This is a genomic window from Polynucleobacter sp. MG-27-Goln-C1, assembly GCF_018881905.1.
In the GTDB taxonomy this organism is placed as follows: domain Bacteria; phylum Pseudomonadota; class Gammaproteobacteria; order Burkholderiales; family Burkholderiaceae; genus Polynucleobacter.
Genome location: NZ_JACVPM010000004.1, coordinates 1 through 57,671, shown reverse-complemented (window position 1 = coordinate 57,671; position 57,671 = coordinate 1). Strand labels below are relative to the sequence as shown.

Below are 57,671 nucleotides of genomic sequence, written 5' to 3'. Positions count from 1 at the left end.
GTCGCTCACGAGTTTAGATTTCTTGGGTTTGGGTGTGCCTCCGGGAACGCCGAGCCTTGGGGAGTTGCTCTCTCAAGGTAAGAGTAATTTAGATGCGTGGTGGATTTCACTATCCACCTTTGTTGTATTGGTTGCCACCTTGCTTCTACTGACTTTTATGGGCGAGGCCTTGCGCGATGCGTTTGATTCTCGTAAGTCGGGCGCAATGACTGGAGGGCGCTTATGAGTTCAACGAGTAACTCAAATATATTGACGCCCTTGCTGCGATATGAAGATTTCTCAATCTCTTTTGGCTCAGGTCGGCGTGAGAAATTTGCCGTTAGTCATCTTGATCTTGACATCGGGGTAGGGGAGAGGGTTGCTTTGGTTGGGGAGTCTGGCTCAGGCAAGACGCTGACTGCTTTAGCCCCATTACGCCTTGAGCCTGAGGGTGCAAAAACATCTGGTCGCATTCTGTGGAGTGGCAAGAATGCCCATGCCGGCAATCCACCAGTCAATTTATTGGATCTACCCATACAAGATATTCGTGAGATTCGGGGTCGTGAGATTGCGATGGTCTTTCAGGAGCCCATGACTGCGCTTAATCCTTTGTTTACTATCGGCAATCAAATTGTTGAGGCCGTGCAGATATATCAGCCTTTAATCTCCAAGGCCGATTGCATGTCTGCAGCAATTGATCTTCTCAAGAAGACGGGCATACCGGAGCCAGAGAAACGCTTCTATTCTTACCCTCACCAATTATCGGGTGGGCAACGTCAACGCGCCATGATTGCAATGGCATTGGCGTGTAAACCCAGATTATTAATTGCAGACGAGCCAACCACTGCTTTAGACGTTAGCCTGCGTTTGCAAATTTTGGATTTGCTTAAAGAGTTGCAGGAAGAGTCCAAGGATCATGGCGGCATGGCGATTCTGTTAATTACCCATGATCTCAATTTAGTAAAGCATTTTGCGCATCGTGTTGCTGTATTAAATCAAGGCAATCTGATGGAAGTCGGACCAACCAAGCAAGTGTTCGAGCATCCAGATAATCCTTATACAAAAGCTTTGGTCAATAGCGAGCCTGTGCGCGATCTAGCTCCCGTGATGCCATTGGCACCAGTGTTATTAAAGACGGAGAACTTATCTGTTTCTTATCCGGGCACTGAAGCTACATCTTGGTTTAAAAAATCTTCACGTCATCAGGTCTTGCGTAAGGTTGGTTTTGAGCTCAAGCAGGGGCAAACCATTGGTGTCATCGGAGAGTCTGGCTCTGGCAAGACTACTTTAGGTATGGCGGTCTTAGGCTTATTGGGTGACTCCGCTGCAGAAATTACTGGTGATGTAGATGTGCTCGGAAATGATTGGCAAAAGTTAAAGCCGGTAAAGCGCCGAGCTATGCGATCTAGTTTGCAGGTCATTTTTCAGGATCCGTTTGGCTCACTCTCTCCACGCATGAATGTGATGCAAATTGTTTCGGAAGGTTTAGATGTGCACTTTCCAAATTTATCTGCAGAGGAGCGTGAGTCCCGCGTCTTAGATATTTTGCGAGAGGTCGGAATTGATCGTTCTGCTCTTACACGTTATCCCCATGAATTTTCTGGTGGCCAAAGGCAGCGCATTGCGATTGCGCGTGCTTTGATTCTGAAGCCGCAGATCTTGGTCTTAGATGAGCCTACTTCAGCTTTGGATGTATCGATTCAGAAACAAGTGCTTGCCTTGCTGACTGAGCTGCAGAAAAAATATAACTTGGCTTACCTGATGATTAGTCATGATTTGGCGGTTATTCGGGCAATGTCTCATGAAGTCATGGTGCTTAAAGAGGGCAGGGTGGTGGAGTTTGGTGATACCGAGACTCTGATTAAGCATCCTCGCCAGATCTACACAAAAGAGCTTTTTGCGGCTGCTGAGCTGACCTAAAGCCTTCTTCCGGCAGGTTCAGCAAAGCGCTAAAGTGGTGCATTCATGCACCGAAATACGAAATATTCCATTCAAAACAATGAGTTAGCCCTTGGGCTAGCGCTTGGTGAAATAGGCCTTCTTTGTTAGAATGGAAGGATGTCCTTTCAAAAAGACCTCCTGCCACGCATCGCGAAGCAAGTGCCATTGGCTTTGCTGACTGCATTCATGCTTGCCATGAATCCAGTCATGGCGGTGGACGCTGGTCCTGACGCTGCAAAAGAAGCTCCTGCTGAGTTAGCCAAAGAGACGCCCAAAGAAAGCATGTTCCAGGCGGGTAAGTCTTACTTTGCTCGTGTATCAGATCGCTTAGCAGATTCAGTTACTGGTAAATCGGATGAATTGATTAACCGCGCGATGGAAGTGATTGGCGTGCGTTATCGCTGGGATGCGGAGTTGCCCCAATCTGGTTTAGACGGTAGCAGTTTTGTTGGCTATGTCTTCAAAGACAAATTAGGTTTTTTATTGCCACGTAAATCCACTCAAATGAGTCGTGTTGGTAAGCCTATTACTCGCGAAGAATTGCAGCCTGGTGACTTAGTCTTCTTCAACACCATGCGCTTAACGTTTTCTCATGTCGGCATTTATGTTGGCGACAATAAATTTATTCACTCCCCATCGAAAGGCACTAGCGTGCGCGTTGATGACCTTGGTAGTCTCTACTGGGATAAACGTTTTGATGGTGCTCGCCGATTAGATGGCAGCGACAACTTGGGCGATACAGAGCGTCAAGAGTTGTTAAATGAAGTAAATAAACTCAAGCGAAAATCCCGCAGTCTTTGAGACTAAGCTAAGGTACTTCAACCTTTTAGCTTGTCTTTAATTAATCCCATTTGCTCCTGTGTGGCCACTTCGCCAGCGAGGATTGCTGCATTTCTAGATTTGAAGTCACCGCTACTCATTTGCTTGAGATGGGGGGTAATCACAATATCGGCACTTTTGAGTTCGTACTGATTAATACTTCGTTGCATGATGGATATGGTTTGTTGCATAACGCCAAATGTGCCGCTCGCATCTTGATAGGCTGGCTCTGAAGAGATATTGACGGCAATCACGAGAGTCGCGCCCATTTGTCTTGCATAGCTGACGGGTACTGGCGCTACTAGCCCACCATCAATATATTCTTTGCCACTAATAACGGCCGGCTGAAATACTCCTGGAACACTACAGGAAGCGCGCACTGCCAAACCAGTATTGCCAGAGCGAAATAGAACGCCTTTGCCGGATTGCAATTCAGTTGCCACAATTCCTAAGGGAATACGCATTTGCTCGATCGATTTATTTTGCACTTCACGATTGACCATGTTTTGCAGGGCATCCCCTTTGATGAGGCCACCAAATCTTCCTGCAAAAGGAAGTCCCCAGTCGGCAATAGTGGCTTCATCGAGATTTAAGGCCAGTCGGTTCAAATCATTTCCAGTAGCACCTGAGGCAAGTAATGCGGCAATAACACTGCCAGCACTGCTGCCCACCACGATGTCAGGTCGAATGCCTTGGGCCTCTAATGCCTTGATGACACCTACGTGGGCAAAACCTCTGGCCGCTCCCGCCCCTAAAGCTAAACCAACGATGGGCTTGCGACTACTCATGAGGCTGCACCCAGTTAGGGTTGAGCCTCCAATTAGGGCTCCCAAACCAAGACCCAAGCCTAAAAAGCGGCGTCTTGAGTCAGTCTCAAAGGGTAAATCTAGGGTTAGGGCTGTATTTTCGTGCATGTGGCTATTGTATTGAGCCTCCCTTATAATGGCCAAATGGTGAGCGAAAAAGACTTCGTTTCAGCATGGGCAGCTCTCCCAAGTAGATTTTCGGAGATGATTTGCCCATAGTAGCTAAATAGCGCCACCAGAACACCACCAACCCATTACTGAAATACATTTTTTATAGCCTCATCAGGTCATAGCCTGATAGCCAGAATTTTATGGATTATCACAATAAACGCGTAATTGAAACAGCCCTCTTGTGCGCGCAAGAACCACTCACTGTTGCTGATCTGACGCGCTTATTTGCCGAAGACATTGCCGCTGGCGAAATTGATGATGCTCTATTGGAGCTTCAAAAAGCCTGGGAAGACAAAGGCATGGAGTTAGTGCACATTGCAACTGGCTGGCGTTTCCAAAGCCGTTTAGCGATGCGCGAGTATCTCGATCGTTTGACTCCAGAAAAGCCGCCAAAGTATTCTCGTGCGGTGATGGAAACTTTGGCGATTATTGCCTACCGTCAACCAGTGACTCGCGGTGAAATCGAAGAGATTCGTGGTGTTGCTGTGAGTAGCAATGTGATGAAGCAGTTAGAGGATCGCGGTTGGGTTGAGGTTATCGGTCATAAAGAGACCATTGGTCGCCCAGGTTTATACGCTACTACCAAACAATTTTTAGATGATTTGAGTCTCACGAATTTACAAAGCTTGCCGATGTTGGAAGATGCTGCGCCGATGGCTGGCGCAGAACAATTAGGTCAAGCGGTAATGGAGTTTGATCCAAGTGCGACGGTTGAAACAGTTATTGAATTGGATGAAAACGGCCAGCCGATCATTCAGCCGACAAGTGAAGAATTAACAAACGAAGAATCCATCAGCGAAGAAGTTGCTGTTGAGATTGCTGATGATGTCATCAGCGAAGAGACAAGTGAAGAAGTAGAAGAAGTTTCTCCAGAGTCTGAAGACAAATCAGACGAACAAAAATAATTATTAATGACAAGTCACAACGAAAACGATTCATCTCCGATTAAACCTAAATCGGACAATTCCCCCGGCTCTGAGTCTGCACCTAATTCTGCAGAGGGAAATAGGGGCGAGGGGCGCGAAGGGCGTGAAGGCGGCCAGCGTCGCCCACGCCGCCAGGGTGCAGGCGCTAGCAAGCATCCCTTCAATAAGAAACGCCCATTCAATAAAGACCGGCCTCGTCGCGAGGGTGGTGAGTCTGGTGGTCAGCGCGAGGGTGGTAACAATGCTTCCGCTAAGCTCGCACCAAATCCAGCTGAGAGCGAAGCTTTATTTGCGTCAGTAGTTTCTGGTGAGTTCGATGCAGCATTAGATGCGCCCGAAGTCCTTGAGGTTAAAAATCCTGACGGCCTAAATGAAAATGAGATTTCTCATCAGACTGGTGCTGAGCGTCGTGCACAACGTGTGCGTCATGACGAAGATGCGGATACGCCTAGCGACGATGAGATGAGTAGTTTGCAATTTGCAAACATCGATGATTTGCCGCTTAGCTTGCGTGATGAGGTTTGGTCAGACTTAGATGGTTTAGACGACGACGCTGACGACGAAGATACTGTGAAGTTACACAAGGTATTGGCTGATGTCGGCATGGGTTCGCGTCGCGATATGGAAGACCTGATTATTCAAGGGCGCGTATCTGTAAATGGATTGCCAGCCCATATCGGTCAACGTATTGGACCGACCGACCAGGTACGCATTAACGGCAAGCCAGTTCATCGCAAAATTCAGACTAAGCCACCACGCGTGATCATGTATCACAAGCCTTCTGGCGAGATCGTGAGTCAGTCCGATCCTGAAGGTCGTCCAACCGTATTTGATCGCTTGCCAAAGCCGCGTCAAGGACGCTGGATTGCAGTAGGGCGTTTGGACTTTAATACTGAAGGTCTTTTGTTGTTCACCACTTCTGGCGAGTTGGCCAATCGCTTGATGCATCCTCGTTACGGTGTTGAGCGTGAGTACGCTGTCCGTATTTTGGGTGATCTGAGTCAGGAAAATACAGCTCAATTAAAGAGCGGTATTACCTTGGATGACGGCCAAGCCAAATTCTTACGTCTTTCTATGGGTGGTGGTGAAGGTGCAAACCGTTGGTACCACGTTGCTTTGACTGAAGGTCGCAACCGTGAGGTGCGCCGCATGTTTGAAGCCGTCGGACATGTCGTCTCTCGCTTGATTCGTACGCGTTACGGCATTTTCTTATTGCCTCCACGTTTGAGACGGGGCAAATGGGAAGAGATTGAGGCTGGCGGCATCTATAACTTAATGAAGTTTGCAGGCTTAAAAATGCCTCAGCCACAAGATAAGGGTCGCAATCCAAATGCACAAGGTCGTGATCGCCATTCTCCAGCTAGTGAGGACTTCCAGCCTGATCCAATGCAAACCTCAGTTTCTTACTGGGGTTCACGGGATGCTTTGACCCAGGCCAGTGGCCATGGTGCTCTAACCCATCAAAATAGGGGTGCTAAACCTGGTGGCGGTGGTTCGGGCGAAGGTCGCGGTCCTTTCCGGGGTCGTACCCAGGGCGGTCGTCCAGGCGCAGGTGGTCAGGGTGGCGGTCAGGGTGGCCAAGGCCAAAACCGCAACAAGGGTAAGAAAGTCCACCACGGACAGTCTGCTTTTGTGACGGCAAGCCCTCAAAGTCCCGGAAATGGTCCTAAACGGGCGGCACCAAAAGGGCGCAAACCCTTCAATAAAGGCCCTAGAAAACCGAGAAATCCAGGCGAAAGCTTCTGATTTTGATGAGTTTTCCTCTAAATCGGCTATAATTTTGGTCTTACAGCAGTTCGCTGCTGTTTTGAGTTGTTACCGACTGATGTTGCGATCAACGTAAGTCGGCCTGTTCTGAATTTCGAGAATATGGGCTTTGAAGCCCATTTTTTTTTGCCGTTTTGGATTGAAGGGTGTTCGTGAAAGATCAGCGGATTATTTCTGCAGAAGTAGAAAACCTAGGGTACACGCTAGTCGATATCGAGCGTGAAGCCGGAGGTTTGCTGCGTGTCACGATTGAAAACCCGGATTACGAGCGCCTGATTAACGTCCAGGATTGCGAAAAGGTAAGTCACCAACTGAGCTATACATTGCCAGTGGAAAACATTCCCTTTGAGCGTCTAGAGATTTCCTCTCCTGGTCTGGATCGCCCTGTGAAGTCCGCGGCTGATTACGAGCGCTTTTCCGGAATGGAAGTGGATTTGAAGTTGCGTGTTGCCGCTGGTGATCGCAAGAAGTTTCGTGGTGTGTTGCAAGGTTTGCTGAGTGGTGAGTTGGACTCGCCCGATGCGAAATTTGGTTTGTTGTTTGAAGGTGCTGATGGCACTGAATCTCAATTGGAGTTTTCTTTAGCCGAGGTCGATAAGACTCGGTTGGTCCCTGTTATTGATTTCAAAGGAAGAAAGTCATGAGCCGAGAAGTTCTCATGTTGGCAGACGCCTTAGCGCGTGAAAAGAACGTAGATCAAGCGATTGTGTTTGAGGCGCTAGAAATGGCGTTGGCATCAGCCACTAAGAAACGTTATCCGACAGAAGATGTGGATATTCGTGTATCGATTGATCGCGAGTCTGGTGAATACGAAACCTTCCGTCGCTGGTTGGTTGTTCCTGATGAAGCGGGTCTCCAAGAGCCGGATAAAGAAATCCTCCATTTTGAAGCGCTCGAGCAATTTCCTGACATGGAAGTTGGCGAATTCATCGAAGAGCAAATCGAATCTTTAGCCTTTGGCCGTATCGGTGCACAAGCCGCTAAGCAAGTGATCTTGCAGCGCATTCGTGATGCTGAGCGCGAGCAGATTTTGAACGACTACCTTGAGCGTGGTGAAAAAGTCATGACCGGTACCGTGAAGCGTGCTGACAAGAATGGTTTGATTATTGAATCTGGCCGTGTCGAAGCATTGTTGCGCCGCGATCAAATGATTCCAAAAGAGAACCTCCGTTCTGGTGACCGCGTTCGTGCCTACATCCTGAAGGTAGATCGTGAAGCCCGTGGCCCACAGATTGAACTCTCACGCACTTGCCCTGATTTCTTGATCAAGTTGTTTGAGAACGAAGTTCCAGAGATGGAGCAAGGTTTATTAGAGATTAAGGGCGCAGCTCGTGACCCTGGTATCCGCGCAAAAATTGCCGTGATTACTTATGACAAGCGTATCGATCCAATCGGTACTTGCGTTGGCGTTCGTGGTACACGCGTTACCGCAGTTCGTAACGAAGTAGCTGGCGAAGCAGTGGACATCGTATTGTGGTCTGAAGATCCAGCGCAGTTTGTAATTGGTGCCCTGGCTCCAGCTCAAGTATCTTCTATCGTGGTTGACGAAGAGCGTCACGCCATGGATGTGGTGGTTGATGAAGAGAACTTGGCAATCGCGATTGGCCGCAGCGGACAGAACGTTCGCTTAGCTAGCGAATTGACTGGTTGGCAGATCAACATCATGACTCCAGAAGAGTCTGCTGAGAAAACTGAAAAAGAAGCTGCTTCTGTACGTCAATTGTTCATGGACAAATTGGACGTTGACCAAGAAGTTGCTGACATCTTGATTGAAGAAGGTTTCAACACACTGGAAGAGGTTGCATATGTACCTCTTTCTGAAATGTTAGAAATCGATTCTTTCGATGAAGACACAGTAAATGAATTGCGTACTCGTGCGCGTGACTCCCTCTTGACCATGGAATTGGCTAAAGAAGAGCGCGTTGGCGAAGTCTCACAAGATTTACGTTCCCTCGAGGGAATGACTACTGAGTTGGTTGCCAAGCTTGCTGACAATCAAGTTCACACACGTGACGACTTAGCTGAACTGGCTGTTGATGAGCTAGTTGAGGCGACACAAATTGACGAAGAAACCGCGAAAACGCTCATCATGAAAGCGCGCGAACATTGGTTTACTTCATGAGAGGAAGTAGTGCATGGCAACAACAGTAAAAGTACTCGCTAAAGAATTAAAACGTACCGCGCCAGACCTTCTGGAGCAATTGAAGGCGGCCGGTATCGAAAAAGGTTCTGAGGACGACAGCATTACCGAAAAGGACAAAACTGTCCTGCTTGAGCATTTGCAAAAAGAGCATGGCAGTGCGGATACAGGTAGTCGTAAAAAGATTACTTTAATCAAGCGCGAAAACTCAGAGATTCGTCAGGCAGACTCTGCTGGACGCACTCGTACCGTTCAGGTTGAGGTTCGTAAAAAGCGCGTGCTAGTTAAAGCGGGAGATAAAGCTCCTGAAGAGACTCCAGCTCCAGCGGTCAAAGAAGTTGCCCCTGCAGAGCCTGCTAAACCAATCCTTTCTGCTGAAGAGTTAGAAAAACGCGCAGCTGAAGCGACACGTCAAGCTGAGTTGTTGGCTCGTCAAGAAGCGGAAATGAAAGCGGCAGAAGATGCTCGCCAAAAAGAAGCTGATGCTTTAGCTGCTGCAAGTGCAGTTGCGCCTGTTGTTGAGAAAGCAGCCAAGTCAGATGATGACGCTTCTGTTGCCAAAGAGGCTGCTGCAAAAGCTGCCGACAAGAAAGCTCAAGCTGATAAAGCTGCCAAAGACATAGCGGATGCGAATAAGGCACAGTTAGCTGATATTACAAAACGTCGTGCCGCTGCTGAAGCTGAGGCTTTGGCGATTCGCGACATGATGAGTGCGCCCGCACGTGTTCTCAAAGCACCAAGTGAAATTGCTGCTGAAGAAGCTAAAAAAGGCACCTTGCACAAGCCTGCTAAGGCTGAAGGTGCGGATGACAAGAAAAAAGCAGTTGCTAAGGTTGGTGGCAAAACCATTAAGTCTGCTGAGACTTCATCTACTTGGCAAGAAGAAGGTGCCAAGAAGCCGGGTGGCATTAAGACTCGCGGTGATAGTTCTGGTGGCATCAATGGTTGGCGTTCAGGTGGCGGCAGAAGAAAACAACGTCAAATTGCTGAGGCCAATGTCGATACCAATTTCCAGGTACCTACTGAAGCTATTGTGCGCGATGTCAATGTTCCGGAAACCATTACTGTTGCAGAGTTAGCTCATGCAATGGCCGTGAAGAGTGCGGAAGTTATCAAGCTCTTGATGGGCATGGGTCAGATGGTGACAATCAACCAGATCTTGGATCAAGATACTGCAATGATCATCGTAGAAGAAATGGGCCATACAGCCCATGCTGCTAAGTTGGATGATCCAGATTTAGATCTCGGTATTGCTGGTCACGATGCAGAGTTACTGCCACGTCCACCAGTAGTTACGGTGATGGGCCACGTTGACCACGGTAAAACATCTTTACTCGATAAGATTCGAGCAGCTAAGGTTGCTACTGGCGAAGCCGGTGGTATTACTCAGCACATCGGCGCTTATCACGTTGAAACCCCACGCGGCATGATTACCTTCCTGGATACTCCGGGTCACGAAGCCTTTACGGCAATGCGTGCTCGTGGTGCTAAGGCAACGGATATCGTGATCTTGGTTGTTGCAGCCGATGACGGTGTGATGCCACAAACCAAGGAAGCTATTGCTCACGCAGTAGCTGGTGGCGTTCCAATTGTTGTAGCAATTAATAAGATTGATAAACCAGAAGCGAACTTAGAGCGCGTTAAAACTGAGTTAGTTGCTGAGCAAGTAGTTCCAGAGGAGTACGGTGGTGATGTGCCATTTATTGGCGTCTCTGCTAAAACAGGTGACGGCATTGATGCCTTGCTTGAGAACGTACTCTTACAAGCAGAAATTTTGGAACTCAAGGCAGCGAAAGATGCTCCTGCGCAAGGTCTCGTTATTGAGGCGCGTTTGGATAAAGGTCGCGGTCCTGTTGCCACTATTTTGGTTCAGTCTGGCACGCTCAAGCGTGGCGATATGTTGTTGGCGGGTTCAACCTACGGTCGCGTTCGTGCGATGTTGGATGAAAACGGCAAGCCATGTAACGAAGCTGGCCCATCTATCCCTGTAGAGATCCAAGGTTTATCCGAAGTTCCTGCAGCTGGTGAGTCAGTACAAGTTGTTCCTGATGAGCGTAAAGCACGTGAGATCGCACTCTTCCGTCAAGGTAAGTTCCGTGATGTGAAGTTGGCTAAACAGCAAGCATTCAAACTCGAAACCATGATGGAAAACATGGAAGAGGGCGCGATTGAAGCGAAGTTGTTGCCATTGATCATCAAGGCGGACGTACAAGGCTCTCAAGAAGCGTTATCACAGTCATTGCAAAAACTATCTACTGCAGAGGTGAAGGTTCAAATCGTTCACGCAGCAGTGGGTGGCATTACTGAGACTGACGTTAACTTAGCGGTTGCTTCTAAGGCAGTCATTATTGGCTTTAACTCTCGTGCGGATGGTGCAGCACGTAAGTTAGCTGAGAACAATGGTGTCGATATTCGTTATCACAACATTATTTATGACGCTGTAGATGAAGTAAAAGCAGCTTTAAGCGGCATGTTGACACCAGATAAGAAAGAAGAAATCACCGGTATGGTGGAGATTCGTCAAGTCTTCTTGGTATCTAAAGTTGGCGCTATTGCTGGTTGCTTGGTACTCGATGGTGTTGTTAAGCGCACATCTAGTGTTCGTCTCTTGCGTGAAAACGTAGTGATCTGGACTGGTGAGCTGGATTCTCTGAAGCGCTTTAAAGATGATGCGAAAGAAGTTCGCGCCGGTGTTGAGTGTGGTCTGTCATTAAAAGGCTACAACGACATCAAAGAAGGCGATCAACTTGAAGCGTTTGAAGTTACTGAAGTCGCTAGAACTCTTTAAGAGCTACCCAGTTAATGCATAAAACTAGTCCTCATCGTAACCAGCGTCTTGCCGATCAAATTCAGCGAGACCTGGCTGAGCTGATTCCTCGTGAATTGCGTAGCCCAAGTCTAGGTTTGATTACTTTACAAAGTATTGAACTCACGCCAGATTTGGCTCATGCAAAAGTCTTCTTTACCGTCTTAGGTGCTGAGCCTGAAGTGGCATTGAAGGCTTTGCAGGACAAGGCAGGCTACTTGCATTCCTTATTGTTTAAACGTTTGCACATTCATACTGTGCCAACCTTGCATTTCCACTATGACAGTTCTATTGAGCACGGCATTGAAATGTCTCGCTTAATTGATCAAGCAGTGGATAGTGATCGCAAAGACGAGAACGCGTAAATAGCTATGTCTGTACGTATCGATGGCGTTGTCTTGCTTGATAAACCTGCTGGCATGAGCTCGCAAGGCGCAGTCACTGCCGTGAAGCGTGCCTTCAATGCAGAAAAAGCAGGACACACTGGCACCTTAGATCCAATGGCTACTGGCTTACTCCCGATTTGCTTGGGTGAAGCAACTAAGTACTCTCAGGATTTATTGGAAGCTGATAAAACCTATATCGCTCAAGTGAAATTCGGTCAGCGTACTGACACCGGTGATGCTGAAGGTCTCGTGATTGAAGAGCTACCTGTGCCTGTATTTGCAGATGATGCTGCTATTAAAGTGGCATTAGATTCTTTGTTGCCAGCTTTTAGCGGTCCAATCAGTCAGGTTCCACCAATGTATTCCGCGCTCAAGCGTGATGGCAAACCTTTATATGAATATGCTCGTGCTGGTGTTGAATTAGAGCGCGCACCACGAGATATCACGATTCATGCAATTCGTTGGACTAATGTCAATTGGCCAGAAGCCACTTTAGAAGTGAGTTGTAGCAAAGGCACTTACATTCGCGTATTGGCGGAAGATATTGGTAAGGCATTAGGATGTGGCGCCCATTTAGTTGGCCTGCGCCGCACTGAAGTAGGCCACCTCACTCTCGATCAGTCATTCACTATCGAATCCATTCAAAAAGGCTTACAAGATAGTTCAAGCTATATCTTGCCAGTCGACGCACTTTTGCAGACATTGCCGCACTTAACTGTGGATGAGCAACAAGCAAAACGTTTGGAGATGGGTCAACGAGTCCCACTCAATTTACCTTCGATAGAGGCGCTAGTGCGTATCTATCGTGCAACCGCTGCTCCGCATAACTTTATTGGTACTGGAGATTGGCGCTCTGGGGTTCTACATCCTAAGCGCTTGATTTCTTCGGCACATTAAATCCATTTAACCCCTTTGTTTATTAACCTTATTCTTAACTTCAGAAGCTTCACATGACTAAACGCGCACTTCGTAATATCGCCATCATCGCCCACGTTGACCACGGTAAAACTACTTTGGTTGACCAACTCTTGCGCCAAGCAGGCACATTCCGTTCTAATGAAAAAATGACCGAACGCGTCATGGACTCAAACGACTTGGAAAAAGAGCGTGGCATTACTATTTTGTCCAAGAACTGTGCGGTGGAGTATGACGGCACACACATCAACATCGTAGACACACCAGGACACGCCGACTTCGGTGGTGAAGTAGAGCGTGTGCTCTCCATGGTTGACGGTGTATTGCTCTTGGTTGACGCGGTTGAAGGCCCAATGCCACAAACTCGTTTCGTAACCAAGAAAGCCTTGGCTCTCGGTTTGAAGCCGATTGTTGTGATCAACAAGGTTGACCGTCCAGGCGCACGTTGTGACTATGTGATCAATGCGACTTTTGAATTGTTTGACAAGCTAGGTGCTACAGAAGAGCAGCTCGACTTCCCAATCATCTATGCATCAGGCTTGAACGGCTATGCAGGCACTACAGAAGATGTGCGTGAAGGCGATATGCGCCCATTGTTTGACGCTGTTCTGAAATACGTACCTGTACGTGATGACGATCCAGATGGCCCTTTGCAGTTCCAGATTTCTTCAATCGATTACAACAGCTATGTCGGTAAGATTGGTGTTGGCCGTATTAACCGTGGACGTGTGAAGTCAGGCATGGAAGTAGTCTGCATGAACGGTCCTGATGGCGTGCCATTCAAAGGTCGTATCAACCAGGTATTGAAATTTAAAGGTCTCGAACGCGAAATCGTAGAAGAGGCATTTGCTGGTGATATCGCTCTCATTAACGGTATTGAAGAGTTGGCAATCGGTACAACGGTTTGCGCGGTTGATAAACCAGATCCATTGCCAATGCTCAAGATTGATGAGCCTACTTTAACCATGAACTTCATGGTGAACACGAGCCCATTAGCTGGTCGTGAAGGTAAGTTTGTTACCAGCCGCCAAATTCGTGAGCGTCTTGATCGTGAGTTGAAAGCCAACATGGCCTTGCGCGTTAAAGAGACTGACGATGACACCGTATTTGAAGTGTCCGGCCGTGGTGAGTTGCATTTGACGATTTTGGTTGAAACCATGCGTCGTGAAGGCTATGAGATGGCGGTTTCCCGTCCACGCGTAGTGTTCCACGAAGAGAATGGCGTCAAGATGGAGCCGTACGAGAACTTAACGGTTGACGTAGAAGATGCTACTCAAGGTTCCGTGATGGAAGACTTGGGTAAGCGTAAGGGTGAGTTGCAGGATATGGTCAGCGACGGAAAAGGTCGTACCCGTCTTGAGTACCGCATTCCTGCACGTGGTTTGATCGGCTTCCAAGGCGATTTCATGACTATGACTCGCGGTAACGGTTTGATGAGCCATACATTTGATTCTTATGCTCCTGCAAAGGATGGCATCTTGGGTGAGCGCCATAACGGCGTATTGATCAGTCAAGATGATGGCGAAGCAGTTGCTTACGCTATTTGGAAGCTGCAAGATCGTGGCCGTATGTTCGTAAAACATGGTGACCCTGTTTACGAAGGTATGGTGATTGGTATTCATAGTCGTGACAATGACTTGGTTGTGAACCCAATTAAGGGTAAGCAATTAACCAACGTGCGCTCTTCAGGTACTGACGAAGCGGTTCGCTTGGTAACGCCAATCGATTTGACTTTGGAATACGCAGTTGAATTCATTAGCGATGATGAATTGGTTGAAGTAACACCGAAAAGCGTACGAATCCGTAAGCGTCATTTGAAAGAGCATGACCGTAAGAAAGCTTCCCGCGAGTAATTGCGGAGTTCTTCAGTTGGAAAATAAGAGTCACCTTTGGGTGGCTCTTATTTTTCCTTCATGCCAATCCTCTTAAAACCTTAGTAAATTATTTATTTCATGCTGCCATCTATTGAACAACGCCTTGCCCAAGAGTTATCTGCTAAACCCGCTCAAGTAGCTGCCGCTATAGCGCTGATGGATGAGGGTGCAACAGTTCCTTTTATTGCGCGTTATCGTAAAGAGGCGACAGGTGGCTTGGACGATACGCAGCTGCGTTTACTAGAAGACCGTCTAGGGTATTTGCGTGAACTGGAAGAGCGACGCAAGGCGATTGTTTCTTCAATAGAAGAGCAGGGCAAGATGACCCCTGAGTTACTCAAAGCCATCATGTTGGCAGAGGATAAGACGCGCCTGGAAGATCTCTATCTCCCTTATAAGCTTAAGCGTCGCACTAAAGCCCAAATAGCCTTAGAGGCCGGATTAGAGCCTCTCGCAAATGATTTGTTGGCAAACCCCACGCTGGATCCAGAGGTGGAGGCAGCTAAATACCTTAAAGAAGCATTTACATCCGACCAGGGTGAGAACCCTGGCGTGCTTGATACCAAAGCCGCTCTTGAGGGTGCCCGTCAGATTTTGATGGAGCGCTTTGCAGAAGACGCTGGCTTGGTGCAATCACTGAGAACCTATTTGCAAGAGCATGGCGTTGTGGAATCTAAGGTCATTGCTGGTAAAGAGCAAGAGGGTGAGAAATTCGCGGATTACTTCGATTACTCCGAGCCTATTGCTGCAATCCCTTCGCATCGTGCCCTGGCTTTATTTAGGGGTCGTCGTGAACAGATGTTGATGGTCAATTTGCGCCTGGATACCGAAGAAGAAAAACCGAAATGGGATGCGCCCCACAATCCATGCGAGTCGCGCATTGCCAACCAATTCAAGATTAAGAATGAGGGTCGTCCTGCAGACCAATGGCTGGCAGAGACAGTGCGCTGGACTTGGCGCATTAAGTGCTCCATGCATTTGGAGTCCGAGCTAATGAGTGCTTTGCGTGAGCGTTCTGAGACTGAAGCAATTAATGTCTTTGCTCGTAATTTAAAAGCCCTTTTACTAGCTGCACCTGCAGGACCAAAGGTCACTATTGGTCTAGACCCTGGCATGAGAACGGGTGTGAAGGTTGCTGTTGTGGATGCTACTGGTAAGGTGGTCGATACAGATGTTATCTACCCGCATCAGCCTAAGAATGACTGGGATGGTTCATTGCATACCCTTGCGAAATTGGCTGAGAAACATAAGGCAACCTTAATCTCGATCGGTAACGGTACAGCTTCACGCGAGACTGACAAGTTAGCGCAAGATTTAATTAAAGCTAAGCCTGAGCTCAAGCTCACCAAGATCGTAGTCTCAGAAGCAGGTGCATCGGTTTATTCAGCTTCTGAGTTCGCCTCAAAAGAATTGCCTGGTATGGATGTGTCTTTACGCGGAGCAGTATCCATCGCCAGAAGATTACAAGATCCGTTGGCGGAATTAGTGAAGATTGATCCGAAGTCGATTGGTGTCGGTCAGTATCAGCATGATGTGATGCAGACTCAGTTGGCTAAGTCACTGGTTGCGGTTGTAGAGGATTGCGTAAACGCGGTTGGTGTGGATGTGAACACGGCTTCAGCACCATTGCTAGCACGGGTTTCAGGTCTTAGCAGCACCGTTGCAGAGGGCATCGTGACTTACCGAGATAGCAATGGCGCTTTTCAGACGAGGGCGGATCTACGTAGCGTGCCACGCTTAGGCGATAAGACCTTTGAGCAGGCCGCTGGTTTCTTGCGCATCATGAATGGCAAAGATCCTCTGGATGCATCAGCGGTACACCCAGAATCCTATCCTTTGGTGGAGAAGATTCTGAAAGATATCAAGAAGGGCGTCAAAGAAGTGATTGGTGATGCAACTATTCTGAAGGGTCTCAGCCCAGAAAAATATGCCGATGAGAAGTTTGGTGTTCCAACAGTCACCGACATCATCAAAGAATTAGAAAAGCCAGGCCGCGATCCACGTCCTGAGTTCACTACGGCAACCTTTAAAGACGGCGTAGAAAAAATCAGCGACCTTAAGGCCGATATGATTTTGGAAGGTGTTGTGACTAACGTTGCAGCTTTTGGCGCATTCGTAGACATTGGCGTTCATCAAGATGGCCTGGTCCACATTTCCGCGCTAGCCAATACCTTTGTAAAAGATCCGCACACTGTAGTTAAGGCAGGGCAGGTTGTTAAGGTCAAAGTGCTAGAAGTAGATGAAAAGCGTAAGCGAATTGCGCTGACCATGCGACTCTCTGATGAAGCGCCTAAATCTGCCCTAGGGGCAAAGCCAGAGCAAAGGGCAAATCGTCCGGGCGCCCCAAGATCCTCAGAGGCTAGAAAGCCTCAGGAAGATAGAAGATCTGCGCCCCCAATGAACAACGCGATGGCTGAAGCTTTGCGTAAATTAAAGGGTTAACTCATGCCTAGAGTGGTTATTAGGTCTCCCTTCAATAATGTAGTAACATTTATACATTGGTAATATTTTATTGGGGGTTAGATGATTACTACCTTTTCGAGCCGTGAATTTAATCAGGATACTGGTCGGGTAAAAAAAGCTACAGAAGCAGGCCCTGTTTTTATCACCGATCGTGGTAGGCCTGCGCATGTCTTGATGACATTCACTGAGTATCAACGCGTGACTGGAAAAAAGAAAAACATCTTAGATCTTGTGGGCATGAAGGGTGCTGGAGAGATTGATTTTGAACCTGCGAAAATGTCTAGCCTCATAAAGTCAATTTCGGATCTCCTTTAATGTATTTGCTTGATACAAACGTAGTTTCAGAGTTTAGAAAGCTAGGAAGCGGTCAAATCAACTCCAACGTGAAAGGGTGGGCCGAGGAAACCGATCTTGAGCTCATGTTTCTCTCTGCTATATCAATCCTGGAGTTAGAGATTGGAGTCCTGCAGGTTGAAAGAAGGGATAAAAAGCAGGGACAAGTCCTAAGAAAGTGGCTGAGTAAACATGTTCTGCCAGCTTTCTCAGAAAGGATATTGCCCGTTGATTTGCCAGTTGCACAACGATGTGCCAGCCTTCACGTCCCAAACCCTAAATCCGAAAGAGATGCCATGATTGCTGCAACTGCAATTGAGCATCGCATGACAATCGTCACCAGAAATATTTCTGATTTCAGCCATTCTGGCGTGAAGATATTTAGTCCTTGGCGGTAATTCTCTGATTTGATGTTTCCTCCGTCACTAAACTGTAATATATTTCTATATAATTGGAAATATGAAAAATATAGATGCGGTTGCGGCATTCTTGGCCTTGGGGCAGGAGTCTCGATTAAATATCTTTCGTCTCATTGTCCAAAGGGGTGATGTTGGCTTAACGCCCACCCAAATCATTGAAAAGCTGGGCATTCCTAATGCAACCTTGAGTTTTCATTTAAAAGAATTGGTGCAGGCTAATCTGCTACTTGTCGAGCGTCAAAGTCGTAACCTCATCTATAGCCCAAACGCGGTTCTAGTCCAAGACCTCAGCACCTTCCTTCTTGATAACTGTTGTGGTGGTAAAGCCTGCACCCCTGAAAAAATCACACGCAAGACTAAGTCAATATGAAAACCTACAACATCCTCTTTCTCTGTACGCATAACTCCGCACGTTCTATCTTGGGCGAAGCTTTGGCATCTACTCACCCGAGTGGCAAGTTTGTAGGTTATTCAGCTGGATCAACTCCAGGTACGAGCGTCAATCCGATTGCTGCAGACATTGCGGTGGAGTTGGGAATGGATCGCACTCTGTTGAAGTCTAAAAGCTGGGATGTCTATGCAGAGCCCAATGCGCCGAAGATGGATTTCATCATCACGGTTTGTGACAATGCCGCCGGTGAGGTTTGCCCATTCTGGCCAGGTCAACCGGCTACTGCACATTGGGGCTTTGCTGATCCTTCACAAGTGCAGGGTAGTGATCTAGAAAAACGGGCCGCCTTTAATACCGTGATGAATGGCCTTAAGAGGCGGATTGATATCTTGGCTAGCATGCCTCTAGAGAAATTAGACTCAATGACCCTTAAAGCAATCCATACATCAATCGAAGTCAAAGCATGAACACCTTAACTAAAAAACTCTCCTTTCTTGATCGTTACCTCACGGTATGGATCTTTGCTGCAATGGCCTTTGGTATTGGATTGGGTCATTTCATGCCTAGCACTGAAGGGTTCATTCATTCCTTTCAGGTGGGAACAACAAATATCCCAATCGCAATTGGTCTGATCTTAATGATGTACCCGCCGTTTGCCAAAGTGCGTTACGAGGATTTGCCGGATGTTTTTAAGGATAAGCGCATCTTCCTGATTTCATTGCTTATGAATTGGGTTATTGCCCCAACATTAATGTTCTTTTTGGCGATTACCTTTGTGCCGGATCAACCCGAATATATGGCAGGCTTAATTCTGATTGGTATCGCGCCTTGTATTGCGATGGTGATTGTTTGGAACGATCTTGCAAAAGGCTCTACTGAATATGCGGCTGGTTTAGTGGCTTTTAACGCGATCTTTCAAGTTCTATTTTTTAGCGTCTACGCGTATTTCTTTCTCACTGTGTTGCCGCCTTACTTTGGCTTGGCCGCATCCAATGTCAGTGTAAGCATGGGGCAGATTGCGGAGAGCGTGTTTATCTACCTCGGTGTGCCTTGTATTGCAGGTATCTTGACCCGGGTAGTGATGTTGAAATTCATGTCTAAAGACCGTTATCACGAGCAGTTCGTGCCGCGTATCGGTAAGCTCACTTTGATTGCTTTGCTATTTACTATCGTGGTGATGTTTAGCCTGAAGGGTAATTTGATCCTAACTTTGCCTATGGATGTAGTCACCATTGCCGTTCCTCTCCTCGTTTTCTTCCTCATCATGTTCTTGCTGACGTTCTTTGTGACAGGCAGAATGGGGATTGACTATAAGCGTTGCTGCACACTCTCATTTACAGCATCCAGCAATAATTTTGAACTGGCAATTGCCGTAGCGATTGCAGTATTTGGGATTAATTCGGGGGCTGCCTTTGCAGCGGTCATTGGCCCTCTGGTAGAGGTGCCCATCATGATTGGTTTGGTAACTGTGGCGCTCTGGTTCAAAGAGCGCTATTACACAAAATAAGCCTTGCTTACGCTCTATAAGGTCTAACCAGTGTCTCTAAACCAAAGGCATCATTCGCGTGCCTGAGCTCATCTATAGATGTTCTGAGCTTCTTGAGTTCCCCGCAAGATAGCTTGCGTAATTTTTTGCGATCCATGCCATAGGTATCGACTAAATAGCGAGCTCTAGACAAGCATATCTGTAGGCGAATAAGCCAGTACACGGCAAAAATTCCAGGGGCGAACAAGAGAAGCAAGATACTCATTTAGAAATCCATAAAAAGGCCGTCACGTGGACGGCCTATTGAGGCTAATCTGATGATTAACCTAGGTACTTATTTAATTAATAAAACAGGCTGCTTGGCGGTATTGCTTATCTTCTGAGCAACTGAACCCATAATGGCATCAACAATGCCCGTTCTACCTTTTGAGCCCATTACGATGAGATCAAATTTTTCCTTATTTGCGAGAGCTAGGATTTCCTTGGCAACGTTGCCGCGCTTAATCACCATGCTGTGTTTTACACCTGCGATATCTAGCGCTTTCTGTGCTGGTTTAAGTTCTTTCTCGCTGACTTCGCGGAGGTAGTCATCAATTACGCTATTGGCAACAAACTGTTTTACGTGACCAAGACCAATATCGTCATGAATGCTAACCAAAGTCACCGAACATTTGCTACGCAAATCCTTGGCTAACTTCCCAACGTACTTTGCTGCATTAAGCGAAGATTTAGAGCCATCAACCGGTAATAGAATTTTCATAACACCCTCATTTCTGTAGTAAATAAACAAAACTTGATAAGTTCAATTTACTCTTTAAATGCTTATAAATCTACGAATAACCTACTAATCTATTTATCTATTGATTGTGTGGTTATTTTAGAAAAGCATCGTAGAAGGTTTTGATGATGAGGATGGTCACCAAAATAAAGAATCCTTTACGTATAAAGGCATTCCCGTGTTTGATTGCAATCTTGGTCCCAATTTGACCACCTACAAGATTGGCGCTAGCCATGAGTAAGCCGAGCTTCCAGTCAAAATAACCAAGATAGAAAAACACACATAGCGCACCAAGATTTGAGGCAATATTGAGAAACTTTGCAGGTGCTGCTGATCTTAAGAAATCAAATCCCAGCACACGGGTATAGAAGAGTTTATAAAAGGCTCCTGCTCCTGGCCCTAAGAAGCCATCATAAAAACCAATGATGCCGGCGCCAGTAGAGGCAATCGCTTTTTGTTTGTGGTGATCATGCTTAGGCGCGTGAACCAGACCGGCGCTAGATTTAATATTAAAGATTAATAGCGCTATCAATAAAAATGGCAGGGCAGCTCTAAGCCACTCTGTCGGCAAACGGGTAACGAAATATGCTCCAGCAACCGAAGCAAAGAAGGCAAACGCTGAAGAGATAATCACCAGACCCCATGGACTCTTATTGGCGCGGCTGTACTGAATGGCTGAGCCAATCGTCCCAATGATTGAGCCAAACTTATTAACGGACAGCAGAGTAGCCGGCGGAAATCCTGGCAGAACTGCAAATAGTGCTGGGACCTGAATCATTCCACCCCCGCCAATGATGGAGTCAACCAGACCGGCAAATAATGCGCAGGCAAATAACAAGCTGAGGTCGAAAACGGAGAGTTCAAACATAGTGTCTATTGTTCTTCTAGTTCTTCTGAGTGGTGCCCGCCTATTTTAGAGGGGTTTTATTGGGATGCATTCAGAATGGTGCTCAGGCTGGATTGATTGGATAATCTAGCTCATATGAAAGTCAATTCTGAAGGAGTGTCCTCATCAAGGGTGTATTTGCCTGCTGGGCAGAGCCATGCTTCTTTGCTGGACTTCTTTATTGCCAATTTCCCGCATATTGATGGGAGTGAGTGGGAAGCTCGTTTTGAAGAGGGCTTGGTAATGACTGCGGACGGAGTTCCAGTTCAGGCTAATAATGTCTATCTTCCGAATACCCACTTGTTATATTTCAGACGCCTGGCTCGAGAACCAGAAATTCCTTTTGAGGAAGTCATCTTATTTCAGGATGAGCATATTCTGGTTGCCGATAAACCCCATTTTTTACCAGTCACACCAAGCGGTCTTTATCTACATCAAACCCTACTCAATCGTCTAAAGAAAAAAACGGGTATTCAAGATTTAAGTCCCATTCATCGGATTGATCGCGACACAGCTGGCTTAGTCATTTTTTCAGTCAATCCGAAAGAACGGGCACAATATCAAAATCTGTTTAGAGATCGCGTAGTCAAAAAAGTCTATGAAGCTATCGCACCGTATTCGGAAGAGCTCATCAATAAATTGCCGATGACTTATCAAAGCAGGTTAGAGGAGTCTGAGCACTTTCTGCAGATGCAAGAGGTGGCAGGCGAGACTAATGCTGATACCTTGATTGAGTTACTTGAAGCATCAAAGCCCTGGGCTAGATACCGCCTAACCCCTGGCAGCGGAAAGAAACATCAGTTGCGTTGCCACCTCAATAGCCTTGGAATACCTATTCGGCATGACCAGATCTATCCCATTCTGACCCCTTATCAGGAATATGAATTGGACTTCTCCAAGCCCTTACAGTTGTTAGCTAGGGAGGTTGCTTTCCTAGACCCCGTCACTGGTGACATGCGCCATTTCATGACCAATAAATCCTTAAGTACTTGATTTTTATAGGGAAATAGTAAGTTAGATAGGGTCAATATATGCCCTAAAAATGGGCATAGAAATTAGAATCATATTAGCCCTTAGGCTAATATCCTGTGCATGATGTCTAAACCCCGTTACCGTTGGCTGTTAAATCGACTGAGGCGCCAGCCTGGTGGTTTGGAGGAGTGCAGCCCCGACCTGATTGTTGAGTATTCCAAGGCTACTGGGGCAAAGATGCTTTATCGCCTGAATGACTATCCACGCTGCCCGCAACTGATTCGTGATTTTGGGAAGTTGGTGCAACACAAATTAGTAGTCCGTAAAAGATCATTTCTATATGATCTCAATGGGTCCATGGTGGCTCCGCGCAGCACTTATATTTATCGTTTAACGCCTGCTGCTGAAAATTTCACCACTTGGGTTGATCGAGAATGAGGCAAGCGATTGGAAGTGTTGATGGTCCGTTTGGCATTAAACCAAAAATAGCGGTAATGCTTGGGTTTGGTTTGCTGATGTTGATTTTAATGATCGACATCCTATCTGCTGATGATTACCGATTTGTTTTGCTCTACTTATTTCCTGCGGCAATCATTGCATTAAATGCGAAGTCAATGAAGACGGTTATTGCAGCCCTGATCATTGCAGTCTTATTTGAGAATTATTTTCTTTTAAGAGACGGTTATTTCCCTCTTTATTTTACGAAGATAGAGATATTCAATATCTCAATTCGTTTTCTGGCAACGCTATTAATCATGTGGCTTGCCAGGTCGCTTAGGCGTAGTCAATTACGTGTGAATCTTCTGGCAAATACCGATTCATTGACCGGGTTATGGAATAGACGATGGGCTCGCATCTATATAGAGCAGGCGATTGCAGCGCTAGAAGGGGAAAGGCAGCCTTTTTCTGTAGCTCTAATTGATGTCAATGACTTTAAGAAGATTAATGATCTTCGGGGGCATGTGGTTGGCGATCAAGTTCTTGTGAAAATTGCACAATTGATGCTGTCTTTTCCTTCTGATAGGGCGGTATTTTTTAGATTGGGCGGTGATGAGTTCTTAATTGTTGCGCCAAAGGTAAACGAGCCAGAGATGAAGCGGCTCTGCGGAGATATTGTGGCAACAGTAAATCAGGCGATGAAGGATTCAGGTTATCCAGTTAGTTTAAGTATTGGGATGGCAAGCTATAGCGAGAATCCAAAGTCAGTCTCTGAAATATTGCACGACGTGGATCTAGAGATGTATCGCAACAAAACAGAGCTCAAAAAATACAATCAGCCCGATCAGCAATCCAATCCCCTATAAGCATCTCATCAAAAGAAATTCCACCCATATCCCTGAGATTTCTATAAAGTGGACTTAATGCTGTAAAGAACCACTTAATAGGAAAGTACAAATGAGCAAAGAAATTCTAGGGGCAGATGGCCTTCCAGGGCATGACTATTTCTTAGATGCCGTTAATCACATTGATGAGGCTGTAGCAAACAATACGATTGCAGCAAGTGCTGCCAAGGGTTTGGTCTTTAGCTTGGTGGAAACTTTGGGCTCTATGGTGGGTGACCCTGATTTGCCAAGTCACCTCAAGTCCGGCTATATGGGCGCCTTGGATCTCGCGGTGGAGTTAGAGGCAAAGCTTACAAAGTAACTTAGCTCTAAAGCGATATCAGTAAGGGCAGCTTCGGTTGCCCTTATCCATTTAAAATGCCATCTAATTCCTCCTTTTACTGAAGTCTATGAGCAAGCCCCCAAAGAAACGTTTAGCAGTTGCGCCCATGATGGAATGGACCGATCGACATTGCCGTTCCTTTCATCGCACGCTTACTAAGGAAGCAGTTCTCTATACCGAGATGGTCACTACGGGCGCACTCATTCATGGGGATGTGCCACGCCATTTAGATTATTCACAAGATCAACATCCCGTAGTTCTTCAATTGGGTGGTTCTGAGCCATCTGATTTAGCTAAGGCCGCAGAGTTAGCGCAGCAATGGGGCTACGACGAGATTGACCTCAACTGTGGTTGCCCATCGGAGCGCGTTCAGCGCGGAGCATTTGGCGCTTGCCTCATGGCGGAGCCACAACTTGTTGCTGATTGCGTCAAGGCAATGAAGGCGGCCGTTGACACTCCGATCTCCGTCAAGCATCGTCTTGGTTTGGATTCGATGGATGCCGCTAATTCTGAAGTGGATTATCAGTTTGCCCTGAACTTCATTCTTGCTGTGGCAGATGCTGGTGCAAGTCAGGTGACTATTCATGCACGCAATGCTGTTCTCAAAGGTTTGTCCCCAAAAGAAAATCGCAGCAAACCACCATTACGTTATGAAGTAGCAGCCAAGCTTCGGCTCGACGCTCAAAAACAATTTCCGAATCTAAAAGTATTACTCAATGGTGGGCTAGAAACCAATGATCAAATTGCTGGTCACTGGAATGACTTCGATGGTTTTATGGTGGGTAGGGCAGCCTATCATTTTCCAGCGCTTCTACTGGGTTGGGATGACATGATCAATACGGATGGAGATGCAGCTGGATATCTCTTTAGTGAAACTGAGTGGCATCGCATTCAAATTGCATTGGTGAAACAGGTGCAGGCTTGGTTTGATGAATGTCAGGCTATAGGTAAACCTTTTTATATTGGCGCGTTTACAAGACATATTCTAGGATTAGCCCATGGTAGGGCTGGATCACGTTATTGGCGCCAACGCCTCTCAGACCATCATGCTTTGGCCAAAGTTCAAAGCAAAGCCGCCATTTTGGATTTCTTTGTCGACGCGAGCTTGTGCCTTGGGGATTGGGCAGCTTTTGAATTTGAGGGCGCCTAAACCCTGCATCTAGGGCATTTTTGACAGGGTTTTGCCTCAAAAGCTATAATCTAGGTCTTCAGTGGCGGACGTAGCTCAGTTGGTAGAGTCCCAGATTGTGATTCTGGTTGTCGCGGGTTCGAGCCCCGTCGTTCGCCCCACTAAATTCTGAATTTTGAAGAGCCTCCAATTAGCATTCCGGGAGGCTTTTTTATTGCCTACTAATTTACTCACGATCCCTTCCGGATCTTGATGAGAGGCTTCAATCAGCGCACACCTATGGAATAGCAATGAAGTGCGGAACTATTTTGCACGCACTAGTTAAAGCTAAATACATTCGCGCATTGCTAGATAGGGATGTTATGCAGTACTGCAGTTGTGGATCGATAAACAGTCAATCAAGATCTAAGCACTACCACCCAGTTGTATGAGTTGGCTACTGCCAGTCCATTTACTTCAATGTCCAGAGCTTAATTATTTTGGAGCCTGAATATTTTTGCGAGCATTACGAGCCGACTCTGAGGCAAGGTTAGACATTCGTACTGCTTCAGCTGCTGCGTCTGCAGCACGCTTGGTAGCCTCTGCAGCTTCAGCCGAAGCTCTGATTGAGGATTCCTCTGCTTGATGGGCAACTGCCGCTGCCGCTGCGGATGCTGCTGCAGATGCTGCTGCTGCTGCCTCAATTGCCGCTTCTGCAGATGCTGCCGCCGCATCTGCCGCCGCTTCTGCAGCATCGATAACTGATTCTGATGCCGCTAATTTGGCTGCTGTTGCAGAACTCTTAGCTGCTAACAAGGCTTTTTCGGCCGCTATTGCAGCGCGTTTAGCGGCCTCAAGCGCGCTGGCAGTCAGTATCTTCAGACTTCCAATTGCTTCGGCATAACGTGCATTAATAACCAAATAGCCACTACGCAAATTGCTCACCTCTGTTTCAAGGGCAATTAATTTGGAATAAATTTTTTCGATGTCGTCGTTCATAGATCTCTTTAGTATGCCTATTAGTCATATTCCATCACTTTTACCCTAAAGACAAGGAAATGCGTCGCCGAGGCTGAAGTGAATTGAAAATAAGTCATTTTTAGATCCATAATGGAAACATGAGTACTAAGAATAAAAAGCCTATCGAACTGCCAACACCTGAGATACAAAGGGAGCTGGAAAAGAGGGGCTGGGCTTTATCAGCCTTATCAGAGGCTGCGGCTGCGCTAGCTAGGGCGGACTCTACCGATTTGCTGATTGCAGAAGTTTGTAGCGCCATTGCGGCCCAAGGCCCGTACGTGCTGGCATGGGTTGGCAGAGCAGAAGATGATGCCAATAAGACGATCACGGTAATGGGTGGCGCTGGTTCCGCCATTACTTATATTCAAAATATAGTCGTGAGTTGGTCGGATCAAAATATTTCTGGAATGGGTCCTGGTGGCTTAGTAATTCGTACTGGAAAGTCTAGTGTTGTGGTGGACTCGGAGTTGGATGAAGGTTTTATCTCTTGGCGTGAGTTGGCTCGAAAATTTGGCATCCGCTCCGCTGTAGGTTGCCCAATACCTGATGGAGAACTCCATCCCTTCGGTGTTTTGCTGGTCTATTCAAAGGTGCCAAATGCTTTTGGTGAATCTGAGGTTCAGCTCTTTGAAAGTCTGGCAAAAGAAATTGGGTTTGGCCTGAGGTCTATCGAGCGCCAACATAAGCTGGATGACGAGATCCACGAAAAAGAGCAAACACAGGAGCGCCTGGCTGATGCTCTCAAAGCAACCATCGAGGCTATGGCCAGAACAATGGAGTGGCGCGATCCGTATACGGCGGGTCATCAAAAGAGAGTGGCCTCGATCGCCACTGCGATTGCTAGGAAAATGGGCTGGGACGATACTTCTATTCAAGCGCTTTATATGGCGGCGATGGTTCATGACATAGGCAAGGTTGCGGTGCCATCAGAAATTCTGACCAAGCCCACTCGATTGACCGATCTAGAAATGCTAATGGTTCAGGGCCATGTAGAGTCGGGCTATCAAATCCTTAAAGACATTCCATTCCCATGGCCGATTGCAGATATGGTGAGGCAACACCATGAGCGCCTTGATGGCAGTGGCTACCCGCATGGCCTGAAGGGAGAACAAATCTGCCCTGAAGCAAGAATTTTGGCAGTCGCTGACACTATAGAGGCGATGGCTACTCACCGCCCTTATCGTGCTGCACGAGGTTTGTCGGCTGCCATGGATGAAGTGCGTGCAGAGGCTGGGACAAAATTAGATGCAAAAGTGGTGGATGCAGCTTTTGAGCTACCTAACTCAGACAACGAATTGCAGGCTTTAATTGAGACGCAATAAAGCATGGCTCTAGCAGCATTCTTTTACTCCATTTCTTTATTGTTTCAGCTGGTCACCGCCGGATACGCTGCCGACTTATTTTTTCGCGCGAAAGTATATCGCTTAGCTTGCGGTTTCTTAGCTCTAGGACTTGGTTTAATGGTGGGGAGGCGGATATCCCCTTTATTACATGTTCTAAATAACGGGCATATTAACCTTCCTGATGCCATACTTTCCATGCCGATCTCGCTTTGTCTTTTGCTGGGAATGTACCAGCTAAAAAAGATGTTGGTTGAGCTTCAAGAGAAGAATTGCATTCTTGATCAACTATCAAAAGTAGACTCGCTAACAGGAGCGCTCTCTCGTCGAGAAACCTTTTCTAGGGCTGAGATGGAAATCAAAAGGAGCTTGCGAACTGGACATGAGATTTCTTTTTTGATGCTGGATATTGATTGCTTTAAGAATGTAAATGATCAATATGGGCATTTAATTGGGGATGCTGTATTGGTTAATCTAGTGAAATGCTGTCAGGAGCAGCTCAGAGCAATCGATATCTTTGGCAGGGTTGGTGGGGAAGAGTTTTTTGTCGTGTTGCCAGAGAGCTCTGGGCATGATGCTTTTCAGTTAGCCGAGAGATTGCGCAAGCACGTTTCAGCCACTGAAACAGCCGCTGGATATGCTCAAACCATATCGATCACTATTAGCCTGGGTATAGCGACATTTAATCCAAGTTTAGTAGGTGAAACCAATTCAGCAGTCATTCTGAAGCGTTTTTTCAAAATGTCAGATGATGCGATGTATCAGGCTAAGTCAGGGGGTCGAAATCGTACTGAGATCTGGGCTGAATAGGCTTAAAATAGCTTGAGGTCCAAATAAAAACTATAGTAATGCAAAAAAAAAGAAATATTATTCATGCAACCATCAATGCAGTTGATGGCTTCAAAGAGCTCGCACTGCAAAAGGCTGCACGTAGAGAGCTAGTTTTGGCTGCGATCGCCATTGGCTTTTTTTGCTATCGCCCGAATGTCTATACCGTCTTAGTTGCCGTTTTATCCTTGGTCTTGCTAGCAGTTGAAGCTCTCAATACAGCCATCGAAAAAATATGTGACCTGATCACCCTGGAAGAGCATCCGGAAATTAAGAAAATTAAGGATCTTGGTGCGGCAGCGGTCATGATCATTGTTGTCGCAATTGGACTAATTTTTATACGTTACCTGTCACCCTATTTTTAATGGGAAATTTTTTAAGCGCCTTCTGTACATATATTATTCCTAGGAATGATGTGGAGTCATCGGATGAGGTATCTAAAAACGCCGTTAACGAGAAGCTGATAAGTTTGATCGCAAGGATTTGTAAAGATTTTCGTGGGGTAGCATTTGAAGAGCATTCCGAAAAAATGATCTTTGCTTTTGAACAAGTTAGCTTCGCAACACAAGCCGCTATGGCTATTCAAATAGAGGTGGATGCGTTAAATGCAAAAAATCATTTGACTCCTATAGGCCTAGTCTCTATCGGGATTGTCTCCCTGATAAACCCATTTACCGGCCTTAAGGAAGAGGAGCGTTCAATTCAGTTAGCTCACTTTTTGGCTGACGCTGCTGGTGCTGGAGAACTTTATCTCTCCGAAGGCGCATACGCCTTGCTAAAAAATCCAAAATCACTGCTTTGTCGATTTACAAGGCAGCTTCTACGAACTGGCGAAGATAGGGCCTTGAATGCCTACGAGATATTTTGGAATCCAACTGAAGTAGATCTGGGTAAGTTGGATAAAGACCCCAACGCAATTGATTTGGAAATACAACCTATTCGCTCCTTTGGCTTGAAGCTAGTGGCCAGTATTGCGTTGCTTTTCTTTGGGGTGCTTCTCCTTACTGTGGGTTATGAAGCACTGTGGGCATGGCTCATATATTTGGTATATCGATAATGTTGTTACGCGATCGTCACTTCAGAATCACGGCAAGTCTCATATCTTTTGCCTTGGGCATCGGCCTGATGATTTTCTTCGCCGAAGAATTACTCAATTTTGGTGGCCAGTTATATCTGGGGTGGGGATCATTTTGTATTATTTTTTTAATGTCTAAGGTGAAGTATTTCCGTAATCAACCTTGGAGATCGCTATTTATTGTTTTAGCGCTATTCGTTAGTTGCCGCTATATGGCATGGCGTATTTTTGATACCCTAATGTATACCGGATTTTTTGATTTCATTGGTATGGCCTTATTGTTTTTGGCTGAGTGCTATGGATTCTCTTTGTTCCTGCTGGATATGTTTGTGAATTTTTCACCCATGTCTAGTGAAATCATCCCATTGCCTGAAGATGAGTCGTCGTATCCTTCTGTGGATATTTTTATTCCCACCTACGATGAATCTGAAGCCATTGTCCGTATGACGGTGATGGCAGCCACTCAGATTCAATATCCTAAAGACAAGCTCAACATCTATATCTTGGATGATGGGGGAACTCATGCAAAGCGTCGTAGCAAAGAGACTGGCCATCAAGCCTGGAGACGCCACTATAGCCTGAGAAGGCTTGCTAAAGATCTTGGTGTTCACTACATCACGCGCGATACCAATCAGAAGGCTAAAGCAGGAAACATCAATCACGCATTACAGCATAGCAATGGCAGCCTTATTTTAATTTTGGATTGCGATCAAGTTCCTACAAAAGATATCTTGAGCAATACGGTAGGGCAGTTCATTGATGATCCAAAAATGTTCTTAGTTCAAACGCCGCACTTCTTCATCAATGAGACCCCAGTAAACAACGTGATCACTGGAATATCTAACCGTCCAGATGAAAGTGAGATGTTTTATCGGAAAATTCAGCCGGCAATGAATTTTTGGAATTCTGCTTTCTTCTGTGGCTCTGCGGCTCTTTTGCGTCGCGAGTATTTAATGCAGATTGGCGGAATCGCCATTAAGACCATTACAGAGGATTGCGAGACTTCACTCATTCTGCATGCGCATGGCTATAACAGTAGCTACATTAATAAACCCATGGTTTGTGGGTTATCTCCAGAGACTCCTTCGGATTACTTAACTCAGCATTCTCGTTGGGCAAAGGGGATGCTACAAATCTTGATGCATTACAACCCCTTATTTATGCGAGGACTGAGTCTGCCTCAGCGTCTGGCCTATTTTTCATCATCCTATTCTTGGCTGTTTGGATTTGCGCGTTATATTTTCTTCTTAGCGCCCTCTGCCTTCTTGATCTTAGGCTTGAATGTCTACTCAGCTAATTGGCATGAGATGGTAGATTTCACGGTGCCTTATGCTTTAAGTATTCTCGTGGTGATTTCTTATTTCTTTGCAGGGTCACGTCAAATTTTCTTCTCCGAAATTTACGAGACCGTAAAAGGTTTTAGGATGATTCGAGAGCTTATGCCAGTTCTTCTGAACCCTTGGAAGCAGAAGTTCTTAGTAACACCAAAGGGTCTCTTATTGGAAAAAGAGCAGCTCAGTTGGGATGCATTCCCACTGTTTATTTTGGTCAGTATTAACGTAATTTCAATAGGCATTGCCGCAGTACGCTGGCATTACGAACCTATTTGGCATGACAACATCATTATTACGGCAATATGGTGCTGTATCAATATATGGCTAGGTTTGATGTCGCTAGGAGCCTTTTGGGAAAAGCGTCAGATTCGAGCTCATTACCGCATTGGCGGTGGTGGTACTGTCACAATTCATCGTGATGCTCATTCGGAACAAGCGCCAATTGAGGCAAGCTTGGCTGATGTTTCAGTTAGTGGCATTGGCTTTACTTTGCCACTAGATACCAAACTGACAGCCGGTGAATTGGTGAGATTGTCTACTGCTGATAGTTACGGCAACCATTATTCATTTGATGCCAAGGTGGTACGCATGCAGAAAGAAAGCGAGCATTATTTCTGCGGCACCCAATTTATTGCCGAACAAACTGCTAGCCCAGAGGCGATAGCTTTTGTCTACGGTGATAGTGGCCGCTGGCAGCGCATCTGGGATGCTAGCGCGCAATTAAAGCAATCAAAGCTTCAGTTATATTTATTAACAAAGTTGGGGCTTCGGGCAGTTCGTGAAAATTCTGCGGGTTACTTTAAGTACATCTCAAAAAGTATCGGCACTTTCGTCATCATGTTATTCAATCCATATTTCTGGATTTATGCGTTTACGGGGCTGGCGAATTGGATTATTTATTTATTTTATTTATCTGTAGTTCATACCATTAGCCTGGTGGATCATCAGCAGGCCAGATCATTCCCTCGTTTACAGGCTGGGCAGATGGTGACAGTCTATTTCCCCAAGCTAGACGCTACTTTGGAAGGCTGGGCTTTTGATATCTCTCTCACTGGGGTGGGCATCAAGGTTAATTTACCCTTTTTGATTAATGATAATGAGTTGATTGAGGTCTTTGTTTCTGGCATCACACGAGATCAGCATCGGATGGATTGCATTATTCGTCGTGTCATTAAGGATGGCGATGAGGTGATCTTAGGCGCTGAATTTATCGTAGATAACAGTAATTTCTTCAAGATCGTGAGCTTTGTTTATGGTCAAGGATCAAAAATGGTGTTTTCACTTGCCATTCAGAATTTAAGACGAATTCTGTCCTATCTCTTTCTCGCTGGTGAGTTGGCTGATGAACGCAAGAGTCTTGCAACGTCATCTAAAACTGTAGGCAAGTAACCCCCTTGAATTCAAAAGCACTTCATCTCTGCTTCAGCTTCTTACTGATTTCTTCGGTGGGGGTTGAAGGTCTTGCCTTCGCTTCGGACAAAGGTCTCAGCAGGCAAGAAAGTATGGAGGCTAGAAGGTTCTTGACTCAGGCAACCATTCTTCTCAAAAGTGGTAAGCCTGCCGAGGCAAATGCTTTACTCAAGGAAAAGTTTCCTAATGGGCCACCCGCGGGCGATCTAGCGGTTGGCTATTACAAAATCATTGCTGCTTTACCGGGTGGCTGGGATGAGGCGCGAACGGGGTTGGAGGGTTTAGTCAAATCTGACCGCAAAAACTTGCAGTACTCCTTGGCTTTGGATGCCTTATTAGGATCAAAGATGGAGACTCGTGAGCTTGCTTTTGCGAATCTAGCCAACCTATACCAAGAGCGTAAAGTCGATAAGCAGCGAGTACTTCAGGTTTGGAGGGAAGTGCTTAATGCGCAAGAGGCTAGCCCGGAGTTGATCCCGTTTTATGAAAAATATCTTGCAGTAGACCCACACAATCAAGAAATTACAGGTCGCTGGATGGCGGAGAAGGATACGCTGGCTGAGCGCAAGCGTATCGATAGCGATCCTCTCTTAAAACGTCGTCAGATCGGCTTGGATTTATTGGATAAGGGTGATATTGCGGGGGCCGAAGTGCAACTGACTGAGACTCTGAAGGCCTTGCCAAAGGATTATCTGGCTTTGGGTGGCATGGGCTTGATTCGGATGAGGCAAGGGCAGTATGAAGAAGCTGTTGCTTATTATCAGAAAGCCTTGGCGCTCAATCCCGAGAATGCTGGCAAGTGGAAAAGTCTTATCGCTACTAGTCAGTATTGGATGCAAATTCATCAGGCTGAAGACGCGAGGGATAAGAAAAACTATCCATTAGCAATGGAGAAGATCAGGGTAGCAATTGCCCTGGAGCCTCAAGGTGCAGAAGCTATTGCAGTATTGGGAACAGTTGAGGCCGATCGGGGCAATGCACGTGAAGCAGAAAAGCAGTTTCGAGCAGCCTTGGCTATTGAATCGGACAACGGTATTGCTATTCGGGGTTTGATTCAACTTTTAATTAACGCTGGCAAAAGTGATGAAGCCTTAGCATTGATTAATTCACAAGCCCCTGAAAATACTCCTGCAGGTAAGCGCTACGACTATTTGCGAGTCAAGATTTTGAGCTCGCAGGCAGATGACTTAGTCAGCAAGGGTCAAAGTGAGGCAGCAATTCCTTATCTATTGCGCGCCATGAAGTTGGAACCACTTAATCCTTGGTTACGTTTTCAGCTAGCTGGAATTTATGAGGAATCAGGTTCAGTCGACAAAGGTTTATTCGTGATGAAAGAGGGCTTGCGGCTTGCCCCAAATGATCCCGAGATGATCAATGCGAATGTATTGTTCTTGCTAAGCGCTGACAAGACAGAAGATGCATTAAATCTCATGCGCAGTGCACTGGCAAAACCATCATCTGATGCCACATCACTCCGTTTAACGTATGCCAATGTGCTTAATCGTTTGCAGCGAGATGAAGAACTTAGCCCCGTGTTGCTGCAGCTGTCCAAAACGCGCTTATCGGCGAGTGATAAGCTCAAGCTTACTCAGATCCAGCTTGATTTCGATATTCGACAGGCGTTGAAAGTAGGCGATACCCCAAAGGCGATAGCACTATTGAATCAGGCAATTGCGCTCGATCAGGATGAGGTCTGGCTGCGCTTAGATTTAGCCCGTCTTTATGCAAAAATGCATCGCCCAAAAGAGGGCATCGCCGTATTTGAATCGTATTTGAAATCGCATCCTAATAGCCTTGAAGGTTTATACGCCTATGCCCTGTATTTATCTGGTCTAGATCAGAATCAAGCAGCTCTCAAAGTATTGGAGCGCATTCCGGCATCTGAACGCACTCCGAAGATCACTCGCTTCCAAAGAGGTGTTTGGGTAGATCTACAGCTTGCTCAAGTCAAGAAGCTGTATGCGCAGGGAGAACAGGCTAAAGCGATGACTCAGCTCAGCATGCTTGAGAATGAAGTATCTAGCGACCCCGATCTTTCCTCCTTAGTTGCTGCAATGTGGGGTTCTATCGGTGATGTGAAGCGAGCCGATGCACTCTTTAAGCATATTGAGCAAAGCAATCCAAATCTCTCGGTTGAATGGCATTTACGCTATGCAAATTACCTACTCAACAACGAGCAGCCAGAGGCTTTCCAGAAAGAGATGACTCTGCTATCTGGAGTAAAGTTAAGCGCAGCTCAAAAACAAGACTATTTAGGTCTACAGCAGGCTTCTGAGCTCAGGGCGATTGGGCAACTGATTCAGTCTGGTGAAATTCAATCGGCTAAGCAAAAGTTACAGCCCCTCATTTCTGCTGCGCCTAAAACAAATAACTACAAGTTGATGTATTTGGATAGCCAGATCCAGAGAAGAGAGGGTTATTTGGATCAGGCAATCGACACTGAGCAGCGCGCGCTTGCTCAAGCTCCAGTGCCACTCTCAAGTTATCACAGCCTCTCTACGCTCAAGCCAAGTGCAAGCCCATCTGGAGTCTCTGTATTCCAGATCGAACCACCCATTTTTGAGCCCTCTGCTGCCGCTTCAGGAAGTGCATACCAATATAAGCAGATGGCCGACATGATTGATATGCGGACCAATTGGATTGATTCCGCTGTTGACTACCTATCACTTAATGGCACTCCTGGACAGTCCTATTACCGCGCTACCGAGATTCCGCTCGAATGGAAGATGCCGATGCGCTCTGATGAGCGAGTTACTTTCCGTGCCGACCAAGTCAACATCAATGCAGGCACTCTGAATGCAGGCAATGCTTATCAGGTCAGCACTTTTGGTTCAATGGCTGCATGTACAAGTAATTGCCCAACGAGCTTCTCAAATCAGTCCGCCTCAGGAACTGCTCTCAATATTGGATATGAAAAGCAAAACTTCAAAGCCGATATAGGTACAACACCACTTGGTTTTCTCACGCAAAATTGGATTGGTGGTGTGAAGCAGAAGTTGGATGTAGGTCCTGTTGGAGTTTCATTAGAGCTTGCTCGTCGACCTATGACGAGTACATTGCTCTCATATGCTGGAACTCGTGATCCTGTTACTGGGTCTATCTGGGGTGGAATGGTTGCTACCGGCGGAACGATAGGTTTAAGTCTTGATCAAGGCGGCACTCTGGGTGGCTGGACTTATTACCGAGCACGTAGCCTCACTGGAACAAACGTACAAAGCAATAGTGATAACCAATTTATGGCTGGATTAAATTGGCGCATTATTAATGAAACGGATCGTCAACTCTCGAGCGGCCTTAATGGAATGTTATGGGGCTTTAAGCAAAACGCAGGTGAGTTTACTTATGGGCAGGGTGGTTACTACAGTCCGCAAAGCTATCGCTCCGTAACGCTACCCTTAAACTATGCACAGCGTTTTTCACGCTTCTCCTACATGATCGGTGGATCGGTTTCAAGTAACTGGTCTCGTACAGATGCTGCACCTTATTTCCCTACAAATTCTGCTTATCAGGCTGCCGCAGGAAATCCTTACTATTCTGCGAGTTCTGGACCGGGTAGCGCTTACTCTGCTTTGGCGGCATGGGAGTATCAAGTTACCCCGTCGGTATTTGTTGGTAATCGCTTGAAGTTAGAGCGTTCCCCGTATTACGCCCCAAATAGTTTTGTGTTGTATGTACGGATTTCACTCGATGGCACTGCGCCGCAGCCTGTAGCCTTGCAGACACAACCGGTCATCCCAACATCCCGCTTTTAAGTGAACTGTAGATCATGAACAATCGCACCTCACTCTCTTGCTTATTTCTGGTAATGGGTTTGCTAGCTAGCGCTCTGCTAAGAGCCCAGTCGTCGACTCTTACCCCTCAATTTGATCCCTACCTTCCCGGGGAATTAAATGAGCGCGCACTTTATGCATTGAAAGACGGCGATGTCTCTACTGCGATCATTTTGCTAGAGAGGGCATATCTCTTAAATCCCAATAGCCCTGATATCAAAGCCAATTTAGAGGTGGTTCGAAAGATTGATCAAGCAAAGGCGCCTATTCAGATCAATGGTGAGCCCATTTATCTGGATGCGCTCGGTAATACAGTGACTGCGGAAGAAGGAGTAGATGTTCCCGCTCTTTGGCCTGCAGCTAAACCTTAATCGTTAGCCTCGAATAGATTCCAGTTGATGTCGTTAGAGCGGAAGTAGTAGGAAGACCCAAATTTCATGATGATGGAGTCTTCATTCTCTGCCACAAAGCGCGTGCTCGGAATATTTTTTAAGTAGGATTCAGGTGAAGGAGCCGCTGCTCCAAATGGCGTTTTCCCCACAAATTTAGAGATTAAATCGGATGTGGCAAGGTAGCTCGTCGGTAGCTCAATGATGTTGGTTTTGACTGGCGCATCCGCCTTACCTGTAAACATGATTCCGACTGGAACATTGGTTACATTGGGACTTGGAATTTCTCGCATACCCACAATCTCATTCTTATTCCTGCGAATCGCTGCACCATGCTCAGGAATAAAAACAATCATCACTTGCTTCCCAGAGCTATTCACTTTTGTATAGAAGCGATCAAGATCGGCTAATAATTTTTGGGTTCTACGTGAATAGGTCTCAACGCTATTCTCTAGCTTGCTGCCGTCCAGTGCACGATTGCCATCATGTAATGTAATCGTGTTGTAAAACAGAGCAACTCTTTCATTTGGGGATTTCATGCGCGCATCCCACCAATTAGATAGCACGGAGTAGTCATCGTAAATTTGAGAGCCATCAAAGCCTTTTAAATAAGGCGTAGCGTGAGTGTTATCAAATAGCGGGGCAGACATACCGCCCTCATTTCTGATTTCTTTGAGAAGATCCCCGTATTTACCATCATGATTCAAGGCCAGCTGTACTTGATATCCAGTTTTGTTGAGGTTGCTAAATAGCAAAGAATCTTGAAGGGGCGGTTTGTATAAATCACGTTGGTCTTGCTGACCACGACTACCGCGCAACAAGCGAATGATTGACGGTCCGCTATAGGAAGAAGCCGAATTAAAGCTGGTAAATAAATAATTAAAGCGCTTGAATAGTGGATTGTTATCTTCTTTGATGTATTTCAGGTCATCCCAAGCCAGAGAGCAGACATTGATAACAAGGATGTCAAATGGAGCGCCATTAGCCTTTTGCGAACGGTTAAATGCGGTACGAGAGGATTCTTCAATAAAAAAGCCATCTAGTGATTCAGTGAGTTCGACATCACTAGGCAACCCAATTACTTGACCATCGGCATCGTAGGCTAGAGGCGACATATTTGCTTTGAGTGGAAGCAGGGTACTCAAAATTGCAATTACGGCAATTGTTGACATGCGCAACTTTTTGGAAAGAAGATAGTACGCAATATATAAGCCCACCAGGATTGCAATGACTTCCCAGCTCACAATGCGCGCCAAGAGCTCTACGTAGTACTGAAAGCTAAAGTCAAGTAGCTGACCTATCTTTGGAATGACATTACGCAAAGGCGGGAGTTGACTGTCAAAATAAAATAAAACGATACCGACAGGTATAGCCAGCCATTTTCGAATCTGCAATAACCGAGGATTCGCATTGGAGAAAATTAAAGCTAGAGCAAAAGCAGCATTAACAAAAAAATGAAAATTAACATAGCCTGTATAAAACAGGATAATTTTGATGATGAAATAAAAAGCCCAAATTCTCATATTACTTTTTGAGATCCTCGAGAGCTAATTTTGTAAATAAGTACAGCATGGAGGAGTAATAGCCTTCAGATGGATTGAAACTGGGTAATTGAGTTGAATCTACATTTGGATAGGCCAGCGTAAGGTCCGCAATACTTCTAAAACCTATAGATGCATTGTACGTGGCTATCTCGCCCGTATCGAGGTTTACCCAAGCGGGTAGAAGTGCTTTCCCATTAAATGAGCCCCAGAAGCTTTGAAAAGGATTTATAGAAGAAGGTGTGGCCTCCTGACCCCAAATCAAATACAAAGGAATGCGGACGGCATCGTAGCCAAATCGATCGCCATCAACTGCGCTAATGACGTTATTTTGCAAACTTATCCAATCTGGCGGCAAATGCCACTTCCCAAATCGAGACTCTTTAATCAGCTGTAGGCCGGTCACTCTTAAGTCCTCCCAGTCTGGGGATGGATCAAGAATAGAGAGCTCCTTAATTGCAGGAAAGACCCAGTAGGAGAGATTGAGTTTTAAGACATCTTCTTTCTCAAAGCCGACGGCTCCGGGGAGTAGAACGGTCCCCTTACTCGTTTTACGCAAGAGCTTATTTCGAATGGATTGGCTTACTTGAATCCCAGCAAATAAATAGCGGGGCTCATTCCATTGACTGTAGGCACGCGATAAGGCCCAAGCAATAAATAAATCACCATCGCTAGCATTGTTTATGTCATTGACGCCTACCTTGGGAGACCAGCTCCAGGCAAATAGCTTGTCATCACGAACTTGTAGATTTGCTTGAGTCCAATTCCAGATTTCAGCAAAGGAGGCTGGGTCATCATTTTGAACAGCCAGAAGCAAAGCCATCCCTTGACCCTCTGTATGGCTAATGCCATTCTGGCCAACATCAACTACACGTCCATTTGAAATGTAGGCCGTTTTGAATTGCACCCAATCCTCGCTAGCGAGCGCTATCGCTGGGTGAGCGAGCACTAGAGTGAAACTCAAAAGCCAGGTTCTAAGGGTGGTAGGCCAAGTCATAGGAGTTTGATCAGAAATACCGGGGGAATGGGTTACATTATGGAGTACCAGCCTTTAATTATCCTATTTATATTTACTATTACATGCAGTTAGCAAATCAAACCTTTTACATCGCCATATTCATCGTCCTAGTTGGATTGATGGCACGATTCTTGGCAAGTAAGGACGATGATCGCGCTCACTTCAAGTCAATTTATTGGCCCGCAGGTTTGAGCTTTTTAGCAGTCTCTATGTTGGGATATGCTATTGCACCATGGGGTGGCAAGGGTGTTTTGGCTTTGGCAAACATTTTCTTGGTTGCCGGTGCAGCCAATATTTCTTTATTGTTCTGTTATTGGAATAAATCCCTCACGCAATCAAACAAGGTGCTTGCGATAGTTTTGTTTGCTACGGCTTCAGTAGCGGATATTTCTCTGCAGTTTTTTGGAACACCGCAAGACCGTATTCATTTGATGAATATTGTTCTGGGTATTTTCTGCATTTGGCAGATTGCCGTTCTTAGCCAGTTGCATAAAAAAGATGGCGCCTATCAAATCAAGTTGTTAATTATGGTTGAGGTAATTCAGTTCGGTGCTCGCGTAAGCCGGTCACTATTAACACTTGGCGAATCTGAACTTTTTGGGGGTTTCTATCAAGAAGGGGGTTGGGCCTTTGCTATGCGCATCGTCTCAATACTTGCGCTTGCTACTATTTGTATCCTCATCACCAACTATTACCTTGAAAAGGTATTGCATGAATATAGACGGAGCTCTTGGGCTATTGAAGATGGAATGCTCAATAGCCTAAATGCGCTCTCGATGGTTCGTGATAATGAAACTGGGAATCACATTCTTCGCACTAAAAATTATGTGCGTGCGCTTGCTGAGAGATTGAAGGCTACTGGCGTTTATGAGGATCAGCTTTCCGAAAAGGCAATTGACTACATTGTTAAAGCAGCGCCTTTGCATGATATTGGCAAGGTAGGAATACCAGACACCATTCTCAAGAAGCCGGGCTCCCTAACGGATGAAGAGTGGCAGATTATGAAAACCCATGCTGGCCTTGGGCGGGATGTCTTAACTGCGGCAAAGTTAAAGGATGCAAAACATACCCATGTATTAGATGCCGCCATTCAAATTGCGGGATGTCATCATGAGGCCTGGGATGGCTCTGGATATCCGCAGGGGCTTAAGGGAGAGGAAATACCTTTGGCTGCCCGTTTGATGTCCTTGGCTGATACCTACGATGCTTTAGTTAATGAGCGCGTCTATAAAAAGGAATGGTCTCATGATGAGGCCTGCGCTGAAATAACCAGCCTTAAAGGAAAGCGTTTCGATCCCTTGGTGGTTGAAGCATTTATACAGGAAAAGGAAAACTTTTTGCGTATCTCTGAAATGTATAGCGACGCACCATGACCATTAGCTTTGAATCCAATTCAACTATTAAGCGCAATACGAGATTAATCGTATTTGCAGCATTGGTGCTGGCAGTAATACTGCTTGCAAACGCTATGGTCTCTTCTTATTTGCTGCGTAAAAATAGTATTCAAGATCGATCTGATCAACTTGCCAACTTAACCATCATTTTGGCTGAGCATACTTCGCAGACGATGTTTTCAGCAAACACCGCCTTGCTGGGTATTCAGGAGGTTTTGGAGCGCGCCAAGATTGGCGATGAAAAATCCTATCAAGAATTTGCCTCTAAAAAGGCTCAATTTGATTTACTTGAGGAGCGCACAAGCTCTAATTCCATTCTCGATGTAAGTACCTTTGTAGCGGCTGATGGCAAGGTATTGAATTTTTCTCGCTCCTATCCACCGCCGCCAATTAACTTAGCTGATCGAGATTATTTCAAATATCTCAGCGTTAATAATGATCCTGACACCTATTACAGCGTTCCTGTGCGTAACAAGGGTAACGGGAAGTGGGTTTTTTATCTTGCTCGTAGGATTAACGGCAAGAATGATCAGTTCTTGGGGGTGGTATTAGTAGGTGTTTCAGTGGAAGTATTCTCTTCCCTCTACGAGCGGATTGGTGGAAATTTGGGTGAGGGCGCAGCCTTAACTTTGTATCGAAAAGATAAAACACTTTTGACGCGTTGGCCCTTGGTCGAGAATTTAATTGGAAAAACCAATCCAAATACTTTTATTGATGATTCATTAAAGAACGTCGATGTGAATGGTGGTGTCATTTTTGCTTCAGGCCCTGGCTTTACTCGTAAAAATGAGAGTCCTGTAGAGCGGATGGTTTCCTATAGGGCGGTTAAGGGTTACCCACTCATCGTTGGCACTGTTATTCCTGAGTCACTGTATTTAGCAAACTTGAATAAGAATGCTGTCGGGATTTTTGTGGCAACTGGCCTAAGCTTGATTGCGCTGATTATCGGTGCCTTTTTGTTGCTCAGATCATATCGTCGAAATGCAGAATCACAATATCGTGCGCATCATGATGTATTAACTGAACTACCGAATAGAACACTGTTTTCTGATCGCTTGCAGCAAGCTCTAGCGGTTAGCAAGCGTCAGCAATCTAAGTTAGCCATTCTGTTTGTCGATTTGGATAATTTAAAAACAGTCAATGATATTTATAGTCACAATGCTGGCGATGCTTTGTTGAAGGAGGTTGCCGGCAGGATGAAGGGCTGTGTCCGTGACTCGGATACTGTTGCGCGCTTGGGGGGAGATGAGTTTGTGCTGCTATTGCCCGGCGTAGACTCAGAAACTCAAGCATTCCAGATAGCGGAAAAAATTCGTCTAGCTTTAACCGCATCAATTGATGTCGAAGGCGTAAGTTTAAGTACTAGCGCCAGTATTGGTATTGCCTTGTATCCCGATCATGGCCAAAACGAAACTGATCTCATCAATAATGCCGACATAGCTATGTACGAGGCAAAATCATCTGGCCGCAATCAAATTAAAGTATTTGGTGATGATGTCCTAAGATCAGCACTAATTGATTTGGCATAACTAGCCCTAAGCTTTGGAATTCCTGTTATGAAAAAATTCGACTTTCTCTCTATTCTCTTTGGTTTATTACTCTCGGTTATTGCGCTGTATTTCATGTTGCGGCCATCCACTGCGACGAGTGCCCCTGCATCAACCATTCCTGTTGTAAAAGTCGGCACTGTGTCTTGGGATCAAACCGAGATGACGATTGCCGATGTCAAAACGTTTGCTGATGCTACTGGCTTTGTAAGTCAGGCAGAGAAAAACGGCGGCGGACTTTCTTATGAAGCAGGCTTTGTGAAGAAACCTGGCTGGACTTGGAGGACGCCTTATGGCGTTCCCGCAAAAGCGAGTGAGCCTGCGGTTCATCTTAATCAAGCTGAAGCAGCATCTGTTTGTAGCTTCTACGGCAAACGATTACCAACTGATGTGGAATGGACATCTGCAGCTTTTCTTGAGCAAAGAGAGACACCCCCAGTTGGCTTCACCAAAGGCCAGGCTTATCCGTTTCCTGGTGGAGCTACTCCAGAGGTCTCGCATTGCTTAAGTGGATGTGGTGACTACAAGGGTGTGGCGCCAGCGGGTGCATTAAACCGCGGCACTGGACATGTGCCTGCAGGCACTACTAAGCCTGGTGTGAATGGATTGCTGGATATGGGTGGCAATGTTTGGGAGTGGACTGCTACTGAGCGCAATGGCGGCTTCATTACTCGTGGTGCTTCTTGGTGGTATGGTCCAGAAAGACAAAAAGAGGCTGATGTAGAGTCTAAGCCAGCTGATATTGGGGTGGTTTATATAGGCTTTCGCTGCGTTAGCTAATCCCATGAAACAATAGGGGATGACCAATTCCGTAGTCGATCCATCCGCCATTGAAATTATTCCTGAATACCAGGACGTAATCGACGCCATTGAGCGTCATGACCCTTATATTTTTGTGAGCGGTAAGGCGGGTACTGGCAAGACAACCTTAATTGGTTACCTGCGAGAGAACATTCCCGGCAATGTAGTGGTAGTGGCGCCAACTGGTGTGGCTGCACTACAAGTGAAGGGTGTCACGATTCACTCTTTCTTTCGCTTACCGCCACGCTTGATATTCCCAGAAGAGGATATCAAGCCCTTAAAAGACAAGCGCCTCTATAAAGACATCCGCCTGCTCATCATTGATGAGATCTCCATGGTGAGAGCGGATGTAGTCGATGCAATGGATTTATTCCTGCGCGCCAATGGCCCGCACAAGAGCCAACCCTTTGGCGGCATTCAGGTGATGTTTGTGGGTGACTTATTCCAGTTACCTCCCGTGGTTTCCAATGCTGATATGCAAGTGCTCGCTGAGCGCGGATACGAAGGACCATACTTCTTCTGTGCCATGGCCTTGCATCGTAAAGATGTGACCATGGTGGAGTTATCCAAGATCTTCCGCCAAAAAGATGCGCATTTTGCAGGCCTACTCAATCAAATCCGTATCAATCAAGATATTGATGAAGCGCTTGATACCTTAAATGCGGTTTGTTATGAAACCAAAAAAGAGGCTGATGATCAAACCATTACCTTAACTACAACTAATGCGCGCGCAGACCAAATTAATGGTGCAGGCTTGCGAGCATTAACTGCTGATGCCAAGGTCTATACCGGTAATAGCACTGGTAAGTTCAATGTGGATGATCGTAATTTGCCGTCACCTAATCATTTAACCCTGAAGGTTGGTGCTAAGGTGATGTTTACGGCAACCGACAGCAACTTTCCTAAGCGCTGGGTGAATGGCACCATCGGGGTAGTTCGTGAACTACTTCCAAATACCGTGAAGGTGATGGTGCAGAACGGCCCTTTTTCAAATACAGTTGAAGTCAAAGGCCATCAGTGGGAATCTTATCGCTACGACCATGACATGATGTCTGGAAAGATCTCGCCAAATATTATTGGCACCTTTGTGCAGATCCCGCTAATGCTGGCTTGGGCGGTAACTATTCATAAGAGTCAGGGCAAGACCCTCGATAAGATCAAAGTCGATTTATCTTCAGGAGCGTTTGCTTCGGGGCAGGTGTATGTCGCACTAAGCCGCTGCACCTCGATTGAAGGCATCACCCTTGAGCGCCCAATCCAGCCCAAAGATGTGAGCTGCGACCAAGAGGTGAAGCGCTTCTATCTCAATTGTTTGCCTGCTTAATCTCTATCAGGCCTTGACTTGGTAATGAAATAGTTATAACATTGTTATTACTATGAAAAAACAGTTGCACCTTCAAATCCGTCAAATAGGTAACTCTCGTGGAGTGGTTATTCCTAAGGCTATCCTTGAGCAGATAGGATTTGATGATCAGGCTGACTTGGTGATTGAGGGTGACAGACTTGTATTAAGTAAACCCAAAAAAAATCCCCGTGAAGGTTGGGCTGAGGATTCAAGAGTAATTGCCGAGGCTGGTGAAGACGAATTAGTGTTGGGCGACTTTATGAATGAAGCTGATGAGGATTGGGTTTGGTAAAAAGTATCGTTTCACGCGGAGATATTTGGTTAATTAATCTAGATCCAACCATGGGAAGTGAGATTAAAAAGACGCGACCATGCGTTGTTGTATCTCCGCAAGAGATGCATGATTTTTTGCGAACCGTGATTATTGCGCCAATGACCACAAAAGGAAGATCAGCATCCTATCGCGTGCCGATTACGCACGATGGAAAAAAAGGTTTAGTCCTCTTGGATCAGATTCGCACAATAGATAAGGCCCGCCTAGTCAAACGATTGGGCGCAGTCAGCAATAAAACATTGGGAGCTAGTCTCGATATATTGCAGGCAACTTTTACGCCGTAGTTGGAAATCTAGAAACCTGCCGCTAGTCCATCGCGGCGATGATCACTACCAGCAATATAAGCATCTTTAGTTTCTTCGCCCAATAGCGCAATCGCCTGAGCGCTACCAAAGTCCAAACTATTAGCTGGCATCACAGTCACTTCATGACCCATGGCTTTAAGCCCTTCAACTACTGCAGTTGGCATAGAAGCCTCTACAGTGAGTTTGCCCACATCATCGATTCTCCAGCGCGGTGCGTCTGAGCAAGCCTGTGGATTGAGATACTCATCCACAAAGCGCATCACAAACTGAATATGTCCTTGAGGTTGCATATTGCCACCCATCACACCAAATGCCATGGCCGGTTGAGCTCCTTTGGTAAGGAATGCCGGAATGATGGTGTGAAAAGGGCGCTTACCTGGTGCAACTTGATTGGGGTGGCCATCAACTAAGCTAAAGCTCATGCCGCGGTTATGGAATGCAATGCCACCTGGGGCAACAACACCTGAACCAAAGCCTTTGAAATTGGACTGAATATAAGAAATCATCATGCCGGATTGATCGGCAGCACAGAGATAAACAGTGCCACCAGCATGGGGATCTCCGGCGCCATAGCTGCCCGCTTGATTGTGATTAATCAGTGCAGCACGACTAGCCAAGTAATCTCTATCAAGCAATGCGCTAGTAGGCACCTTCATCGAACTGGCATCGGATACGTGGGCATAGGCATCAGCAAAGGCAATACGCATGGCTTCTACTTGCAGATGAATACGCTGCGCTGAGTTGGCTGGGTATTGTTTGACATTGGCAGCTTGCAAAATACCGAGGGCCATTTGTGCGACGATGCCAGAACCGTTGGGGGGAATTTCATGGAGAGTATAGTCACCATAATCAAAAGCTAAAGGCTCAACCCATTCGGTTTGATTATTGGCAAAGTCAGCCATGGTGAAACAACCACCAGTGCTTTGAGCAAAGTCAACCATGCTTTGAGCTAACTTGCCGGTGTAGAAAGATTCACCTTCTGTGTCAGCGATTTCGCGAAGCGTTTTAGCTTGCGCTGGATAGCGCCAAATTTGGCCAGCAGTAGGAGCCTTGCCATCTATTAAAAATGAATCAGTAAACCCCGGTTGATTTTTCAGAATCGGAATCGCTTCACGCCATTGACGAGCAATGACGGGTGAAACTGGAAAGCCATTTTCCGCATAGTCAATTGCGCGCTTAAAGAGTTGCGCAAAAGGCAGCTTGCCAAACTTGCGAGATAACTCAATCCATCCTGAAACCATGCCTGGCACGGTTACTGTATTCCAGCCAATTAAATCCATTGCTGCCTTGCCAGAAAAGTACTCTGGAGTCCAAGCTGCTGGAGCACGACCAGAGGCGTTCATGCCATGGAGTTTCTTGCCATCCCAGATGAGTGCAAAGCCATCACCACCAAGGCCATTCATAGTGGGCTCAACCACGGTTAGTGTGATTGCTGTAGCTAAAGCTGCATCAACCGCATTGCCACCATTTTGCAAAACCTCAATACCGGCTTGAGTGGCTAAAGGTTGAGAACTAGCAACGGCATTCTTGGCTAAGACTGGGGCGCGACCGCCGCCAAAGGGTGGAGAAATCAACATGGATCTAATCTATTCAATAAAAGTGTGTGTGCAGGGTCAGTGTGTTGTCAGTCGATTTTAACGTTTGCAGATTTGACAATCTTTGCCCATTTATCTTGCTCAGATTGGGTGATGATGGCTAACTGCTCTGAATTAGCAAACTGCGGATGAATACCCTGATTTGCGAGGCGAGTTTTAAAGTCTGGATTAGTCAAAATCTTCCGAATTTCTCTTTCGAGTCTCGCCACAATTGCCGGGGAAGTTCCTTTGGGAGCGTAGATAGCATAGAGGTTTTCAACATCAAACTGTTTCATGCCATCTTGACCTAAAGTTGGAACATTAGGCATTAATGGTGAGCGCTCTGGCGCAGCAATTGCAATCGGGCGCAACTTACCACTTTGAATGTGTGGCAGTGATGCAGTAACACTATCAAACATCATGAGTGTGTTGCCAGCGATTAAATCCGGTAAGGCAAACGCGCTCCCCTTGTAAGGGATATGTGTACCAGTGGCGCCAATACGTTGCATAAATAGAGTGGCTTCCAAATGAGAGAGGCTGCCATTACCCTGAGAGGCGTAATTGAAATCACCCTTCTTGGATTTAATAAACGCAATGAGTTCCGGTAAATTTTTTGCTGGTACCGATGGGTTAACCACAATGAGGTGCGGGATGCTTCCCACCAATGCAACCGGTACAAGGTCTTTAGTTAAATCTGCTGGAGGATTTTTAAAGAGTGAATAAGAAATCGATTGATTGGTTAGTGCGCTAAAGAGAAGGGTATAGCCATCGGGCGAAGCCTTAGCCGCCGCGCCTAGCGCAATCATTCCGCCTGCACCAGGCTTGTTGTCAATAACTACTGCTTGACCTAGGGCCTCACCAAGAGGAACGCCAATTGATCTGGCAAACACATCGGTAGAGCCACCGGCAGGAAAGGGCAAGATAGCTACGATGGGTTTCTTAGGCCAATCAGCATCTGATGCAGCCACTATTGAAGTGCAGATACCAGTTGCCAAGAGCGCTCCTATTAGGATTTGGCCAAGTCGGTATTGAATTGTTTTCATGTCAGTGTTCTTTGGTGTTGGGTAAAAAAGGGGTGCTAATAAAGTCAGCTTAAAGCAAGCTCGTGTTTTTGCTCTGAGTTATGGGGCTAATAAGGGGGCTAATAAGGGAGCAGATGAGCCTTCTTGGTGCACTGCGCCCAACTATATCCCTATAAAGTTGCATTAGCTTTGTTAATTAAAGACGTGATGCAGAATCGGAATGGCTACTGCGCTGATAACACCATTCATACCCATAGCAAGACTGGCATAGGTGCCTGCCTCTGGGTGGATGCTAAATGCACGTGAGGTGCCAATACCGTGCGCGCCAATACCGATTGCAAAGCCACGCTGCCACCAGGCTTTCATGCCTAGCGCATTCAAAATAAACGGCGCCAAAATAGCCCCAAGAATTCCGGTAGTGACAGCAAAGATCGCCGTTAAGGTTGGAGATACGCCAATCCGCTCAGCAATACCCATGGCAATTGGTGCGGTAACAGACTTCGGATACATCGCACCAGTAATGCTAGAGTCCGCCCCGAATAATTTAGCAATATTTACAGCGCTAATAATTGATATCAGACCACCCGCAAGTAAAGATGCCAGTAAGGGAAGTGATCGACCCTTCAAACTACTTAAGCCTCTGTAAATAGGTATTGCCAAAGAGACTGTTGCTGAGCCCAGCAAGAAGTGAATAAATTGCGCACCTTCAAAGTAGGTGGAATAGGGCATTTCAATAAATTGAATAATGCTGGCCACCAGAATGATGGCAATTGCTACTGGGTTGGCTAAGGGATTTTGCTTGCTAGCCTTGTAAATCGTCAGACCAATTTGATACGCGGCCAAAGTAATAAAGAGCGCAAATAAAGGGCTGCCTGAGAGGTAAACCCAAATTTCGACGATGGAATGCTTTTCGTTCATTGATCAGCCTCACTGGGCTTTGCACTCAAAAAGCGGACAACGACTGCGCTAGTGCCAATCGTCAAAATCACACTGGCGACCAAGGCGCTCACAATGGCTAAGGCATTTGCCTTGAGTTGGGGTAGAAATAGCACTACCCCCACGGCTGCCGGCACAAATAAAAGCCCAAGGTACTGGCTAAAGCCGTCTGCCACCATGGCGAGCTCATGATTGATTCCCTTGCGCAAAACCAGCCAAATAATCAGTAGCACTAAGCCGATAACAGGGCCTGGAAGGGTGGGTAGAGCGAACTTGGAGACTAGCTCACCCAGGCTTTGGAATAGGAGGATTTGGACAAGGCCGGAGATCATCGTCTGATCTTACTGCTCCGCAATATATGTTGCATAGCAATAAATTATTTCTTGGTTAAGATAAACACAACAAAAGCAGGGTCTTTATCTGATGGATGAGACTTCATTACAAGAACACTAAGGAGAGCGCTCATGGCTGACTTAAACGTCAACGGTAAAAAGTACAAGGTGGATGTTGATCCAGAAACCCCTTTGTTGTGGGTGATACGAGATCACGTTGGTTTGACGGGCACTAAATATGGTTGTGGTGTTGGTCAATGCGGCGCATGTACAGTACTTTTTGAAGGCCAGGCAATTCGTAGTTGCATGATTCCAGTGAGCGCAGCTGAGGGCAAGAAAATTGAAACCATCGAGAGCTTGGAAAAAAATGGCCAACTCTCAAAAGTGCAAAAAGCATGGGTCGACAATCAGGTGCCGCAATGTGGCTACTGCCAGTCTGGGATGGTGATGGCAACTACCGCCTTATTGCGTAATACTCCAAAACCGACTGATGCTCAGATTGACGCTGCAGTAACGAATATCTGCCGTTGCGGAACCTTCCAACAAGTGCGTGATGCTATTCATGCTGTGAGCAAGGCATAAGGGGCAATCATGACTAAAACTATTAATACAGAAACTACAAACAACTCTCGTCGCCACTTTATTGTTGGATCTAGTGCTATTGCAACTGGATTGGCAATTGGCTTTGATCTATCGTTCATCTCTGCAGCAAACGCTGCAATGGGAACTGGCACAACATCGATGGCGCCTCTAGCGACACCAGAGATCGGTGTTTGGGTGGTTGTGAAGCCAAATGACGATATCGTTGTGCGCATCGTGCGCTCTGAGATGGGCCAAGGAACTATTACTGGCTTAGCCCAGATGGTTGCAGAAGAATTGCAATGCGACTGGAAAAAAGTCTCCTATGAATATCCATCACCAGCTGATAGTCTGAAGCGTAAGCAGGCCTGGGGTAGTTACTCTACTGGCGGCAGTCGCGGTATTCGTACTTCTGAACAGTATGTTCGTAAGGGTGGCGCAGCTGCTCGCATCATGCTGGTTCAAGCTGCAGCAAATCAATGGAATGTTCCTGCATCAGAGTGTGTTGCTAAAGATAGCGTGATTACACACACACCATCTGGTCGTAAAACAACTTTCGGAAAAGTATCTGTTGCCGCTTCTCAGTTAGAAGTACCAAAAGAAGTTCCATTGAAGGATCCTAAAGAGTGGACTTTGATTGGTAAGTCAGTGAACCGTATTGATGGTGTTGCCGATAAGGTCACTGGTAAGCAGATCTACGCCATTGACCTGAAGTTGCCTGGCATGTTAGTTGCAACTATTCAGGAGAGCCCTGTATTTGGTGGCAAGGTCAAGAGCTATGATGCCCTTAAAGCCTCTGGCATGAAGGGTGTGAAGAAGGTTGTTCAAGTGGGTGACTCTGCAGTAGCTGTAGTTGCAGAAACCTTTTGGCAGGCCAAGATGGGCATGGATGCAGTCAATATTATTTGGGATAACGGTGCTAATGGCGATGTATCTAGCGCTTCCATTAAGAAGATGTTGGAAGAAGGTCTTACTGCAAATGATGCATTTGTGGGCAACTCCAATGGCGATGCTAGTGAAGCGATGTCTAAAGCCTCCAAAACCATTGAAGCAACTTATTTCTATCCATTTTTGAATCATGCAACTCTAGAGCCACAAACTGCAACTGCAAAGTGGACTCCAGATTCTTGTGAGGCATGGGTTCCTACGCAGGATGGTGAAGCTACGCTTGCGGCTGTGATTGCAGCCTCTGGTTTGCCTGCAGAAAAATGTAATGCTTACAAGGTAAATCTTGGCGGTGGATTTGGTCGTCGTGGTGCTTTCCAGGATTACACAACCCAAGCAGTCAACATTGCTAAGCAAATGCCAGGCACTCCAATCAAATTGATTTGGACTCGTGCAGAAGATATGACGCAGGGCCGCTATCACCCAATCATGATGTGCAAAATGACTGCGTCCTTAGATGATAAGAAAAACATCACTGGTCTCAATATGCGTTTGTCGGGCCAATCTATTTTGGCGGCTGTGCGACCAGCAGTAGTTGCTGCCAATAAAGGTAAAGATCCTTTGGTGTTCCAGGGCTTAGATCCGACAGGTGAGCATGGCATTACCTACAGCTTCCCCAATCTGATGATTGATCATGCAATGCGTAATACACATGTGCCACCAGGTTTCTGGCGCGGTGTTAACGTCAACCAAAACGCCGTTTTCATGGAAACGTTTATGGATGAAATGGCTGAAGCAGCCGGCATGGACGCAGTAGAGTTCCGTCGCAAGCATATGGAGAAATATCCTCGTGCTGTTGCCGTTCTGAATGCGGTAGCTGATGGTATTGGTTGGACTAAGCCTGCCAAACCTGGTGTGTTCCGCGGCCTTGCGCAGATGCGTTCATTCGGTAGTTATGTTGCCGCTGCTTGCGAGCTCTCCGTAACCAATGGCAATGAGGTAAAAATTCATCGCATTGTGGCTGCAACGGATCCAGGTTATGTTGTTAACCCTGCACAGGTTGCTCGTCAAGTTTCAGGTTCATTTGTATACGGCTTGTCCGCTCTCTTTGAAGAAGAAATTACGATTGAGAAGGGCGCAGTCGTGCAGAAGAACTTTGATACCTTCAACTCTATTCGCTTGTCTCAGATGCCTAAGGTAGAAACCATCATCATCCAAGGTGGCGGTAAGGACTGGGGTGGCGTTGGTGAGCCAACGATTGCGGTTGCAGCACCAGCTGTTCTGAATGCGATCTACCGTGCGACAGGTAAGCGCTTGCGCACTGTTCCATTGAAAAATAGTGGCATCAAGTTGGTTTAAGCGAGGCAAGCAGGAATGAGGCGAACGCTAGCAGCAGTATTGCTAGGGACATTAACTCTTTTCCTGCCTTCCTCAGCATTCTCGCAAACCTGGGTGGGGGATTCGATTGTGAATCCCCTTACTTCTTCTCCGGGTGATGTTCCTAGGGGGCGTGCCATCGTGGTTAGTCGTCAAGTGGGCTTATGTTTGTTGTGTCACAGCGGGCCATTTCCGGAGGAGCGCTTTCAGGGCAATCTAGCGCCAGATTTGAGTGCCAGCGTGGGCCATTCCACCCCAGCTCAATTACGGGCGCGCTTAGTGGACCCGGGTCGCTTTAATCCAACGAGCATCATGCCTGCGTACTACCGTACTACTGGATTAAATCGGGTGGCTCCTAAGTTTGTCGATCAAACCATTCTCACTGGTCAAGAGATTGAGGATGTTGTCGCCTTCCTAGTTAGCCTTCAATCTAAACCCCTTCAATAACTCAGCAAAGATGACGAAATGAATATGACGGAATTAAAGCTAAGTCGACGTACGTACTTATCTGTACTTGGTCTTTTAGGTATTTCAAGTTGGATAGCTCCGAGTTTGACTATGGCTAAAAAGCCAGAAGCAATGGAAGCAATTGCAAAAATTGTTGGCTCAAACTCCATTCGAGATGGTCGAGTGAAGTTGGTAATTCCACCTTTGGTGGAAAGTGGCAACTTAGTGGTGCTTAAGCTGTCTATAGAGAGCCCGATGACGGCAAATGATTATGTGAAAGCAGTGCATGTGATTGCAGAAGGTAATCCACTGCCCAATATTTTTACTGCGTATTTCACGCCCCGATCTGGTCGCGCTGAGTTAACTACTCGTGTGAGATTAGCTGACTCGCAAAGGGTATGGGCAGTTGCCCAAATGAGTGATGGCAGTTTTTGGCAAGGCTATGCTGATACCTTGGTAACCCTTTCTGCATGTACGGAGTTGGTATGAGCAAGACCTCCCGCACCGGCATCACCATGCCAACTCAAGCAAAAAAAGATTCTATTATTGAGATTCGGGCAATTGCGCAGCACGATATGGAAACGGGCTATCGCTATTCCGAGGATGGCAAGCGGATACCCCGCGACATCATTCGCTTTTTTACTTGCCAGTACAACGGTGAGGAAGTGTTCAGGGCGGATTTTTATCCTGGCATTGGTGCCAACCCTCTGATCATCTTTACAACCGTGGCAGTGGCCTCAGGAACGCTCGAGTTCAAATGGGTGGGGGATGATGGTTATGAAGCGGTAAATCAAGCGCAAATTACCGTCTCGTGAGTCTTTTGATTTTCTGCTGTCGCTTATTGCCGGTATTGGCAATCCTGATTGGAGTCGATTCCAGCCTAGCGCTTGAACCCCCGAAGGATGCTCAGCAATCTAGCTATCAGCTGATGACTCCAGAGAATCAAGCAATGCAAGATGATCCCAATCTCAACCCTGCCATGTTTTGGGTGATGGATGGTCATAGCCTCTGGAAAGAAAAAGCTGGCAAACAAAATGTTTCTTGCGCATCTTGCCACGGCGATAGCGGTCAGAAGATGGCTGGAGTGGCAGTGCAGTTCCCCAAGGTGCAAAAAGGAAAGTTACAGACCTTAGAGGGGCAAATCAATCAATGCCGTACATCAAAGCAGGGGGCCTCTGCACTCGCTTATGAGAGCAAGGAGCTCCTGGCATTAACGACATTTGTAGCAACCCAATCTAAAGGTTTGCCGATTGCCATTAAAGAAACGCCTCAGAATAAAAAAGACTTACAGCAAGGTCGTCTGTTCTTTAATGAAAGAGTGGGTCAGCTGAACTTATCTTGCGCCCAATGTCACCAAGATCGTGCTGGATTAAAGTTGGGGGGAAGTCTCATTCCTCAGGGGCATCCAAATGCTTACCCAATTTATCGCATCGAATGGCAGACTATGGGATCTTTGCAGAGACGCCTGCGTAACTGTATGAGTGGGGTGCGTGCCAAGCAGTTTGAATACGGCTCGCAAGAGATGGCTCAGCTAGAGTTGTTCCTGATGTGGAGGGCAAGAGGAATGCCCCTGGAAACCCCAGGGGTCCGCCCTTAAGGTACAGCTTAGTCTGAGAAGACTACAGAAGTAGCGCCGTTAATCAAAACACGGTCATGCAAGTAATAGCGAAGGGCGCGTGACAGCACGGTACGCTCTAAATCTCGGCCTTTACGAACCAAGTCTTCAGGAGTGTCACCATGGGTAACGCGCGTGACGTCTTGCTCAATGATTGGACCCTCGTCCAAATCGCTAGTAACAAAGTGTGCTGTTGCACCAATCAATTTAATGCCACGGGCATGGGCTTGATGGTAAGGCTTGGCACCTTTAAAGCTTGGTAAGAATGAGTGGTGCACATTAATGCAGCGCCCGGATAACTTGGTAGATAAATCATCTGAAAGAATCTGCATGTAGCGTGCCAAGATCACCATATCTACTTTTGAATCAGCAACAATTTCCAAGAGCTTTGCTTCTTGTGCTGGCTTGGTCTCTGCTGTGACTGGCAGGTGATAGAACGGGATATCTGCAAAATCAATGATGGAGTAAACCTCACGCGGATGATTAGAAACGATTCCACAAATAATCATTGGCAATTCACCGATGCGCCAGCGATACAGTAAATCTACGAGGCAATGATCCAGCTTGGAGGCCATGATCAATACACGTTTTAAATCTTTTACAGCACGTAAATCCCAAGTGAGGTCAAAGCGTTTAGCGATTTCTACAAAGCCCGCTCTCAGAGTTTTACTATCGGCACTGCAGCTAAAGCTCACACGCATGAAGAAGCGTTTAGAAGCTTTGTCATCGAATTGCTGAGCTTCTTCAATGTCGCCACCCAATTCAAAGATATAGGTTGAAACGGCAGCAACAATGCCTGGTCGATTAGGGCAGGTTAGCGTGAGGTAGTAATTTTCTGTAGTCATGGTTTCAATAGGAAAAAGGATTGCTTAACAAAGGTAATTTTAGACTGCTTATTTAGAAGCGGGGATGCTATCCGCTAGCCCTGGATATGGCTCGCTCATATCTTTGATTGTGGGAACGGGAATATCCGAGCAAATAGGCTTTGGTCCTAAGGCATTCAAGAAATTGCAATCTTGCTTAGTTGCTGCCGAAGCTGCGTGTTCAAGAGGAGATTTTCCGGTAGTTACCGTGGAGATCGTGCTAGCCGCTGTTGAAGGGTTGGCTACCGCTACGGATACGGCGGCAGTTCCAGCTGAGCTAGCCACGCTAGTAGCAGAACTTCCCAAGGCCATTAAGGGTGCTGCGCATCCGGTTAAATTGAGGCAGAGAAAGATGCCTCCAAAAATAACCCCCCAATAAAAGCAAAAAGCAGACCAGTCCGATAGGCTTGGTCTGCTGAGCTGACTAGTCAAAAGGCGCTGATTATTTGCGCTGGCAGACAACGTTAAATACTCCAGCCGCCCAAGATTCATTTACAACGGGCTCAAATTCACTATTGGGAGTTTTATTATCCGAAACTAATTTGCCAGTACCTTTTTTACCTGCAAACTCTTTGTACTCGATTGGGCGATAGCTAATGGCCGGACAGTTATATTCATTAATGCCAATGATTGAGCTAACAGGCTGTTTAGTCTTTGGATTCACGCCAGGTTTTTTGAAATCTAGCATTGACATAATTTGTGCTTTTTCACCTAAGTCGCTAATCGTATCCAGATCTACATAAACCACCATGACTTCATTGGATCCCAATTCTTTCCAGGCAGCAAAGCTACTGGAGAGGGGTAATAAGGTAAGGGCAGTAAGGATGGTGAGTGCGTGTATTTTTTTCATAATCGGTAACGTTGTCATTAAATGGGTTAAACCCAATCAGGGTCTGTACCCACCATTCTAAACTCCCCAGCTTATTTTTCCTTAATATTCAGATCCAGTTGCCGGCCAATCTTTTGGGGTTTCATTTGCAAGGGGAGGTATTCATTGCGAGCCCAGAGTGCGCTCATGTTTCGGTAAAGCTTATTCTGTACCCAGCCAGATTGTCCAGTTTGGTAAATAAAGAGGGATTGCTCTAAATCAGAGAGGTCATAGAGCGTCCGCAGACTGGGGGCCTGTTTAGTTTCAAAAGGATTGTCGGCTCTGAGGAGTTCGAGGCGCCCCACGTTGATGCTAAAGCTATCCCCAGGAAAAGGCTGCGTCAAATTGAAGAGGCTTCCAAGGAATGGAACCTTGCTTAAAGGACGATGTTCAGAGACGGCAATATGGGCATTACCCCAAACCCAATTTTTAGGATTATTACCAAACTGCGCGCTCAGTTGCTCTAGTGCCTTATCAAATGCCGCATTTGAGGCTTCAGCACAACTCTCGTTTTGTTCGGTTAGGGGGTCGTTGCACCAAGGACTATTAGGATTTTGTAATTGCAATATCAAAGACTGTCTAAAGTTACGTGCACCATAATTTTCTGTGAACAAATACCCTAAACGCGCAAAAAGTTTGCGTGATAGCTGGTCGGCCCAGGCATTAAATATGAGAGCGCCAGTGCTGTCGATTTTCATATCGCCATCAAAGTTTCTGCTGAGCTCGATAGCTTGCTGCGCGAGAGGATGTTTTGACTGGGCGGACTTAAATAGTTCTAGTAATGGTGTGGCACCCAAGGAGAGGGTGTCAGCCTGCATGGATTTCATGGAGGCAAGATCGTGTACTGACTTGCCTTTAATGAGATCCACAATACGGTCGTAGCGGGTTGGTAGATCCCAATCACCAGTCAATGGGTTTGGATCATTATTGGCCAATATTTTTTGGTTTGCTGTGGCAATCCAGTTTGCATCGGGGTTGGTGCTATTGGGTAGTTGATCAAAAGGAACATAGCTAGTCCAGTCATATTGCTTCTCCCAGCCGAGTGCTGGTGCTACCCCATAGAGCCCTTGATGTAAGGTGCGCTTAGGAGCAACACCGGCCGCCTGAAACGAAATATTTCCATCTACGTCTGCCATCACGACGTTTTGCATTGGCGCATAGTTTTTGCGTAGTGCTTGCTTGAATGTATCCAAATCTTTGGCGTGATTCATATCGAGCAAACCAGCAACGGATTGATTCTCAACATCCAATGCAGTCCAGCGCAATGCTAAGACAAAGCGATCAGTATCAATTGCGCGTTTTGCTCGTGCGTAGGATTCGGAGATCACTGGACCATGCCGAGTCTCTTTGACTAAGAAGCGCAGGGGAGGTTCACCTTTGATATCAATGATTTCTTGACGTACTTTGAAGGCAAGCGGACCATCTGGTCCGCGATAGACACCAGGATTTTTAGGGTCAAGCTGTTCAATATATAAATCTTGTACGTCAGGACCGGTATTCGTAAAGCTCCAAGCAAATTTATCGGTTCTACCTAGAACTACCGCCGGAATGCCGGGAAGAGTTGCTCCAATGACGTTGATGCCCGGAGCTTCCAAGTGAGCCATATACCAAATCGCAGGCGCTGATAAGCCAAGATGTGGGTCGTTGGCCAACAAGGGCTTGCCAGAGCTTGTCAGTTTCCCGCTGAGCGCCCAATTATTGGATCCAATACCGTCTTTGCCGCCTGGCACTTCATTGATGGCCAACTCAGTTGCAGGCAACTTCTTCGACTTTTGATCTCGAGCGAGTGGATTTGGATTAAAGACATTGATATCCCGATACATTTTGGCAAAGTCAACATTACTCACTGGTTCGCCAGGCGTGTATGCCGGCATGACTTCCCATACTTCCTTCGTTGTTAAAAACTGCGAGAGTTCGAGACGTTGCAATTCTTTATGCCAGTTACCTCCAAGATCCAGCGCCATCATTAACATCCATGCCACGCTATCCGTAGGCGACCAATGACCTGGTTTGGAGCCGGTTAAAAAATATTCCACTGGTAAGGCCCAACCTAAGTGAGCATTGCCAGCATTCACTCCATCCGCATAGGATTGCAGCAATCGTTTGGTAGCGATAGGGTAGCGATCAAACTGCTTTTCAGCAGCATGCTTAATGCCTAAGGTGCGAATAAAGCGATCAATGGCTACAGTTTCTTTACCAAGAATTTCAGAGAGTCGACCGCTAGATAGGCGACGATTAATTTCCATTTGCCAGGAACGCTCGCTAGCATGCAAATAGCCCAAAGCAAATAGCGCATCAGAAGAGCTCTTTGCCTGAATATGAGGAATGTCACTCTCATCAAAGGTGATGGCAACCGAATCCCCCAGGGATTTGATAATCCGCTTGCCAGAAGGATTGGTTTGGGCTGAGACTAAGTAGAAGACTCCGGCTGCAATGATCAATACCAAAGTCGCAGAACCAAGCCAAAAGATGGCTTTAAATAGGGTTTTAAGACCTGAGCTCGGCGTAGGAATTTTCATGGGAATAGTTTAGTGGGTTTGCCATAACGTGAGCCCAAGCGAGATGAAAACAGGCTTCCAGTCTCCAAGTGGCCCCACATGCTAAAATTTTGCTTGTCTTGATTTATTTAGTACGGCTTTATTGCTCGTGCGAGCCCGAGTGGTGAAATCGGTAGACACAGCAGATTTAAAA

The 57,671-nt window shown here is 46.4% G+C and carries 56 protein-coding genes and 1 tRNA gene (1 of these 57 running past the window's edge); 43 read left to right on the top strand and 14 right to left on the bottom strand.

Annotation, left to right across the window (positions count from 1 at the left end; all coding sequences use genetic code 11):
• The 3 genes from ICN14_RS09495 to ICN14_RS09485 all read left to right on the top strand — a co-directional run.
• Positions 1-226 carry the end of an ABC transporter permease gene (locus ICN14_RS09495; RefSeq protein WP_216226229.1) on the top strand. Its footprint begins 800 nt before the window's first position, so 226 of the gene's 1,026 nt are visible here — the last part of the coding sequence; the start codon falls outside the window, past its left edge; its stop codon occupies positions 224-226.
• The gene (locus tag ICN14_RS09490; protein WP_216226228.1) at positions 223-1,899 is read left to right on the top strand and encodes an ABC transporter ATP-binding protein; all 1,677 of its coding nucleotides are present in this window, start codon (positions 223-225) and stop codon (positions 1,897-1,899) included. The genes ICN14_RS09495 and ICN14_RS09490 overlap by 4 nt, the downstream gene beginning before the upstream one ends.
• A 228-nt stretch (positions 1,900-2,127) precedes the next feature.
• Positions 2,128-2,721: a C40 family peptidase gene (locus tag ICN14_RS09485; protein ID WP_370624843.1), complete on the top strand. Its 594-nt coding sequence runs from the start codon at positions 2,128-2,130 to the stop codon at positions 2,719-2,721.
• Between the two features lie 17 nt (positions 2,722-2,738).
• On the opposite strand, the gene ICN14_RS09480 is transcribed toward ICN14_RS09485, so the two are convergent.
• Positions 2,739-3,653 carry a patatin-like phospholipase family protein gene (locus ICN14_RS09480; protein WP_216226227.1) on the bottom strand — a complete coding sequence of 305 codons (915 nt, stop codon included), beginning with the start codon at positions 3,651-3,653 and terminating at the stop codon, positions 2,739-2,741.
• Between the two features lie 203 nt (positions 3,654-3,856).
• Here ICN14_RS09480 and scpB point away from each other — a divergent pair, with 203 nt between their 5' ends.
• From scpB to arsB, 14 genes are all read left to right on the top strand, one after another.
• A complete protein-coding gene (scpB, locus tag ICN14_RS09475) occupies positions 3,857-4,621 on the top strand; it encodes an SMC-Scp complex subunit ScpB (protein ID WP_216226226.1) in 765 nt (254 codons plus the stop codon).
• A 6-nt stretch (positions 4,622-4,627) separates the two neighbouring features.
• Positions 4,628-6,388: a pseudouridine synthase gene (locus ICN14_RS09470; RefSeq protein WP_216226225.1), complete on the top strand. Its 1,761-nt coding sequence runs from the start codon at positions 4,628-4,630 to the stop codon at positions 6,386-6,388.
• A 173-nt stretch (positions 6,389-6,561) separates the two neighbouring features.
• Positions 6,562-7,053: a ribosome maturation factor RimP gene (gene rimP, locus ICN14_RS09465; RefSeq protein WP_216226224.1), complete on the top strand. Its 492-nt coding sequence runs from the start codon at positions 6,562-6,564 to the stop codon at positions 7,051-7,053.
• Positions 7,050-8,531, top strand: a complete 1,482-nt coding sequence (gene nusA, locus ICN14_RS09460) for a transcription termination factor NusA (RefSeq protein WP_216226223.1) — start codon at positions 7,050-7,052, stop codon at positions 8,529-8,531. Before rimP ends, nusA begins: the two co-directional genes overlap by 4 nt.
• 13 nt (positions 8,532-8,544) lie before the next feature.
• Positions 8,545-11,337, top strand: coding sequence for a translation initiation factor IF-2 (infB, locus tag ICN14_RS09455; RefSeq protein WP_216226222.1), 2,793 nt, complete (start codon positions 8,545-8,547; stop codon positions 11,335-11,337).
• 14 nt (positions 11,338-11,351) lie between these two features.
• Entirely contained in the window at positions 11,352-11,720 is a 369-nt protein-coding gene (rbfA, locus tag ICN14_RS09450) for a 30S ribosome-binding factor RbfA (protein WP_216226221.1), read from the top strand.
• 6 nt (positions 11,721-11,726) lie between these two features.
• The gene (gene truB / locus ICN14_RS09445) at positions 11,727-12,638 is read left to right on the top strand and encodes a tRNA pseudouridine(55) synthase TruB (RefSeq protein WP_216226220.1); all 912 of its coding nucleotides are present in this window, start codon (positions 11,727-11,729) and stop codon (positions 12,636-12,638) included.
• Between the two features lie 53 nt (positions 12,639-12,691).
• Positions 12,692-14,509: a translational GTPase TypA gene (typA, locus tag ICN14_RS09440; RefSeq protein WP_216226219.1), complete on the top strand. Its 1,818-nt coding sequence runs from the start codon at positions 12,692-12,694 to the stop codon at positions 14,507-14,509.
• 99 nt (positions 14,510-14,608) lie between these two features.
• Positions 14,609-16,972, top strand: a complete 2,364-nt coding sequence (locus ICN14_RS09435) for a Tex family protein (RefSeq protein WP_216226218.1) — start codon at positions 14,609-14,611, stop codon at positions 16,970-16,972.
• A gap of 81 nt (positions 16,973-17,053) precedes the next feature.
• A complete protein-coding gene (locus ICN14_RS09430) occupies positions 17,054-17,308 on the top strand; it encodes a type II toxin-antitoxin system Phd/YefM family antitoxin (protein WP_216226217.1) in 255 nt (84 codons plus the stop codon).
• The gene (locus ICN14_RS09425; protein WP_216226216.1) at positions 17,308-17,724 is read left to right on the top strand and encodes a type II toxin-antitoxin system VapC family toxin; all 417 of its coding nucleotides are present in this window, start codon (positions 17,308-17,310) and stop codon (positions 17,722-17,724) included. Before ICN14_RS09430 ends, ICN14_RS09425 begins: the two co-directional genes overlap by 1 nt.
• Positions 17,725-17,785: 61 nt before the next feature.
• Positions 17,786-18,115 (top strand): helix-turn-helix transcriptional regulator, encoded by a 330-nt coding sequence (locus ICN14_RS09420; RefSeq protein WP_216226215.1) that lies wholly within the window; start codon positions 17,786-17,788, stop codon positions 18,113-18,115.
• A complete protein-coding gene (locus ICN14_RS09415) occupies positions 18,112-18,603 on the top strand; it encodes an arsenate reductase ArsC (RefSeq protein WP_216226214.1) in 492 nt (163 codons plus the stop codon). Before ICN14_RS09420 ends, ICN14_RS09415 begins: the two co-directional genes overlap by 4 nt.
• The gene (gene arsB, locus ICN14_RS09410; protein WP_216226213.1) at positions 18,600-19,643 is read left to right on the top strand and encodes an ACR3 family arsenite efflux transporter; all 1,044 of its coding nucleotides are present in this window, start codon (positions 18,600-18,602) and stop codon (positions 19,641-19,643) included. The genes ICN14_RS09415 and arsB overlap by 4 nt, the downstream gene beginning before the upstream one ends.
• Positions 19,644-19,650: 7 nt before the next feature.
• On the opposite strand, the gene ICN14_RS09405 is transcribed toward arsB, so the two are convergent.
• From ICN14_RS09405 to ICN14_RS09395, 3 genes are all read right to left on the bottom strand, one after another.
• A complete protein-coding gene (locus tag ICN14_RS09405; protein WP_216226212.1) occupies positions 19,651-19,887 on the bottom strand; it encodes a hypothetical protein in 237 nt (78 codons plus the stop codon).
• Positions 19,888-19,956: 69 nt separating this feature from the next.
• Positions 19,957-20,382, bottom strand: coding sequence for a universal stress protein (locus tag ICN14_RS09400; RefSeq protein ID WP_216226211.1), 426 nt, complete (start codon positions 20,380-20,382; stop codon positions 19,957-19,959).
• Positions 20,383-20,494: 112 nt separating this feature from the next.
• Complete coding sequence (locus tag ICN14_RS09395) at positions 20,495-21,268, bottom strand: TSUP family transporter (protein ID WP_216226210.1); 774 nt, start codon at positions 21,266-21,268, stop codon at positions 20,495-20,497.
• A gap of 114 nt (positions 21,269-21,382) precedes the next feature.
• Between ICN14_RS09395 and ICN14_RS09390 the strand changes: the two genes are divergently transcribed.
• The 6 genes from ICN14_RS09390 (at position 21,383) to ICN14_RS09365 (ending at position 25,213) form a co-directional block, all read left to right on the top strand.
• Entirely contained in the window at positions 21,383-22,279 is an 897-nt protein-coding gene (locus ICN14_RS09390; protein ID WP_216226209.1) for a pseudouridine synthase, read from the top strand.
• Positions 22,280-22,378: 99 nt separating this feature from the next.
• A complete protein-coding gene (locus ICN14_RS09385) occupies positions 22,379-22,696 on the top strand; it encodes a hypothetical protein (protein WP_216226208.1) in 318 nt (105 codons plus the stop codon).
• Entirely contained in the window at positions 22,693-23,562 is an 870-nt protein-coding gene (locus ICN14_RS09380) for a GGDEF domain-containing protein (protein ID WP_216226207.1), read from the top strand. The genes ICN14_RS09385 and ICN14_RS09380 overlap by 4 nt, the downstream gene beginning before the upstream one ends.
• Before the next feature lie 91 nt (positions 23,563-23,653).
• On the top strand, positions 23,654-23,902 hold the full coding sequence (locus ICN14_RS09375) for a hypothetical protein (RefSeq protein WP_216226206.1): 249 nt from the start codon (positions 23,654-23,656) through the stop codon (positions 23,900-23,902).
• Positions 23,903-23,990: 88 nt separating this feature from the next.
• Positions 23,991-25,073, top strand: coding sequence for a tRNA dihydrouridine(20/20a) synthase DusA (gene dusA, locus ICN14_RS09370; protein WP_216226205.1), 1,083 nt, complete (start codon positions 23,991-23,993; stop codon positions 25,071-25,073).
• Positions 25,074-25,137: 64 nt separating this feature from the next.
• Positions 25,138-25,213 (top strand) — tRNA-His (locus ICN14_RS09365).
• A 313-nt stretch (positions 25,214-25,526) separates the two neighbouring features.
• Here the strand turns inward: ICN14_RS09365 and ICN14_RS09360 are convergent.
• A complete protein-coding gene (locus ICN14_RS09360) occupies positions 25,527-26,030 on the bottom strand; it encodes a hypothetical protein (protein WP_216226204.1) in 504 nt (167 codons plus the stop codon).
• 119 nt (positions 26,031-26,149) lie between these two features.
• Between ICN14_RS09360 and ICN14_RS09355 the strand changes: the two genes are divergently transcribed.
• The 7 genes from ICN14_RS09355 to ICN14_RS09325 are packed head-to-tail and all read left to right on the top strand — an operon-like array spanning position 26,150 to position 36,179.
• The gene (locus ICN14_RS09355; RefSeq protein ID WP_255536038.1) at positions 26,150-27,373 is read left to right on the top strand and encodes an HD domain-containing phosphohydrolase; all 1,224 of its coding nucleotides are present in this window, start codon (positions 26,150-26,152) and stop codon (positions 27,371-27,373) included.
• A gap of 3 nt (positions 27,374-27,376) precedes the next feature.
• Positions 27,377-28,201: a GGDEF domain-containing protein gene (locus ICN14_RS09350; RefSeq protein ID WP_216226203.1), complete on the top strand. Its 825-nt coding sequence runs from the start codon at positions 27,377-27,379 to the stop codon at positions 28,199-28,201.
• Between the two features lie 38 nt (positions 28,202-28,239).
• Positions 28,240-28,584, top strand: a complete 345-nt coding sequence (locus ICN14_RS09345) for a diacylglycerol kinase (protein ID WP_216226202.1) — start codon at positions 28,240-28,242, stop codon at positions 28,582-28,584.
• Positions 28,584-29,276 carry a hypothetical protein gene (locus ICN14_RS09340; RefSeq protein ID WP_216226201.1) on the top strand — a complete coding sequence of 231 codons (693 nt, stop codon included), beginning with the start codon at positions 28,584-28,586 and terminating at the stop codon, positions 29,274-29,276. Before ICN14_RS09345 ends, ICN14_RS09340 begins: the two co-directional genes overlap by 1 nt.
• Positions 29,276-32,017, top strand: coding sequence for a UDP-forming cellulose synthase catalytic subunit (gene bcsA, locus ICN14_RS09335; protein ID WP_216226200.1), 2,742 nt, complete (start codon positions 29,276-29,278; stop codon positions 32,015-32,017). Before ICN14_RS09340 ends, bcsA begins: the two co-directional genes overlap by 1 nt.
• Before the next feature lie 5 nt (positions 32,018-32,022).
• Positions 32,023-35,790 (top strand): cellulose synthase subunit BcsC-related outer membrane protein, encoded by a 3,768-nt coding sequence (locus ICN14_RS09330; RefSeq protein ID WP_216226199.1) that lies wholly within the window; start codon positions 32,023-32,025, stop codon positions 35,788-35,790.
• 14 nt (positions 35,791-35,804) lie between these two features.
• A complete protein-coding gene (locus tag ICN14_RS09325; protein ID WP_216226198.1) occupies positions 35,805-36,179 on the top strand; it encodes a hypothetical protein in 375 nt (124 codons plus the stop codon).
• Here ICN14_RS09325 and bcsG read toward each other — a convergent pair.
• Entirely contained in the window at positions 36,176-37,720 is a 1,545-nt protein-coding gene (gene bcsG / locus ICN14_RS09320) for a cellulose biosynthesis protein BcsG (protein ID WP_216226197.1), read from the bottom strand. The two genes, ICN14_RS09325 and bcsG, sit on opposite strands and share 4 nt — an antisense overlap.
• 1 nt (position 37,721) lies before the next feature.
• A complete protein-coding gene (locus tag ICN14_RS09315; protein ID WP_216226196.1) occupies positions 37,722-38,735 on the bottom strand; it encodes a glycosyl hydrolase family 8 in 1,014 nt (337 codons plus the stop codon).
• An 83-nt stretch (positions 38,736-38,818) separates the two neighbouring features.
• On the opposite strand from ICN14_RS09315, the gene ICN14_RS09310 reads away from it, so the two are divergent.
• The 6 genes from ICN14_RS09310 to ICN14_RS09285 are packed head-to-tail and all read left to right on the top strand — an operon-like array spanning position 38,819 to position 44,461.
• Positions 38,819-40,129, top strand: coding sequence for an HD-GYP domain-containing protein (locus tag ICN14_RS09310; RefSeq protein WP_216226195.1), 1,311 nt, complete (start codon positions 38,819-38,821; stop codon positions 40,127-40,129).
• Positions 40,126-41,679, top strand: a complete 1,554-nt coding sequence (locus ICN14_RS09305; RefSeq protein WP_216226194.1) for a sensor domain-containing diguanylate cyclase — start codon at positions 40,126-40,128, stop codon at positions 41,677-41,679. The genes ICN14_RS09310 and ICN14_RS09305 overlap by 4 nt, the downstream gene beginning before the upstream one ends.
• Before the next feature lie 27 nt (positions 41,680-41,706).
• The gene (locus ICN14_RS09300) at positions 41,707-42,477 is read left to right on the top strand and encodes an SUMF1/EgtB/PvdO family nonheme iron enzyme (protein WP_216226193.1); all 771 of its coding nucleotides are present in this window, start codon (positions 41,707-41,709) and stop codon (positions 42,475-42,477) included.
• 19 nt (positions 42,478-42,496) lie between these two features.
• Positions 42,497-43,822: an ATP-dependent RecD-like DNA helicase gene (locus tag ICN14_RS09295; RefSeq protein ID WP_216226192.1), complete on the top strand. Its 1,326-nt coding sequence runs from the start codon at positions 42,497-42,499 to the stop codon at positions 43,820-43,822.
• A 52-nt stretch (positions 43,823-43,874) separates the two neighbouring features.
• Positions 43,875-44,135 (top strand): AbrB/MazE/SpoVT family DNA-binding domain-containing protein, encoded by a 261-nt coding sequence (locus ICN14_RS09290; RefSeq protein WP_255536037.1) that lies wholly within the window; start codon positions 43,875-43,877, stop codon positions 44,133-44,135.
• Positions 44,136-44,140: 5 nt separating this feature from the next.
• A complete protein-coding gene (locus ICN14_RS09285) occupies positions 44,141-44,461 on the top strand; it encodes a type II toxin-antitoxin system PemK/MazF family toxin (protein ID WP_216226272.1) in 321 nt (106 codons plus the stop codon).
• Positions 44,462-44,469: 8 nt separating this feature from the next.
• Here ICN14_RS09285 and ICN14_RS09280 read toward each other — a convergent pair whose 3' ends face one another.
• From ICN14_RS09280 to ICN14_RS09265, 4 genes are all read right to left on the bottom strand, one after another.
• Positions 44,470-46,059, bottom strand: a complete 1,590-nt coding sequence (locus ICN14_RS09280; RefSeq protein ID WP_216226191.1) for a gamma-glutamyltransferase family protein — start codon at positions 46,057-46,059, stop codon at positions 44,470-44,472.
• A gap of 47 nt (positions 46,060-46,106) precedes the next feature.
• Positions 46,107-47,099: a tripartite tricarboxylate transporter substrate binding protein gene (locus ICN14_RS09275; RefSeq protein WP_216226190.1), complete on the bottom strand. Its 993-nt coding sequence runs from the start codon at positions 47,097-47,099 to the stop codon at positions 46,107-46,109.
• Between the two features lie 171 nt (positions 47,100-47,270).
• The gene (locus ICN14_RS09270) at positions 47,271-47,996 is read right to left on the bottom strand and encodes an LrgB family protein (protein WP_216226189.1); all 726 of its coding nucleotides are present in this window, start codon (positions 47,994-47,996) and stop codon (positions 47,271-47,273) included.
• Positions 47,993-48,346: a CidA/LrgA family protein gene (locus ICN14_RS09265; RefSeq protein WP_216226188.1), complete on the bottom strand. Its 354-nt coding sequence runs from the start codon at positions 48,344-48,346 to the stop codon at positions 47,993-47,995. Before ICN14_RS09265 ends, ICN14_RS09270 begins: the two co-directional genes overlap by 4 nt.
• Before the next feature lie 132 nt (positions 48,347-48,478).
• Here ICN14_RS09265 and ICN14_RS09260 point away from each other — a divergent pair, with 132 nt between their 5' ends.
• The 6 genes from ICN14_RS09260 to soxA are packed head-to-tail and all read left to right on the top strand — an operon-like array spanning position 48,479 to position 53,231.
• Positions 48,479-48,928 (top strand): (2Fe-2S)-binding protein, encoded by a 450-nt coding sequence (locus ICN14_RS09260; protein ID WP_216226187.1) that lies wholly within the window; start codon positions 48,479-48,481, stop codon positions 48,926-48,928.
• A gap of 9 nt (positions 48,929-48,937) precedes the next feature.
• Positions 48,938-51,169, top strand: coding sequence for a xanthine dehydrogenase family protein molybdopterin-binding subunit (locus tag ICN14_RS09255; protein WP_216226186.1), 2,232 nt, complete (start codon positions 48,938-48,940; stop codon positions 51,167-51,169).
• A 15-nt stretch (positions 51,170-51,184) separates the two neighbouring features.
• Positions 51,185-51,634, top strand: a complete 450-nt coding sequence (soxX, locus tag ICN14_RS09250; RefSeq protein WP_216226185.1) for a sulfur oxidation c-type cytochrome SoxX — start codon at positions 51,185-51,187, stop codon at positions 51,632-51,634.
• An 18-nt stretch (positions 51,635-51,652) separates the two neighbouring features.
• Positions 51,653-52,123: a SoxY-related AACIE arm protein gene (locus ICN14_RS09245; RefSeq protein WP_255536035.1), complete on the top strand. Its 471-nt coding sequence runs from the start codon at positions 51,653-51,655 to the stop codon at positions 52,121-52,123.
• Positions 52,120-52,449, top strand: a complete 330-nt coding sequence (locus ICN14_RS09240) for a thiosulfate oxidation carrier complex protein SoxZ (RefSeq protein ID WP_216179369.1) — start codon at positions 52,120-52,122, stop codon at positions 52,447-52,449. Before ICN14_RS09245 ends, ICN14_RS09240 begins: the two co-directional genes overlap by 4 nt.
• A complete protein-coding gene (soxA, locus tag ICN14_RS09235) occupies positions 52,446-53,231 on the top strand; it encodes a sulfur oxidation c-type cytochrome SoxA (RefSeq protein ID WP_370624841.1) in 786 nt (261 codons plus the stop codon). Before ICN14_RS09240 ends, soxA begins: the two co-directional genes overlap by 4 nt.
• An 8-nt stretch (positions 53,232-53,239) precedes the next feature.
• Here the strand turns inward: soxA and purU are convergent, their stop codons facing one another.
• Entirely contained in the window at positions 53,240-54,094 is an 855-nt protein-coding gene (gene purU, locus ICN14_RS09230; protein WP_216226184.1) for a formyltetrahydrofolate deformylase, read from the bottom strand.
• 64 nt (positions 54,095-54,158) lie between these two features.
• Between purU and ICN14_RS09225 the strand changes: the two genes are divergently transcribed.
• Entirely contained in the window at positions 54,159-54,491 is a 333-nt protein-coding gene (locus ICN14_RS09225; protein ID WP_216226183.1) for a hypothetical protein, read from the top strand.
• Positions 54,492-54,554: 63 nt separating this feature from the next.
• On the opposite strand, the gene ICN14_RS09220 is transcribed toward ICN14_RS09225, so the two are convergent.
• A complete protein-coding gene (locus ICN14_RS09220; RefSeq protein ID WP_216226182.1) occupies positions 54,555-54,962 on the bottom strand; it encodes a surface-adhesin E family protein in 408 nt (135 codons plus the stop codon).
• A 71-nt stretch (positions 54,963-55,033) separates the two neighbouring features.
• Positions 55,034-57,499: a penicillin acylase family protein gene (locus ICN14_RS09215; protein ID WP_216226181.1), complete on the bottom strand. Its 2,466-nt coding sequence runs from the start codon at positions 57,497-57,499 to the stop codon at positions 55,034-55,036.
• Between the last annotated feature and the right edge of the window lie 172 nt (positions 57,500-57,671).

Bases quoted from the DNA above. Each gene is read 5' to 3' on its own strand.
- ICN14_RS09390 (WP_216226209.1), top strand. From the start codon at position 21,383: ATGAAAGTCAATTCTGAAGGAGTGTCCTCATCAAGGGTGTATTTGCCT.
- ICN14_RS09325 (WP_216226198.1), top strand. From the start codon at position 35,805: ATGAACAATCGCACCTCACTCTCTTGCTTATTTCTGGTAATGGGTTTG.
- truB (WP_216226220.1), top strand. From the start codon at position 11,727: ATGTCTGTACGTATCGATGGCGTTGTCTTGCTTGATAAACCTGCTGGC.
- ICN14_RS09345 (WP_216226202.1), top strand. From the start codon at position 28,240: ATGCAAAAAAAAAGAAATATTATTCATGCAACCATCAATGCAGTTGAT.
- ICN14_RS09240 (WP_216179369.1), top strand. From the start codon at position 52,120: ATGAGCAAGACCTCCCGCACCGGCATCACCATGCCAACTCAAGCAAAA.
- ICN14_RS09405 (WP_216226212.1), bottom strand. From the start codon at position 19,887: ATGAGTATCTTGCTTCTCTTGTTCGCCCCTGGAATTTTTGCCGTGTAC.
- typA (WP_216226219.1), top strand. From the start codon at position 12,692: ATGACTAAACGCGCACTTCGTAATATCGCCATCATCGCCCACGTTGAC.
- ICN14_RS09385 (WP_216226208.1), top strand. From the start codon at position 22,379: ATGATGTCTAAACCCCGTTACCGTTGGCTGTTAAATCGACTGAGGCGC.
- bcsG (WP_216226197.1), bottom strand. From the start codon at position 37,720: ATGAGAATTTGGGCTTTTTATTTCATCATCAAAATTATCCTGTTTTAT.
- ICN14_RS09470 (WP_216226225.1), top strand. From the start codon at position 4,628: ATGACAAGTCACAACGAAAACGATTCATCTCCGATTAAACCTAAATCG.
- infB (WP_216226222.1), top strand. From the start codon at position 8,545: ATGGCAACAACAGTAAAAGTACTCGCTAAAGAATTAAAACGTACCGCG.
- ICN14_RS09290 (WP_255536037.1), top strand. From the start codon at position 43,875: ATGAAAAAACAGTTGCACCTTCAAATCCGTCAAATAGGTAACTCTCGT.
- ICN14_RS09245 (WP_255536035.1), top strand. From the start codon at position 51,653: ATGAATATGACGGAATTAAAGCTAAGTCGACGTACGTACTTATCTGTA.
- ICN14_RS09400 (WP_216226211.1), bottom strand. From the start codon at position 20,382: ATGAAAATTCTATTACCGGTTGATGGCTCTAAATCTTCGCTTAATGCA.
- ICN14_RS09420 (WP_216226215.1), top strand. From the start codon at position 17,786: ATGAAAAATATAGATGCGGTTGCGGCATTCTTGGCCTTGGGGCAGGAG.
- ICN14_RS09225 (WP_216226183.1), top strand. From the start codon at position 54,159: ATGCTATCCGCTAGCCCTGGATATGGCTCGCTCATATCTTTGATTGTG.
- ICN14_RS09215 (WP_216226181.1), bottom strand. From the start codon at position 57,499: ATGAAAATTCCTACGCCGAGCTCAGGTCTTAAAACCCTATTTAAAGCC.
- ICN14_RS09395 (WP_216226210.1), bottom strand. From the start codon at position 21,268: ATGTTTGAACTCTCCGTTTTCGACCTCAGCTTGTTATTTGCCTGCGCA.
- ICN14_RS09275 (WP_216226190.1), bottom strand. From the start codon at position 47,099: ATGAAAACAATTCAATACCGACTTGGCCAAATCCTAATAGGAGCGCTC.
- ICN14_RS09220 (WP_216226182.1), bottom strand. From the start codon at position 54,962: ATGAAAAAAATACACGCACTCACCATCCTTACTGCCCTTACCTTATTA.
- rbfA (WP_216226221.1), top strand. From the start codon at position 11,352: ATGCATAAAACTAGTCCTCATCGTAACCAGCGTCTTGCCGATCAAATT.
- purU (WP_216226184.1), bottom strand. From the start codon at position 54,094: ATGACTACAGAAAATTACTACCTCACGCTAACCTGCCCTAATCGACCA.
- arsB (WP_216226213.1), top strand. From the start codon at position 18,600: ATGAACACCTTAACTAAAAAACTCTCCTTTCTTGATCGTTACCTCACG.
- bcsA (WP_216226200.1), top strand. From the start codon at position 29,276: ATGTTGTTACGCGATCGTCACTTCAGAATCACGGCAAGTCTCATATCT.
- ICN14_RS09315 (WP_216226196.1), bottom strand. From the start codon at position 38,735: ATGACTTGGCCTACCACCCTTAGAACCTGGCTTTTGAGTTTCACTCTA.
- ICN14_RS09280 (WP_216226191.1), bottom strand. From the start codon at position 46,059: ATGTTGATTTCTCCACCCTTTGGCGGCGGTCGCGCCCCAGTCTTAGCC.
- ICN14_RS09435 (WP_216226218.1), top strand. From the start codon at position 14,609: ATGCTGCCATCTATTGAACAACGCCTTGCCCAAGAGTTATCTGCTAAA.
- nusA (WP_216226223.1), top strand. From the start codon at position 7,050: ATGAGCCGAGAAGTTCTCATGTTGGCAGACGCCTTAGCGCGTGAAAAG.
- ICN14_RS09355 (WP_255536038.1), top strand. From the start codon at position 26,150: ATGAGTACTAAGAATAAAAAGCCTATCGAACTGCCAACACCTGAGATA.
- ICN14_RS09415 (WP_216226214.1), top strand. From the start codon at position 18,112: ATGAAAACCTACAACATCCTCTTTCTCTGTACGCATAACTCCGCACGT.
- ICN14_RS09490 (WP_216226228.1), top strand. From the start codon at position 223: ATGAGTTCAACGAGTAACTCAAATATATTGACGCCCTTGCTGCGATAT.
- ICN14_RS09340 (WP_216226201.1), top strand. From the start codon at position 28,584: ATGGGAAATTTTTTAAGCGCCTTCTGTACATATATTATTCCTAGGAAT.
- ICN14_RS09380 (WP_216226207.1), top strand. From the start codon at position 22,693: ATGAGGCAAGCGATTGGAAGTGTTGATGGTCCGTTTGGCATTAAACCA.
- ICN14_RS09350 (WP_216226203.1), top strand. From the start codon at position 27,377: ATGGCTCTAGCAGCATTCTTTTACTCCATTTCTTTATTGTTTCAGCTG.
- soxX (WP_216226185.1), top strand. From the start codon at position 51,185: ATGAGGCGAACGCTAGCAGCAGTATTGCTAGGGACATTAACTCTTTTC.
- scpB (WP_216226226.1), top strand. From the start codon at position 3,857: ATGGATTATCACAATAAACGCGTAATTGAAACAGCCCTCTTGTGCGCG.
- ICN14_RS09270 (WP_216226189.1), bottom strand. From the start codon at position 47,996: ATGAACGAAAAGCATTCCATCGTCGAAATTTGGGTTTACCTCTCAGGC.
- ICN14_RS09295 (WP_216226192.1), top strand. From the start codon at position 42,497: ATGACCAATTCCGTAGTCGATCCATCCGCCATTGAAATTATTCCTGAA.
- ICN14_RS09425 (WP_216226216.1), top strand. From the start codon at position 17,308: ATGTATTTGCTTGATACAAACGTAGTTTCAGAGTTTAGAAAGCTAGGA.
- ICN14_RS09480 (WP_216226227.1), bottom strand. From the start codon at position 3,653: ATGCACGAAAATACAGCCCTAACCCTAGATTTACCCTTTGAGACTGAC.
- ICN14_RS09260 (WP_216226187.1), top strand. From the start codon at position 48,479: ATGGCTGACTTAAACGTCAACGGTAAAAAGTACAAGGTGGATGTTGAT.
- ICN14_RS09265 (WP_216226188.1), bottom strand. From the start codon at position 48,346: ATGATCTCCGGCCTTGTCCAAATCCTCCTATTCCAAAGCCTGGGTGAG.
- ICN14_RS09300 (WP_216226193.1), top strand. From the start codon at position 41,707: ATGAAAAAATTCGACTTTCTCTCTATTCTCTTTGGTTTATTACTCTCG.
- dusA (WP_216226205.1), top strand. From the start codon at position 23,991: ATGAGCAAGCCCCCAAAGAAACGTTTAGCAGTTGCGCCCATGATGGAA.
- ICN14_RS09360 (WP_216226204.1), bottom strand. From the start codon at position 26,030: ATGAACGACGACATCGAAAAAATTTATTCCAAATTAATTGCCCTTGAA.
- ICN14_RS09255 (WP_216226186.1), top strand. From the start codon at position 48,938: ATGACTAAAACTATTAATACAGAAACTACAAACAACTCTCGTCGCCAC.
- ICN14_RS09430 (WP_216226217.1), top strand. From the start codon at position 17,054: ATGATTACTACCTTTTCGAGCCGTGAATTTAATCAGGATACTGGTCGG.
- ICN14_RS09375 (WP_216226206.1), top strand. From the start codon at position 23,654: ATGAGCAAAGAAATTCTAGGGGCAGATGGCCTTCCAGGGCATGACTAT.
- ICN14_RS09305 (WP_216226194.1), top strand. From the start codon at position 40,126: ATGACCATTAGCTTTGAATCCAATTCAACTATTAAGCGCAATACGAGA.
- ICN14_RS09485 (WP_370624843.1), top strand. From the start codon at position 2,128: ATGGCGGTGGACGCTGGTCCTGACGCTGCAAAAGAAGCTCCTGCTGAG.
- ICN14_RS09310 (WP_216226195.1), top strand. From the start codon at position 38,819: ATGCAGTTAGCAAATCAAACCTTTTACATCGCCATATTCATCGTCCTA.